Below are 56,411 nucleotides of genomic sequence, written 5' to 3' on the forward strand. Positions count from 1 at the left end.
ATGAAAATCATGCCTTCGCATCGCAATGAATCTTTTCGAAACGGGTTGAGCATCGCCGGATCACTCGTCGCATTGATCACCACGTTCGCCATCGCCGTCGGCGTTCAGGATGCGAATGCGCAGGCGACAGGCAACGCTTCCGTCATGAACATCAAGCCGCCTCCGCTGCCGAACGGCTCGGCCCAGGTCAACGTGAAAGCAGGGATGGCCGACGAGGATTGGGAGAAGGCATACAAGGAAACGGGGCGCCCGAAGTTCAGCAAGAATTCCGTCAAGAAACTCAACGGCAATGTGCAACGTGACTAGGGAGAAACGGCCATGAAAAAGATCTTGCTCGTCATCGCCCTGCTAGCGGGGCTCGCGCAAATGACATTGCCGGGCACCGCGCACGCGCAGGCCACCACTGCCCATACGCTCGTGCTGTACGACAACCCGGCCAACGACCCATATTCGAAGCTCGGCCTGATGTACAGCATCATGCTGAGGAACCTGCTTGGCCATTTCAATGCGACGATCGATCTGGTTCCGATCCAGAACTACACGTCCGGCATGGTCGGGAGCCACGACGTCACGTTCTATATCGGCGACTACTACAACAACCCGATTCCGACGGCGTTCATGAGCGACGTGATGACCACCAAGAAGACGGTGGTCTGGTTCAAGTACAACTTGTGGCAACTGGCCTGGAACACGGCCTTCACGTTCAATCAGACCTTCGGGTTCAGCTTCGTGGGCCTCGCGGGGATGAACGCGACGCCGTCGGCGAGCAATCCGAATCCGGGCTTCTACGATACGGTCACGTACAAGAACCTGTCGATGGTCAAGTACTACGCCTATAACGCGTCGACGGGCGTCATCAGCGCGGATCCGGACATCGGATTGACCCAGGTTGTCGATTCCACCAAGGCGCAGGCGCTCGTCACCATCAAGAACAGCCAGAGCGGAGCAACCGCGCCGTACATCATGCGCTCGGGCAACTTCTGGTACTTCGCGGACATGCCGTTTTCCTACATCGGCCCGACGGATCGCTACCTGGTGATCTGCGACATCCTGCACGACATCCTGCAGACCAATGCACCGGTGAATCACCGTGCGCTCGTCCGTCTGGAAGACCTCGACGCGTATACGACGACGAGTTCGATGCAGCAGCTGACGAATTACATGTACTCGAAGCGGATTCCGTTCACGATGGCAACCATCCCGTTGTATACGGACCCGAACGGCTATTACAACGGCGGCGTGCCGGAGACGATCCATCTGGCGCAGGCAACGGGCCTCAAGAGTGCGCTGAACTACGCGCTCGCGCGCGGCGGCTCGATCGTGATGCACGGGTATACGCACCAGTACGATTCGACGCCGAACCTGTTGAATGCAGTCAGCGGCAGCGACTACGAGTTCTGGTACGCGGTGCAGAACCGGCCGGTTGATGAGGACTCCATCCCGTGGGCGGAAGGCAGAATGGCCGACGGCCTGCTCGAGTTTACGCTCAACGGCTACAAGATCGTCGGCTGGGCCGCGCCGCAGTACCAGATGTCGCCGGCCGCGTCGTCGGCAACAGCCCTCACGTTCCCGACCACGTTCCAGCGGGCCGTGTACTACACGTCGACCAAGCCGCAACTCGGAACGGGTGCCGCCAACCAGGACTTTTCGGCCGGGCAGTTTTTCCCGTACATCATCAACTCCGATTACTACGGGCAGCGGATCGTTCCGGAGAACCTGGGCAGCGTGCAGTACAACATCTGCAATATCGACCCGTTCTCGTGCATCACGTACACGTGGCAGCAAATCGTGACCAATGCCCAGTACGGCCTGGCGGTGCGGGACGGCTTCGCGTCGTTCTTCTTCCATCCGTACTGGCTTGAACCGGATCTCGGATTGCCGGCGTTCAAGGACTTCCAGAGCATGATTACCGGCATTACGAATCTCGGCTACAAGTGGGTGGACGGCACGACGGCCAAGTGACGCAGGCGTAGCGACAGCCCGGTGCGACCCGCCCTGGCAAGGCGGGTCGCACGTTTGCGTTCGATCGGCTACGATGACGCGCAGGCATGCTTCCGGAGAGCCAGCGATGACCACCTACGCGCTGCCGGCCTGGCGCAGGATTCAACGGCGTATGGGCCGGCTTAGGCTCGCAGTGCGACCGGGCCCGCACCCTGTCGCGCCGCGTTCGCCCCGGGCGGCGACGCTCGCGGCGATCGGCGCATCGCTCGTCGTGGCCGCCTGCAGCTGGACCGCGCACGACGTGCACGCGGACGGCATCGTCTGGCAGGTGGACAACTCGACGACGAATCCGGTCGGCAACTGGCAGATGCTCGGCATTCACGATCTGCTGATTCAATGGACCGTCGTCGACGACACCGCGTTCATCGCCAGCACCTCGATCCAGCCTGCCGCGCACCTTCCCGACTGGGAGCGCATCGGTCGTGAGCCGTGGGCCAGGAACGTCATCCTGGGGCTGGCCGGCTACCAGGACGAAAAACGGGCGCGCACCCATCTGTCGACGCTCGCCGACCAGTCGCTGGAAGTGGCGCGCGCACCGGTTCCGCTGCATGTCACCGGCTACTACTTTCCGGTCGAGATCGATCCGACCTGGCAGGACGCGCCAAAGCTCGCCGCCGTCCTGCAACGGCTGCCGCGGCCGCTCTGGGTGAGCGTGTACGACCAGACCAACATCGGCGGAAAGGCGCTCGCGGACTGGCTCGCGGCGTGGCTGCCCGCGGACGTCGGCGTGTTCTTCCAGGACGGCTGCGGTGTCTATGCCCGCGAGCCGTATGTCGCGCGCGCCTACCTCGACGAACTGGTTGCAAAGTTGGGCAAACGGCGCGTGCGGGTCATCGCCGAGGCGTTCAGGCCTGCCGAGCGGGGCGGATTCCGTTCAGCCAGCGCCGACGAGCTGGGCAAGCAACTGCTGGCGTATCGCGGTTATCCCGTCTACCTGTTCGATGGTCCGCACTATGTGTCGGACGACCTCACGCGCACGCTCTCGACGTGGAAGCCGAAGCCACCGCCGGCCGTGCCGGTGGGCACGGCGCACTGATTCGGCCCGGTTCCGGCGAGCGGGGGCAAGGGAGCGTGCGGCGAAACAATCGGGCGGATCGGCTTTCCGGCGGCAACGCGTGCCCGGCACCCGGCGCCGGCACGCCGGCGTCCGCGGCCGACCGTCAATTTGCTGCTCCCGCCCCACGCCCCATTTGATGACCAAACCGCAAGACCTAGTGCATAGATATCGTTTGCCGCGGCCTTAATGACTATCGACAATCGTGGCTCGATTTCGCCGCCGTGGCGCCAGAAGCGCCGCGGTGGCCGGTACCTGGCGGCTATCCCGGCCGTCCGCGCCATCCAGCTCACGACGACATGTACGCGTTCACTCCCTCATTCCAGAATCCCGCCGGCTCGCCGATCCGCGAACTGTTCAAGTACCTGTCCGAACCGGGCATGATTTCCTTCGCGGGCGGCTATCCGGCCAGCGACCTGTTCGACGTCGACGGCCTGAACGCGGCCGCCGGGCGCGCGTATGCGCAGCCGGTGCGCTGTCTGCAATACGGCCCGACCGATGGCCTCGCCGAACTGAAGCAACAGCTGATCGCGTTGATGGCGCGTCGCGGTGTGGCGTGCACGGCGGCAGAGCTGCTCGTCACGACCGGTTCGCAGCAGGGGCTCGACCTGTTGCTGCGCGTGATGGTGTCGCCCGGCGACGTCGTGCTGACCGAGCAGCCGGCCTATCCGGCGACGCTGCAGGCGATGCGTCTGCAGCAGGCGCGCATCGTGACGATTCCGGTCGACGGCGCGGGGCTCGACGTCGATCGTCTCGGCGAACAGCTTTCCTCCGGCGCGATCGCGCAGCCGAAGCTGCTCTACACGGTCCCGACCTTCGCGAACCCGACCGGCGCGACGCTCACGCGCGAACGACGGCTGAAGCTGCTGCGTCTCGCGGTGCAATACCGCTTCCTGATCGTCGAGGACGATCCGTACGGCGACCTGCGTTTCGCGGGCGAAGCCGTGCCGTCGATGCTTGCGCTGGCCGACGAAGTGGACGGCGCACGCGACTGGATCGTGCATTTCGCGAGCCTGTCGAAGATCGTCGCGCCGGGGCTGCGCGTGGGCTGGACGATCGCGCCGGCCGAGATCGCGCGCCGCTGCGTGATCGCGAAGCAGACGGTCGACCTGTGCAGCACGCCGTGGACGCAGGCGACCGCCGCCGAATATCTGGCCGACGGCGCGCTCGAACGCCATCTGCCGCGCATCACGGCCGCTTACCAGCGCAAATGCGATGCGATGTGCGACGCATTGCGCGACGGCCTCGGCGATGCGATCGAATTTCATCGTCCCGAAGGCGGGATGTTCGTGTGGGCGCGGATCGGCGCGGTGTCGTCGGACGTGCTGCTGCAACAGGCGATCGCGAACAAGGTCGTGTTCGTGCCGGGCAAGGCATTCTTCGCGGACAACGTCGACGCGGCATCGCTGCGCCTGTCGTTCGCCGCGCCGGACGTGGATGCGATCCGGGAAGGCGTCGCGCGCCTCGTGCGCGCGTATGGAGCGGCGCTCGCCGCGTGAGGAGACAGCAACGTGAACATCACCGTCAACGACACCGTATCGATGGGCGCAGCACCGGGCGCGGGCGATAACCGGCCCGTGGCGCACCGCTCGTCGCAGATCAGCGCAGGGCCGCAGTATGTGGCCGACGTGCTCGGCCGCTTCGGCGCACAGCCGGCGGACGACATCGGCGACGCGGCGCCGGTCGTGCTCGGCTACAACTGAACCGCACGGCGGCGGCCGGCGCGCTGCACGCGTGCCGGCGCCGCCGCAAGCGGTTAAGCTTGCGCGATCGCAACACGCACGATCGCCGCTTCGCCATGTCCGACTCAACTTCCGAATCGCTCGCGCAAACATACGAGCGCCTCTGGTCCTGCCTCGAATCCGGCGTGAGCGCGCAGCGTTCGCCGTTCACGATGCTGCAGGCCGCGACGCTCGGTATCGACGGCGCGCCGAAGGTACGCACGATCGTGTTGCGTCAGGCGAGCCGTGCCGATCGTGTGCTGTCGTTCCATACCGATGCGCGTTCGGAGAAGGTCGCGGAGCTGCGCCGCGATCCGCGCATCGCGCTCGTCGCCAGCGATCTCGATGCGCTCGTGCAGATTCGCGTGGAGGGCGTTGTATCGATCTGCGACGACGAAGCGCAACGCCGCGCGATCTGGCAATCGAGCCGCCCGCATACGCTGCTGCTGTATCGCGCACCGTTGCCGCCGGGTACGCCGGTCGAGTCGCCTGAAGCCGCGCATGTGTCGGCGAGCCCGCGCGCCAATCCCGACGACGACGGTTACGAGAACTTCTGCCTGCTTCACGTGAGCGTGACGCGCATCGACTGGCTCGAACTCGCACGCGCCGGCCATCGCCGCGCGGTGTTCGACCTGCTCGAAGGCGGCTACGAAGGCCGGTGGATCGCGCCCTGAGCCGGACTGCTCACGCGCCGCTTTCGACGTTACGGGCCAATGCCGCGGCGAGGTACTGCTCCCCGTCGTCGATCGACCCGACGATCGCGGGCGCGCTGACTTCTCCCCAGAACGGCAGACGCCACTGCGGATCGGGATGATGCCCCAGGACGACGGCCCGATACAGGCCATCGGGCCGTTGCGCAATCAGCGTGACCAGATGCCGATCGGCGAGGTGCGTTTCGGCAACGGGGTGCTCGCCGGGCATCAGCACGCCCGTCCAGATGCCGCCGTATTTTTCTTCCCATCCCATCGGATCATCTCCTCGCCGCATATCGCCCGTTGCGGGGTTCGCCGCCGGCTTTCCGGGATCGCACACGGCGCCTAAGCATTGCTTCCCGCGCCGCGGCTGCCCGCCGAGTCGGGTGAATCGGGCGGCCGCCCGTCCGATGCCGCCTGCGTGGTCATCCACTCGCGCATCACGACGATGGCGTCGTCATCGCGCCGCTCGGCCGGATACACGAGATAGAACCCCATCGACAGCGGAAACGCGAAATCGAACGGCTTGCACAGCCGGCCGGCGGCGATGTCGCGCTCCACGAGCGGATCGGTGGCGAGCGCGATGCCCTGGCCGGCGACGGCCGCATCGATCGCGAGCGACGTCTGGTTGAAGCGCAGCCCCTTGTGCGGATCGAGGTCGACGGGCTCCGGCATCGCGGCGAGGAACTCGGGCCACAGGTCGTGCGCGTCGTGCAGCAGCACGTGGCTTGCAAGCGCGCGCGGCGACGCTGGCGCGGCCAGCAGCGCGGGGCTGCACACGGCACACACGTCGAGCGGGAACAGCGCATGCGTGGCGAGATGCTTGCCGAACGGCGGCTTGCCGTAACGGATCGCGAGATCGACGCCGTCATGGCGGAACGTCGCGATCTGCGGGTCGGCGATCACGCGCACGTCGTAGTCGGGATGCGCGTCGGTGAAGTGCGCGAGCCGCGGGATCAGCCACTTCGACGCGAACGACGGCGTCGTGCTGATGGTCAGCGCGGCGCGCCGCTTCACGAGCTTGTCGGTCGCGTCGGCGATCGCGTGCAGCGCGCGCTGCACGTCGGAGAAATACGCGGCGCCGTCGTGCGTCAGCGCGAGGCCGCGCGGCAGGCGTTCGAACAGCTTCAGGCCGAGCACGTCCTCGAGGTGGCGCACCTGCTGCGCGACGGCGCCCTGCGTGACGCCGATCTCGTCGGCGGCGGCGCGGAAATTGAGGTGTCGCGCGGACACTTCGAACGCGCGGAGCGCATTCAGCGGCGGCAGGCGGGAGGGGCGAGGCGGCATCGTCAGGCTGTAGAAAAACTATCGGCTGGAGGCAGAAATACTGGTTCGACAGTCGGTATCGATGCGCCTACATTACCACCATGGCGCACCGAAAGGCGGTTGCGCGGCGGCAGGATTCGAATGAGGAGCAGATCGTGACTGTAGAAAAAGTGGCGTTGATCACCGCGGCGGGCAAGGGCATGGGCGCAGCGATCGCGCGCGAACTGGCGGCGACGGGCTATCGCGTTGCGCTGATGTCGCCGTCGGGCAGCGCGGTGGCGCTCGGCGAGGAACTGGGCGGGTTCGGCATCCAGGGCTCGGTGACGGAAGAAGCCGACATCGACCGGCTCGTGCAGGAAACGCTCACGCGCTACGGCCGCATCGATGCGGTCGTGAACAACACCGGCCATCCGCCGAAGGGCGAGCTGCTGGCGATCACCGACGACAACTGGCATGCCGGGCTCGACCTGATCCTGCTGAACGTGGTGCGCGTGATGCGCCGTGTGACGCCGGTCTTCCAGAAGCAGGGCGGCGGCGCGGTGGTGAACATCTCGAGCTTCGCGGCGGACGCGCCCGAGCAGCCGATGCCCGTTTCGTCGGCACTGCGCGCGGCGCTGAGCGCATGGACGCGTCTTTACGCGGAACGTTACGCGGCCGAGCACATCCGGATGAACGCGGTGCTGCCGGGCTTCATCGACAGCTGGCCGGAAACGCCGGAGATCGTCGCACGCATCCCGGCCGGCCGCTTCGGCAAGACCGGCGAGATCGCGAAGACGGTCGCGTTCCTGCTGTCCGACGGCGCGGGTTACATCACCGGGCAGAACATTCGCGTCGACGGCGCGATCGTCAAGGCGCTGTGAACGTCGCGCGAGCGAGCGGCCGCAGCGGCCGGGCCGCTCGCCGTGCAGTCGCTACAAACGCGTACAAACCAGACAAATCCGGGATACATCAGACCTTTCAAATGGGCGACGCCGCGTGAGCCGGGCGCGCCGGATTGAAAGCGAAGGCGCGGCCCCGCGCGCGGCATGTTCACTTTCCACTTCACGAAAGGAGATGCCGAACGATGTCTTCCACACCGTTTTCCCCGATGCGTCGCCACCTGCTTGCCACGTCCGTGGCCGCAGGGGTCTCGGCGATGCTGCCCACGGCGCTGCATGCCGCGACCGGCGCGAGCGGCATACGCCCGTTCACCGCGCACATTCCCGACGACGCCGTCGCCGACCTGCGCCGCCGCATCGCGGCAACACGCTGGCCGGGCCGCGAGACCGTCGCCGACGAATCGCAGGGTGTGCGGCTGGCGCGCATGCAGGCGCTGCTGCGCTACTGGGGCACCGATTACGACTGGCGCAAGGGCGAGGCGCGCCTGAACGGATTCCCGATGTTCATCACGGAAATCGACGGGCTCGACATTCATTTCATCCACGTGCGCTCGCGGCACGAGCACGCGATGCCGATGATCATGACGCACGGCTGGCCGGGTTCGATCTTCGAGCTGCTGAAGGCGATCGGCCCGCTGACCGACCCGACCGCGCACGGCGCGAGCGCCGACGATGCGTTCCATGTCGTCGTGCCGTCGTTGCCGGGTTTCGGCTTCTCGGGCCGGCCGACGCAGACCGGCTGGGGTTCCGACCACATCGCGCGCGCGTGGGGCGAGCTGATGGCGCGGCTCGGTTATACGCGCTTCGTGTCGCAGGGCGGCGACTGCGGCTCGGTGATCTCGCACCGGATGGCGATGCAGCGCGTGCAGGGCCTGGCCGGGATTCACGTGAACATGCCGGCGACGGTGCCGCCGGATATCGCGACGCTGCTCGCGACCGATGCACCCGCGCCGGCATCGCTGTCGCCGAAGGAGAAGGCCGCGTACGAGAAGCTCGCGACGTTCTATCGCGACAACTGCGGGTACTCGGCGATGATGGTCACGCGCCCGCAGACGGTCGGCTATGCACTCGCCGATTCGCCGTCCGGGCAGGCAGCGTGGATGGTCGACAAGATTTCGCAGTGGACTTATAGCGGCGGCGTGCCCGAGCGTTCGATTCCGCGCGACGAGATTCTCGACGACATCTCGCTGTACTGGCTGACGAACACCGCGACGTCCGCCGCGCAGATCTACTGGGAGGATCACTCGAACAACTTCAACGCAGTGGATATCGCGTTGCCGGCCGCGATCACGGTGTTTCCGGGCGAGATCTACCAGGCGCCGCGCAGCTGGGCCGAGCGCAGCTATCACAACCTGATCTACTTCAACGAAGTCGACAAGGGCGGGCATTTCGCGGCATGGGAGGAGCCGGAGTTGTTCGCGCGTGAAGTGCGTGCCGGGTTCCGGCCGTTGCGGCGCGTGTAAGCGAGGGAGGGCGGGCGAACGCGGGCCGGCGCGGATGCGGCCGGCGTTTGCTTCCGTCGTGCACGTTCCCGAATTCACCGTAGCGTCGTTATTGCTGCCGGCGTCACCTGCTTAAGCGGCCGTTTTACGGCAGAAACAGCACGGCGCTTCCGTTCACGATTGAATGACATATCGATGAACAAAACCCGTTCTGGAAGAAACATTCCATCGTAATTATTTGATTAAAAAGCGATTTTGATAAAAATCAAAATATGTCGCGTGAATTGACTGATGTATTGAAACCCTCAATACAATGATCCGCGACTGCACCTGAGTGCGGACAAATCATTCTGTTTATTGGCACGCGGCAAAAAGCCGAATCGGCTTTTTCACGGTTTCACCCGGTGAAAAAATACGACCCGAGGTTTCGCGATGACGAATAACGACGTGCGCGAGTCACGCATGGCTTGCGATGGCATGCGCCCGCTTGAAGGTCGAAGAGGCATCGTCGTCGGCCTGGCGAACGAACAGAGCATCGCGTGGGGATGTGCGCGCGCATTTCATGCAGCGGGTGCCGAGCTGGCGGTGACCTGGCAATCCGACCGGGCGTTGCCGTACATCGAGCCGCTGCTGGACCAGCTGAAGCCGGCGATTGCGATGCCGCTCGACGTGAGCCGGGCCGACCAGATGCGCGAGGTGTTCGACACGATCGGCGAACAGTGGGGCGGCCTCGATTTTCTGTTGCATGCCGTTGCCTATGCACCCAGGGCCGATCTGCACGGGCGCGTCGTCGACAGTTCGCCGGAAGGGTTCGCACTCGCGATGGATACCTCCTGCCACTCGTTCATCAGGATGGCGAAACTGGCCGAGCCGTTGATGACATCCGGTGGAAGCCTGATGGCGATGACCTATATCGGTGCCGACCAGGTCATCGCGGAGTACGGCGTGATGGGCCCGGTCAAGGCGGCGCTGGAGGCCACCGTCCGATACCTCGCTGTCGAGCTGGGGCCGGCCGGCATTCGCGTGCATGCGGTGTCGCCCGGCGCACTGGCCACGCGGGCGGCATCCGGGTTGCCGAACTTCGATCACCTGCTTGACGACACCGCCCGGCGTGCGCCATTGCGCCGTCCGTTCGACATCGACGACGTCGGTGCGCTGTGCACCTTTCTCGCCAGCGATGCCGCACGCGCGATGACCGGCGGTATTCACTACATCGACGCGGGGATGCACGTGCTCGGCTGACGCGAGGCAGCCGCTCCCGGAATGCGTCGAGATTCACCTTGCCCCTCTGGAGAACAGTGTTATGGATGCTGCCACGCAACTGGCGCGCAGTCATGAGATCGCCACGGAGATTGTCCACGTCCTGCAAAAACGCACGCAGCACGCGCTGGAACAGTACGGGAAACGGTTGGGCGAAGCGCTCGACGGCAGCGACGGCCCCGGCCGGGCGCCGGGCGCCGACCCGTTTGCCATGCCATTCTCGCCGCTGGGCGCGTGGCATTACGCGGTCGACGCCGCACAGCGCGCGCTGCTGTTCTGGGACACGCTGCGCGAGCGCGGCACGCAATATGTCGAGCGCATGGCCGAGGGTCTCAAGCCGGTGCTGCATTTCGACTACGACGTCGTGCTCGACGGCCGGCAGTTCGCGCGGCCCGTCAATTACGCGCTCGTTCACATCCAGCCGCCGGATGGCGTGATCGTCGACGCCGGCAAGCGGCCCTACCTGATCATCGATCCGCGCGCGGGGCATGGCCCCGGTATCGGCGGCTTCAAGGACGATTCGCAAGTCGGCGTGGCGTTGCGCGCGGGGCATCCCGTGTATTTCGTCGTGTTCTTCCAGGAGCCCGAGCCCGGCCAGACGTTGCTCGACGTGTGTGCCGCGGAACAGGCGTTCGTGCGGAAAGTGCGGGAACTGCATCCGGACAGCCTCAAGCCGGCCATCGTCGGCAATTGCCAGGGCGGCTGGGCTGCGATGATGCTCGCGAGTTCGTCGGCGGACGATACGGGCCCGATCGTCATCAACGGCGCCCCGATGTCGTACTGGAGCGGCGCATGGAGCGAGGGGCCCGGCGACAATCCGATGCGCTATGCCGGCGGCATACTCGGCGGCACGTGGCTCGCGTCGTTTGCGTCGGACCTGGGCAACGGCAAGTTCGACGGCGCCTATCTCGTGCAGAACTTCGAGAACCTGAACCCGGCGAACACGTTGTGGGACAAGTATTACCACGTGTACGACCACATCGACACCGAGCCGCCGCGCTTCCTCGAGTTCGAGCGCTGGTGGGGCGGCTACTACCTGATGAACCGCGACGAGATCGAATGGATCACGCGCAACCTGTTCATCGGCAACAAGCTCTGGTCCGGCGAAGTGAAAGACGGATCGGGCAAGGCGTTCGACCTGCGCGAGATCCGCTCGCCGATCATCCTGTTCGCGTCGATGGGCGACAACATCACGCCGCCGCAGCAGGCGTTCAACTGGGTCGCGGACATCTACGGCAGCACGGAGGAGATCAAGGCGCGCGGGCAGGTCATCATCGGGTTGGTGGAAGAGGACGTGGGGCATCTCGGCATCTTCGTGTCCGGCAAGGTCGCGAAGAAGGAGCACGCGCAGATCGTCAGCGTGCTGGATGCCGTCGAAACGCTGCCGCCCGGCCTTTATGCGATGTCGATCGAGGAAGTGAAGGGCGCCGACGGGAAGGTCACGTACGACGTCACCTTCGCCGAGCACCGTCTGGAAGAGATCGCGCAATACTTCAACCGCTTCGGGCGCAAGGACGAACAAGCGTTCGAGGCCGTCGCCGCGCTGTCCGAATTCACGCAGCGCGCGTATGAACTGTTCATGCAGCCATACGTGCAGCAGGCATCGAACGAGACCACCGCGCACCTGTTGCGCGACTTTCATCCGCTGCGCTTCCAGCGCTGGGCGTTTTCGGACCTGAATCCCTGGCTTCGCTGGCTGAAGCCCGCCGCCGACACGGTCAGGGCCCACCGCCAGCCGGCCGACGACATCGAGCCATGGCGCAAGCTCGAACGGCGTGGCTCGGATATCGTCAGCGCGTCGCTCGATTGTTTCCGCGCGATGCGCGATGCAAGCATCGAGTCGCTGTTCTTCACGCTGTACACCCAGCCGGCCTTGCTTCATTTCGGGGAGCAGTATCGCGACCGTCACGCGGCTGCGCCGGCGGCGGCGGACCCCCGCGACCTGCCGTTCGTGAAGGCGGCGCTCGCGTCGATCGACCGTGGCGGCTACACCGAAGCGGTTGCGCGGGCGGCGTTCCTGCTCGAGCGCAACGGCGAACCGTTTCCGCTGGCGCAGCTTGCGGCCGAGCGCGAGCTTGCCGAAACCTACGCCGAATACCTGCCGAACCTGCCGCCCGACCAGTGGCGGCGCATCTATGGCGAGCAGGAGATCGTCGCGACTTACGCGCCCCAACAGGCCGTCGCCACGCTGCCGGTGCTGCTTGCCCGGCCGGAGGACCGCCAGCGGCTGCTGACGCTGCTGGACAAGCTGCTGGGCGATGCGCGCGTGCAAAGCGCGTCGGTGAGCGAGCAACAGTGGGCGGCGCTGCAACGCATTCGCGCGGTACTGGGCGCGCCGCCTGCCACGCTGCCGGCCAGGGGGCCGCTGGCGACACTCGAACGCGTGCAGTGACGGACAGCAAGGAACCGCAATGGAAACCCGACACGAGAAATATCGCCGCCTCATCGAACACTGCCAGGCGCTTGCGCCGATGCCGACGGCCGTCGCGCATCCGTGCGATCGAAGCTCGCTCGAGGGCGCGCTGGAGGCGGCGCGCAAGGGGCTGATCGCGCCGATCCTGGTCGGCCCGCGTGCGCGTATCGAAGCGACCGCCGCGGAGTTGCAGCTATCGATCGGCGATCACGAGATCGTCGATGCGCCGTACAGCGAGGCGTCGGCAGCGGCGGCGGTGCGGCTCGTACGCGACGGCCGTGCGTCCGCGCTGATGAAGGGCAGCCTTCACACCGACGAACTCATGGCCGAAGTGGTGCGGCACGATTCCGGGTTGCGCACGGGCCGGCGCATCAGCCATTGCTTCGTGATGGACGTGCCCGCGCACGCCGACCCGCTGATCGTGACCGACGCGGCGATCAATATCGCGCCGACGCTCGAGGAAAAGGTCGACATCCTGCAGAACGCGATCGATCTCGCGCATGCGCTGGATTTTCCGCAGGTTCGTGTGGCGATCCTCTCGGCCATGGAGACGGTCAACCCGAAAGTGCCGTCGACGCTCGAAGCCGCCGCGCTGTGCAAGATGGTGGATCGGCGGCAGATTACCGGCGCGCTCGTCGACGGCCCGCTGGCGCTCGACAACGCGATCGATCCCGAAGCCGCGCGCATCAAGCAGATCGATTCGCCGGTGGCCGGGCACGCGAACGTGCTGATGGTGCCGAATCTCGAAGCGGGCAACATGCTTGCCAAGAGCCTGTCGTTCCTGGCCGGCGCGGATGCGGCGGGCATCGTGCTCGGCGCGCGCGTGCCGGTCATCCTGACGAGTCGTGCCGATTCGTTGATCACCCGGCTGGCTTCCTGCGCGGTCGCGATGCTCGTCGCGAACGTGCAGCGCGAAGCGGCCCGGCGCGCGGGGTGACACCATGGCAGACGTGATTCTGGTGTTGAATGCCGGCTCGTCGAGCATCAAGTTTTCCGCATTCGACGTGCACGGCGACACGCTCGGCCTGATCGTGCATGGCCAGGTCGAGGGCCTGTACACGGCCACGGCGCACTTCAGCGCCGTCGACCGCCACGCGGAGCGTCACGAACGGCAATGGGCCGGCGGCGATACGTTCGGCCATCAGGAAGGGCTCGAGCAGATCGCCGCGTTCCTGGGCGCGCATCAGGAAGGGCACCGTCTCGCGGCGGTGGGCCATCGCGTCGTGCACGGCGGACAACGCTTCAGCGGCCCGGTGCGCGTCACGCCCGAGATCGTGGCCGAGCTGGAGAAACTCACCCCGCTCGCGCCGTTGCATCAGCCGCACAACCTGACGCCGATTCGTATCCTCGAAACGATGCGGCCCGGCGTCGAGCAGGTGGCCTGCTTCGACACGGCGTTCCACTGCACGCAGCCCGCGGTGACCCAGGCGTTCGCGCTGCCCGCGTCGATCACCAGCCGGGGCGTGCGCCGTTACGGTTTCCACGGGCTCTCGTACGAGTACATCGCGAGCGTGCTGCCCGACGTCGCGCCGGCGGCGGCGCGCGGGCGCACGGTCGTCGCCCATCTCGGCAACGGCGCGAGCATGTGCGCGCTCGTGGCAGGCAAGAGCGTCGCGAGCACGATGGGGTTCACGGCGCTCGACGGGCTGCCGATGGGCACGCGTTGCGGCAACCTCGATCCCGGCGTCGTGATCTTCCTGATGGAAGCACTCCGGATGGACGTGCGCGCCGTCGAGGATCTGCTCTATCGGCGTTCCGGGTTGCTCGGCGTGTCCGGCCTGTCGAGCGACATGCGCACCCTGCTCGCGAGCGACGACCCGCACGCACGCTTCGCCATCGAGCTGTACGTCTACCGCATCGCGCGCGAACTCGGTTCGCTTGCGGCCGCGATGGAGGGAGTCGACGCCGTCGTGTTCACGGCGGGGATCGGCGAGCACGCGGCGGCGATTCGCGAGGGGGTGTTGCGCCGTGCGGCGTGGCTCGGCGTCGAGATCGACGTCGACGCGAACGGCACGGGCGGGCCGCTGATCACGACGGCATCGAGCCGCGTGTCGGCGTGGGTGATCCCGACCGACGAAGAACTGATGATCGCGCGCCATACGCACCGGCTGATCCGGTGACGGGCGAACGAGCAAGGAATCCTCATGGCTGAACTACTGCTGGTCAATGTCGAAGAACACGCGCGCGACGACGAGGTCGGCGCGTTCCTGGCGCGGCATGGATTCCCGCAGTTCGATGCGATCGAGCGCGTGCCGGCCGGGATCGGCACCCCCATCGCGCTGCTCCGGTTCAACACGCTGTCGTCGGTCGCGCTTTACTCGCTGCGCGCCCGGATCGATCACATCTCGTGGCGGGGCCGCTCGATTCGCGCGCATATCCTGCCGGACCGGAAGGACTGAACGGCTGCGTGCGGCGGCGTGGTTCGGGCGGTGAATGCGCGCCGGCCGGCATGCGGCCCGTGTTCATCGGCGGAGTGGGGCGGTGTCATGCCGCCGCGATGTCTCGGGGCGGCGTCGCCGTCAGATGATCCGGCACGTGCCGTGTACGTCCCTCAGCCACGTGAGAAGCATCATCGCGGCATAGACACAAGGCAGCACGATCAAGAATCGACGCCACGTTACCTTGAAACGCGGAAGCCGCCGGACGACCGCGGCGAGCGCGATGCACGCAACCAGCCCGACCGGCAAGATGTTCCAGTTGTACCTGAAGGCGGCAAAAACGAAAGCCGCCGTGACAAACACGATCCAGACGACGGCATCGCCAAGCGTGTCGCAGTAGGCGGTGGCGTATCCGGAGAACCACGCGAGCAGGAGCGCCGCAAGCCCGAACGCGGTCAGGATGGTCGCGAGCCAGAGCGGCGGCCCGTTCGTGCCCGCCTGTCGCACGGGAGCGTCTTGTTCGTCGGCATCGGTCAAATTGGTCACCTGCAATCGGGCGGGTTGTCACGGCAAGCGGCGTAGTATCGCCGCGTTTCGGCGCCGAAGCGAGAGGCGGTGCGTGGCCATGCCATCGGCGGGGCAGGCCGGCGCGTGGCACATGGCCCCCTGCGAACCCGCATTTCTCGCCCGATTTTTGAATCGTCGTGTGTCGTGTTCGCCGACAGATACGTTGGGATACAAAGCCTCGCCAGGGCTCGGGTATAAAACCGGTGAAGCGATTCACACGGCGGCGCGATGCCATGCGCCGCTGCCGAGAATGCAGATTCCCGAGTGCCCGCACGTGCCGCGGTCACCTTCCTTAGCGATCGACACTGGAGAACGAGTCATGCCCGAAACCGTGAACACCCGCCGCCGCCTGATCCTGGGTACGACGCTGGCGAGCCTCAGCCTTGCCGACCTCGGCTTCAGCGCCCTGGCGCACGCGCAGTCGGCGCCCGATGCAGCGCCTGCGAAGCGCGCGGCCGGTGCCGCGTCGCTGGGCACGATCCACCAGATCGACGCGGGCGTGCTCAACGTCGGGTATGCGGACCTCGGGCCGAAGAACGGCCCGGTCGTGTTCCTGCTGCACGGCTGGCCGTACGACATCTACAGCTATGCGGAAGTCGCGCCGCTGCTCGTCGCGGCCGGCTATCGCGTGATCGTGCCTTACCTGCGCGGCTACGGGTCGACGACGTTCCGCTCGGCCGACACGGTGCGCAACGGGCAGCAGGCCGTGACGGCCGTCGACATCGTTGCGCTGATGGATGCGCTGAAGATCGACCGGGCGGTGTTCGGCGGTTACGACTGGGGCGCGCGCACGGCCGACATCATCGCGGCGCTGTGGCCGCAGCGCGTGAAGGCGCTGGTGTCGGTGAGCGGCTACCTGATCGGCAGCCAGGAGGCGAACCGCAAGCCGCTGCCGCCGCAGGCCGAATTCCAGTGGTGGTATCAGTTCTACTTCACGACCGAGCGTGGCGCGCTGGGCTACGCGGCGAACCGCGATGCGTTCAACAAGCTGATCTGGCAGCTCGCATCGCCGAAATGGCAGTTCTCCGACGAAACCTACGCGCGCACGGCCGCGTCGTTCCAGAACCCCGATCACGTGGCCGTCGTGATCCACAACTATCGCTGGCGTCTCGGGCTCGCGAAGGGCGAGGCGCAATACGACGATCTCGAGCGGCGCCTTGCGGCCGGCCCCGCGATTACGGTGCCGACGATCACGATGGAAGGCGATGCGAACGGCGCGCCGCATCCGGAACCGGCCGCGTACGCGAAGAAGTTCACCGGCAAGTACCAGCACCGCACGATCACCGGCGGCATCGGCCACAACCTGCCGCAGGAAGCGCCGCAGGCGTTCGCGGATGCGATCCTGCAAGTGGAGCACCTGTGATGCGGGCGCGCATGGGTGGCGTGCGCCGCGGGTTCGTCGCGGGCGTGCTGCTGGCCGGCGCGTGGTCGGCGAGCGGCCCGGCCGCGTTCGCGGAGCAGCCGAAGCCGGCTGCTGCCGCCGCGTCGCCGATTTACGGCGTGACGATCCCGCCCGGCTACCGGAAGTGGGAAATGGTCGCCCCGGCCGAAGAAGCCGCGCCGCTCGATGAACTGCGTGTCGTGCTCGGCAATCCCGTCGCGATCCGCGCGCTCGAACAGGCGACACTGCCGTTTCCGGACGGCACGATCCTGGTGAAGCTCGCGTACAAGCGCAAGCAGTCCGACGAGTTCGCGCCCGCGACGGTGCCCGGGCAGGCGACGACCGTGCAGGTGATGGTGAAGGACTCGCGCCGCTATGCGTCGACGGGCGGCTGGGGCTTCGGGCGGTTCATCAACGGCGTGCCGGCCGATATCGGCCAGCACCAGACGTGCTTTGCGTGCCACCAGGCGCGGGTGCAGAATCACGATTACGTGTTCACGCGGCTGGCGCCGTGACGGCGGTGTGAGCAAGGTGAGTCGCCGGGATGCTCGCGGCTCATTAACGTCCCGTCACCGGTGGCGAATGGTGTGCGACTGCCCGCCCCATAACCCGGCTCGTGCCGGCTCTGGATTCGACCCGGCCGCCGTAGGCGCGTCGCCTGGGTGGCCGATTCCCGTATTGCGTCCATTCCCGTGAATGACTCGGCGACGCGATCCTGGTCGCACGGATCGCGCCTCCGAGCCATCTGCGTCACTACGAATAGCCCTGCATTCCGTAATTGGTGTCGTGCCGGCGTCCCCACCACGGCAGGTACGCATTGTTCCCGCCACGCGCGCGGAACCAGTCCTTGTCCGGATCGATCGGCGTGAGCGTCGACGGTGGCCTGACGACGACTGCGACGGGATGCTCCGGGTCGGTCGTGCCGGCGACCAATGCGTTACCGCCGAAGTGATTGATCCGGCCGATCGCCAGCGCAACGTCGGTCAAGGCGCTGCCGGTTCCCATGTCACCGAGCAGGGCGGCCGTGTTGAAGGCCTGTTGCCGGGGATCGTATTCCGGGAGCGTTTCCGTCAAGGTCTGCGCGAGTGCGACGAGACGTGACGAGGCCGCGTCACTGCCTTTCCCTGCGTCGTGCACGATGTACTCGAGATCCGGGACTGCGACGCCGGCATTGCGCGCTGCCTGGTCGATGGTCGCTTTCCACGCCTGCACGGTTCGCGTCGTGCCGACCTTCGGCGAGAACGCTTGCGTGTTGCCGGTGGCGGTCTTGCCGATCCAGGCGAGCGGTTCGCGCTGCGTGTCGAAGTTCGGGCCGGCGAGAAACAGCACGACGAGGTTCTCGTTGATCTGCGCGTCGAGCGGCGGAAAATTCGGCGCATCCCAGTTCACCACCCACACGGTCTTGTCGGGGTTGTCCTGCAGGTAGTCCAACGCCTTGTTCAGCGACGCGAAGCCGGCGTTCGCGCCGCCTTGCGTGATTTGCACATCGGGCAGCGTGTCGCGGCTCCACATCGTCGGGAAATACCGATTGCCGATCGAAAACGTCTTTCGAATCGAGTTTTGCAAATAGCTCTGCGATTCGTCCGCGTCGAGTCGCTCCGGAATCGCGAGCTCGACGCGAATGCCTGCCAATTCGCGCCAATCTTTCTTGTTGTTGGGGTTCACCGTGTAGAAGTATTTTGGATTGGAGGCGTAGCGAGAATGAAGCAGCAGAGGGAACCTTTTCATGTACTTGTGATAGAAACCCTTGAACGTCTCCGCGCCTTCGTTGCCGTATGCGATACCCGCTACCGATTGCAGCGTAGTAAAGGACTTCGGATCGGTGCGGACCATATCGTCGTTCTTGTTTGGCGCGGCGAGCCCCTGCGTCCACAACAATTGCCATTCGGTCGGGTAGTCCCTCCGTTGCAACGGATTCATCCAGATCAGGCCGACAACCTGCGCGACGAACGGCTTCGCCGACGCTGCATCTTCAAGCACCGTACTCCCTACTTGCTCCTGGGCAGGCGCGGCTTGTGCCGGACGCGTCATGGCCGTGATAAACAGAAACACCATGAGCGCAGCCAGGGCGGGCACGACAACGATTCGTTTCATCCATTCTCCTATTTCCAGATGGGCTGGATCGGGTTGTTCGACGTGCGTCACCAGCGACGCCATGAGTACTGCGGCAATGGGCCATACCGAAACGGCGACTGCGACACGTCGCTGCCATGTAGCGATGAGTGCCTTCAAAATGCACCTCCGACCTTCAGAAAAAACGCCCCTTCACGTTCATCGACAATCGCGTCGGACATATTTCCTTCTCCGTTTTCCGTATGCACCCATTCCTGTATCGGTAGATCGTCAAGTTTGCCGCGCATGAAATAGTCGAAGTACTTCTCCCTCGGATTGCCGTCGAATCATTTCTCGATCCGCGACCGTCGTCGGTGCGCACCGACGAACCGGCGGCAACGGCCGCTACGCCGGACGCAGCCGCATCGCGACCGGCACCGCCGCCCATCGTCGTGTGTGAAATGCGGATGCCGTGAAAATGCGCTCAGGGGCGATAGCGACGAACGGAAATTGTCAGAATGTGTTTCCGGGCAGGAATCAGGCGTGTTGCTTCGTCACTGGAAAAGCGCGGCAGAAGCGAGCGGTTTTTCAATCCGTCGAGATGGTCAGGTCCGTCATCCGCCGATGCCGCCGGGTGACGCACTTGTACGCGGCGCCGTGTCCTGATCGGCCGGTGATTGAGTCGATATCGTCCGTACCTGCATGGCGAATTCGACGAGTTTGTATCGCACTGTATCCAGCGCTGCTCCGGAAACATCGGATTGCACTGAAACCCTGCTTCAGAAACATGCCGGATACGTGGGCGGGTTCTACTGTCGACATGCAGGAAACGTTCGATGCCAGACGATCTGGATCGGATGCCGAATGATCGACCGACCTACTTCCTTCAAGGAGAACCCTCATGAAAGCCGCTCGCATCCTCGCCGTTGCCGTCCTCGCCGCCGTCCCCGCCCTGTCGTTTGCCGATACCGGCCACGGCCTCACGCGTGCCGACGTGCGCGCCGAACTCGTCCGCCTGGAACAGGCCGGCTACAACCCGGCGCGTAGCGAACCGCATTACCCGGAAGACGTCGCCGCCGCGCTGCAGGTCGCGCGTTCCGACCAGAACGGCCCGTCGAAATCGCAAGGCGACAACGTGGCCGACGCATCGACGCGTGCCGGCCATCGCGACGCGGCGCGAGCGCATTCCGCGCACGACGCATACGACGACCTGTACGCGCATTCGTGATCCGGTGCCGCGCCTGCCTCGTGCGCAGGCGCAGCCGCCACCGCGGCACGTTCAGACAACACAACAGAGCAAGGAGCAAAACGATGGCCGGTTTGATGAAGCGCGTTCTGGTGTCCGCCGCGGTGATCGGCGGACTGTTCGGTGCGGTCGCGGCGCAGGCTGCGCAGAAGGACGACCTGAAGGGCACGAACGTCGTGCTCGTGCACGGCGCATTCGCCGACGGTTCGAGCTGGAACCGCGTGATTCCGCTGCTCGAGGCGCGCGGGCTGCACGTGGTGTCGGTGCAGAATCCGCTGAGCTCGCTCGCCGACGATGCAGCCGCGACGAAGCGCGCGATCGACGAACAGAAGGGACCGGTCGTGCTGGTCGGCCATTCGTGGGCCGGCGTCGTGATCAGCGACGCGGGCAACGACGACAAGGTGAAGTCGCTCGTGTACGTCGCCGCGTTCGCACCCGACAACGGCCAGTCGATCGCGGACGTCACGCAGGGGCTGCCGGCACCCGCATGGGCCGGCGAACTGCGCAAGGATGCGGGCGGCTTCGCCACGTTGTCGGACAAGGCGATCGCGCAGGATTTCGCGCCGGACCTGCCGCCCGCACAGCAGCGCATCGTCGCGGCGACCCAGGGGCCGTGGTACGGCGGTTGCATTTCGGAGAAGGTCACGCAGGCCGCGTGGCATGTGAAGCCGTCGACGTTCGTCGTCGCGACGCAGGACCGGATGATCGATCCGAATCTGCAGGAAACGATGGCGAAGCGGATCGGCGCGACGGTCGCGCGCGTGAACGGCAGCCACGTGTCGATGCTGAGCCAGCCGCAGGCCGTGGCCGACGCGATCATCGCGGCGGCGGAACGGGCGAAGCAGGAAACGCAGTGAGTGAACGCGGCGCCGCGCTTTCGCAGGAAAGCGCGGTGGCGCGAGTGACGGAGATGTCTTTTCACGAGGAGGAGTCATGACGCAACTGTGGCAACTGCCGGCAACCGAACTCGCGAAACGCGTCCGGCATCGTGACGTGTCCGCGCGCGAAGTCGCGGACGCCGTGCTCGATCGTCTCGACGCGGTGAATCCGGCGATCAACGCGGTGATCGAACACCGGCCCGACGACGTGCGGCGTCAGGCCGACGAAGTCGATCGCGCGATCGCGCGCGGCGACGATCCGGGGCCGCTCTCGGGCGTGCCCGTCACCGTGAAGATCAACGTCGACCAGGCGGGTTTCGCGACGACCAACGGCACGCGCCTGCAGGAGAACCTGATCGCGCATGCCGACAGCCCGGTGGTCGGCAACCTCAGAAAAGCCGGCGCGATTCTGCTCGGCCGCACCAATTCGCCGACGTTCGCGCTGCGCTGGTTCACGTCGAATCTCGTGCACGGCCACACGCGCAATCCGCGTCATCCGTCGCTGACGCCGGGCGGATCGAGCGGCGGCGCGGCGGCGGCCGTGGCCGCGGGAATCGGCCCGCTTGCCGTCGGCACCGACATCGGCGGCTCGGTGCGTTACCCCGCCTACGCATGCGGCGTGCACGGAATCCGGCCGTCGCTCGGGCGCGTGCCGGCGTTCAACGCGTCGTCGCCTGAGCGGGCGATCGGTGCGCAGTTGATGTCGACGGCCGGCCCGATCGCACGCACGATCGACGATCTCGCGCTCGCGCTGCGTGCGTTCGCCGCTCCCGACCCACGCGACCCGTGGCACGTGGCGGTGCCGTTCGACGGGCGCGAGGTGCCGAAGCGCGCGGCACTATGCGTGCGGCCGGGCGGCCTGCAGGTCGTGCCCGAGGTCGAGGCCGCGTTGCGCGATGCCGCGCGACGGCTGGTCGACGCGGGCTGGACCGTCGACGAGATCGACGACACGCCGCCGATGCGTGAGGCCGCACTGTTGCAGGAGCAGCTCTGGCTCGGCGACGGTTTCGATGCACTGGCGAACGCGGTTGCCGGCGATGGCGATCCGGGCGCGGCGGCGGTGGTCGAGGCCGTGCGCGGCAAGGTGCGCGACTTGCCGGCCGACGTGATCGGCCGCGCGCTCGTCCGGCGTACGACGCTGACACGGCAGTGGCGGCTGTTTCTCGATGAATATGCGGTCGTGTTGCTGCCGGTGTCGTCGGAGCTGCCGTTCCCGGACGATCTCGACCGGCAGGGGCAGGACGGATTCGATCGCGTGTGGGAGGCGCAGCTCACGTTGCGCGCGCTGCCGGCGATGGGGCTGCCGGGGCTTGCCGTGACGACGTCGCTCGAGAATGGCGTGCCGGTCGGCGTGCAGGTGGTCGCCGCGCACCATCGCGAGGATCTGTGCCTGCTCGCCGGGCGCGACATCGAAGCGCGCGGCGTGCCGGTTGCGCCGGTCGACCCGGTACAGTAACCGGCAGACGCACAAGCGAATGCGTCGGCGATGCCCGTCAGGCATCGTGCAGACGCATGCCGGCAGCAGGACTTCTTGCATCATCCATGCAGGCGCGCCAGCGCCTGCATCCCGTTTCGGATTTCATCGCAACGCGCCACCCGCCGCGTTGATCGTCTCCCGCGATTCCTTTCGAATGCCTTCGATGCGCGACATCGAACGGCCACCGTTGCGCCTGTCCTGCTCACCCGCGAGCCCGCGCCGATAGCGCGCGTCTGCTATTGCATTCCCCGCAACGCTGATTAGGAAATGAATTTTTATTGGTTCAGCTTCCCCGGCCGCCCTCGCATAGTGGCGCTGACGGCTATAGACAGCACGCAAGCTGCAACGGCCGCATTCCCGGTGTTTTTGTTCATACGAATCCGCGAAAACAAGGAAGTGTCATGACGGTTGAACTGGAAGAACGAACTGCCGCGCAGCAGGCGCTCGAAGACGCGCGCGCGGCCGCTGCGGCGGCCGGCACGCCCTATGCGGGCGGTGTCGCGCCGGAAGTCGCGTGGGCGCTGTTCTCGTCCGGCGATGCGCTGCTGGTGGATGTGCGCACGGCCGAGGAACGGAAATTCGTCGGCCACGTGCCGGAGTCGCTGCACGTGCCGTGGGCGACCGGCACGAGCCTGACGCGCAACCCGCGCTTCGTGCGCGAACTGGAAGCGAAGACGGGCAAGGCGGCCGTCGTGCTGCTGTTGTGCCGGAGCGGCAACCGCTCGGCGCAGGCGGCCGAGGCCGCGACGAAGGGCGGCTTCACGCAGGTATTCAACGTGCTCGAAGGGTTCGAGGGCGACCTCGACGAACGGCAGCATCGCGGCGGCAGCAACGGCTGGCGCTTCCGCGGCCTGCCGTGGGCACAGGACTGATTCACGGCCGAGACAGGGAGAACGCAGCATGGCCGCATTCGACATCGACGACATCGTTCAATCGCTGCAGACCGTACGCCGTGCATGGCGCGAGAAGCAGCGGCGCTCGCTCGAACCGGGCGGGCGCGACCTGCCGGCGCGCGAAGCGCTCGCGCAGATCATCGGCGCGCTGAAGGGCGTGCTGTTCCCGATGCGGCTCGGGCCGCCCGAGCTGCGCCAGGAGAGCGAGAACTTCCACGTGGCCCACGCGCTCGACGCGGCGCTGAACGCGCTGCTCACGCAGGTCAAGCTGGAATTGCGCTACGCGGCGCGGCAGCGCAATGCCGACGGGCCGGTCGATCATGTCGACGAAGTCGCGTCGACGGCCGTGCAGGCGTTCGCCGCGCGCCTGCCCGAGATCCGCCGGCTGCTCGACAGCGACGTGCTGGCCGCGTTCCACGGCGATCCGGCGGCCGGCAGCGTCGACGAGGTGCTGCTGTGTTATCCGGGCATCCTCGCGATGATCCACCATCGGCTCGCGCACGAGCTGTACGGGCTCGGCCTGCCGCTGCTCGCGCGGATCATCGCCGAACAGGCGCATGCGGAGACCGGCATCGACATTCATCCGGGCGCGCGCATCGGCGCGGGCTTCTTCATCGACCACGGCACCGGCGTCGTGATCGGCGAGACGGCGATCATCGGCGAGCGCGTGCGCGTGTACCAGGCCGTCACGCTCGGGGCGAAACGCTTTCCGCGCGACGCGGCCGGCCATCTCGAGAAAGGGCTCGCACGGCATCCGATCGTCGAGGACGACGTGGTGATCTACGCGGGCGCCACGATTCTCGGCCGCGTGACGATCGGGCGCGGCGCGGTGATCGGCGGCAACGTGTGGCTCACGCAGGACGTGCCGGCCGGCGAGAACATCACGCAGGCGGTGCTGCGCAGCGAAGCGAACGCCGCGCCGCGCGCGGCAGCGCGTGTCGCATAGGAGGCGCGATGAGCGACCTCATCCATCACTTCGGCGCCAACGTGCGCAGGCTGCGCGAAGCGCGCACGTGGTCGCAGGAACAGCTGGCCGAGCATGCGGGGCTGAACCGCTCGTATGTCGGCGAGATCGAGCGCGGCGAGGCGATCGCGTCGATCGTCACGGCCGACAAGATCGCGCGCGCGTTCGACGTATCGATCTCGACGCTGCTGCCGGGCACGTTCGTCACCTGAGGCCGCCTCGTCACCTTTCCCTTTCGGTTGCACGCGACGTGACGGCTATAGCATGTTGAGCCGGCAGGTGCGTGCTTCCGATAATCACCCAGCGTCATAAGCAATCCCGTTTTTCATCTTAAGAACCCGGAGCCACACATGTCGACCGTTGCAAGCGGCACGGCTGCGCTGAGCGATCACGCCGCCCGCCAACTAGCGAACGCTACCAAGACCGTCCCCCAGCTTTCCACGATCACGCCGCGCTGGCTGACCCATCTGCTGCAATGGGTGCCGGTCGAGGCCGGCATCTATCGCCTGAACCAGGTGAAGAACCCGGAAGCCGTGCGTGCCGCGTGCACGCAGCTCGAGGACGAAAGCGTGCTGCCGCAGACCTTCGTGCCGTATGAAGAACAGCCGCGCGAGTATTTCCTGAACGCGGTGAGCACGGTGCTCGACGTGCATACGCGGATCTCCGATCTTTACAGCAGTCCTCATGACCAGATCAAGGAACAGCTGCGCCTGACGATCGAGACGATCAAGGAGCTGCAGGAAAGCCAGCTGATCAACAACCCCGACTACGGGCTGCTCGCGAACGTGACCGACGACCAGCGGATCTTCCCGCTGACGGGCGCGCCGACGCCGGACGACCTCGACGAGCTGCTGACCAAGGTGTGGAAGGAGCCCGCGTTCTTCCTCACGCACCCGCTCGCGATCGCCGCGTTCGGCCGTGAATGCACGCGGCGCGGCGTGCCGCCGCCGACGGTCAGCCTGTTCGGCTCGCAGTTCCTCACGTGGCGCGGCATTCCGCTGATCCCGTCGGACAAGGTGCCGGTCGCGGACGGCAAGACGAAGATCCTGCTGCTGCGCGTCGGCGACAAGCGTCAGGGCGTGGTCGGCCTCTATCAGCCGGGTGTCGCCGGCGAGCAGGGCCCGGGCCTGTCGGTGCGCTTCATGGGGATCAACAACCAGGCGATCGCGTCGTACCTGATCTCGCTGTATTGCTCGCTCGCGGTCCATTCGCCGGATGCGCTGGCTGTCCTCGATGACGTCGAAATCGCCAAGTTCCATGACTATCCCGACACCTACCGTTAATCCCGGCCTGGCCGGCGGCGACGCGCACGCGCTGCCGCACGCGCCGTTGCCGGCCGGCTTGCCCGACCCCGCGACGCTCGCGCGGCTCGCGTCCGAGTTCTTCGCGACGCCGCCCGGGCAGGCCACCGCGCCCGGGCTGTCGGCGGGCAGCGGCGCGGTCGGCGGCGTGCCGTCGGCCTTGCCGGCCGCCGCGCCGATCCTTGCGTCGGTGAGCAACCCGGTCCCGGGCGGCTCGCCGCTCGCGGGGCCGGGCGGCGCGGGCACCGGCGTGCCCGGTCTCGCGCCCCCGCAAGGGAAAGTGCCCGGCGCGAACCTCGCGCCGTCCGCACCGACCCACGTGCTGTCGCTCGGCAACCGCGCACCGGCGCTCGCGCCGCATGCGGCCGCGCAGAACGGGCTGCCCGACAACGCCGTGTCGATCGCGCCCGCGCTCGAACCGCGCGTCGGCGGCGCGGCGCTCGGTGTGCCGCAAGTGAATGCGCCGGCGCCGGACGGTGCGGCGAAGGCATCGCCGTACTACTTCACCGACGGTTCGCTGCAGGGCTGGCAGGCGACGCCGCAGGACATCGTCGTGCCGTCGAACGGCCTCGCGTCGCCGGAAGCGTTCGGGCTGCCGGGCGACGACGCGCTGCGCGAACTGCTCGCCGTGCATCGCGACGTGCCGGCGTCGCGCGCGTCGGGCAGCGAGGTGCCGCGTTACTTCATCGACGATACGCACGCCGCCGAGCCGCAAGGTCAGCTGTATCGTGGCGCGCACCCGCCGTTCGACGTGAACGCGATTCGCCGCGATTTCCCGATCCTGCAGGAGCGCGTGAACGGCAAGCAGCTCGTCTGGTTCGACAATGCGGCGACGACGCACAAGCCGCAGGCCGTGATCGACCGCCTCGCATACTTCTACGCACACGAGAACTCGAACATCCACCGCGCGGCGCATGCGTTGGCCGGCCGCGCGACGGATGCTTACGAGCATGCGCGGGAAACCGTGCAGCGCTTCATCGGCGCCTCGTCGCCGGACGAGATCGTGTTCGTGCGCGGCACGACCGAGGCGATCAACCTGATCGCGAAGTCGTGGGGCGTGCAGAACGTCGGCGAAGGCGACGAGATCATCGTGTCGAACCTCGAGCATCACGCGAACATCGTGCCGTGGCAGCAGCTTGCCGCGCTCAAGGGGGCGAAGCTGCGCGTGATTCCGGTCGACGATTCGGGGCAGGTGCTGCTCGACGAATACCGGAAGCTGCTCAACGACCGCACGAAGATCGTGTCCGTCACACAGGTGTCGAACGCGCTGGGGACGGTCGTGCCGGTGAAGGAGATCGTCGATCTTGCGCATCGGGCGGGGGCGAAGGCGCTCGTTGACGGCGCACAGTCGATCTCGCACATGCGCGTGGACGTGCAGGCGCTCGATGCGGATTTCTTCGTGTTCTCCGGGCACAAGATCTACGGGCCGACCGGGATCGGTGTCGTGTACGGCAAACGCGCGATCCTCGACGACATGCCGCCCTGGCAGGGCGGCGGCAACATGATCGCGGACGTGACGTTCGAGCGCACGGTGTTCCAGCCGCCGCCGAACCGGTTCGAGGCCGGCACCGGCAACATCGCGGATGCGGTGGGGCTGGGTGCCGCGCTCGACTACGTGAGCCGCGTCGGCATCGAGAACATCGCGCGCTACGAGCACGACCTGCTCGCGTATGCGACGAGCGTGCTCGCGCCGGTGCCGGGCGTGCGCCTCGTCGGCACCGCGCGCGACAAGGCGAGCGTGCTGTCGTTCGTGCTGAAGGGCTACGAGACCGAGGAAGTCGGTCAGGCGCTGAACGAAGAGGGCATCGCGGTGCGCTCGGGGCATCACTGCGCGCAGCCGATCCTGCGGCGGTTCGGGCTCGAGGCAACGGTGCGGCCGTCGCTCGCGTTCTACAACACGTGCGACGAAGTCGACGCGCTGGTGAGCGTCGTGAGAAGGCTGGCGACGCGACGCTGACGCATGCCGTCTGCGAGGAGCCCGCTTGTGGCGCCCGGCAACGGGCTGTCGCAAGCGGGCTCATTTGCATGGCGATGCGGGCATGGCGCGCCGCTCGACGTTCCGTGAGCATCCATCCGTCGCGCCCCATCCTCCATGGCCCGGCCGCTGGCACCGGATCGGCAACCGGCGCATCGACGGGAGCGCCGTTGCGCCGTGCGTTGCGCCTGGCATCCCGCCGCGGCGGCCAGAGCCGGTCGTCGCGCTGGCGCGCGGCGCGACGCCGCGCGATCGCGGTCGAAGCGGTGATCACGAAGTTCGGGCATGGCCCGGCCAGGCTGCGCAGCGGGACGCTGGCGAGCAGCGGTCCTGCGGGTTGATTGCTCGCCGGGTGGCTGAGGCATTATCGGCGAGCTTCGGGCAGGGCGGCTGAATAGTTTGGCATCCAGATCAATATGCGTGGAAGCCGGCACGCAGCGAGCACGGTCGAAAGCATCCCGACGTGAGCGCAGGGGCGCATTGGCATGCGATCACGCGACACGTGCGCCCGCCTGCGCCCGGGCACCCGGATATTCATCGGACGATTCGGTGTTCGAGCGTTGCACACCTCGCTATCACGGACCTGCGCGGACCACAACTCGCCGCTTCTGGAAACGTCCGTTACGGATTCCGCGTTAATCCCGGCGTCACTTTGGTCGTTATCGGGAAGTCGACCTTGCACGTGCCGTACCCGACTGGTTTCACGCGCATGCGTCGCATGCACCGGCGGCGTGCTCAACGCTCTCCTGACCATGATCAAGAATTTCAGCATTCGCACCCGTCTGGCGCTGGCGATGGGTTTTCTCGGAGTATTGCTGGTCGTCGGCGGCATCATCGGCGTGGTCGGCATGGCAATCGGAAACAACGACGTGAAGACGCTCTATTCCGAACGGCTCGCTTCGTCGGAGGCGCTCGGGCAGGCGAATGTCGCGCTGTCGAGGACGCGCCTGTGGCTGTATCGCATCGCGCTCGATCCGGCCAGCGACGAAGTTCCGCAGGAAACCGGTGTGGCCCGCGACATGCTGGCCGCATCGAGGAAGGCATGGGACGCCTATCGTGCGCTGCCGTTTTCCGGCCCCGAAGAGGCCCGCCGCGCGGCCGACGCCGGCAGCAAGTTCAAGGCGCTGGTCGACAACGGGCTGGAGCCGATGTTCGAGGTCATCGCCACCCATGATGCGGCCAAGATTCCGGAAGTCTGGCGACGCATCCCGCCGTCGCTGTTCATCGACGCGTCCGACGCCATGGATGCGCTCGGGCAGCTCCAGATCACGGCTTCGCGGGCGACATTCGATGCCGCGCAGGCGCGCTTCCACTGGTTCATCGGCATGGCGTTCGCCGGGAGCCTGGTCGCGCTCGGGGCGGCCACGCTGACATGGTGGTCGCTGCAACGGGCGATCGGCACACCGCTGGCGAACGCACTGGGCCATTTCGGCGCCATCGCCGAAGGCGACCTGACGACCCGGGTGGAGGTTCATTCGACCGACGAAATGGGGCAACTGCTGACCGGTTTGCAGACGATGCAGGGCGAACTGCTCCAGACGATCCGGGCGGTGCAGAACGGCTCGCACGCGATCGACGCCGCCGCTCGGGAGATCGCGGAGGGCAACGTGGATCTGTCCCAACGGACCGAGGAGCAGGCCGCGTCGCTGGAGGAGACGGCCGCGTCCATGGAGCAGCTGACGTCGACGGTTCGCCAGAACGCCGAGAACGCGAAGCAGGCCAGCCAGGTGGTGAGCGACGCGGCGCTGCTGACCGAGCAGGGCAATCAGGCCGCGCAAGAGGTCGTCAGGACGATGCGGGGGCTGTCGGAATCGTCAGGCAAGATCGCCGAGATCATCACGGTGATCGAAGGCATCGCTTTCCAGACCAACATCCTGTCGTTGAACGCCGCGGTCGAAGCGGCCCGGGCCGGCGAACAGGGGCGCGGGTTCGCGGTCGTGGCGGGCGAAGTGCGCTCGCTGGCCCAGCGCAGTGCCGCGGCATCGCGTGAAATCAAGGAACTGATCACGGATTCGCTCCGGCGCGTCGACACCGGCGCACGGCAGGTCGATCGCGCGACGGGGACGATGACGGAAATACTGGCGTCGGTGCGACGGGTCGACGTACTGATGAGCGAGATTACCGCCGCGTCCGACGAGCAGTCGCGAGGCATCGAGCAAGTCAATCAGGCCGTCGCGCAGATGGATCAGGTGACGCAGCAGAATGCCGCGCTGGTGCAGCAGGCATCGGCTGCGGCGGCGGCGCTGAAAGCGCAGGCGGGGCAGCTGGAAGCGACGATCGCGGTATTCCGGATCGATGCCGCCCGAGCCTGATTCGACGCCGGGGCATCCGGTCGCGAAGGACGCACCGTGTCGGGATCGTTCCTGCTCTGCACGCCGTGGCCATGCTCCGACAGCCGGGCATCGAACCATCGGTGCCGCGCTTCGACATGGTGCGACTCATCGGGGCGGGACGTGATTTGCCCGCCGTCCGGCAGGCCGCGACAGCGGATCTCGATCGCGCCGGGCCGCCGCATCGTGCACGACAGCGATTGTTGACGACGCTGGAAAGGTCCAATCCAGAAGCGGTAATAGGTGCCGCGAATATGGCCGATTATTCTCCCGTTCGCAGTAATGGCGTCCGTTCACGAATGCTGTCGGACTGCTTACAAAATCAATTGCTCAGGGAGGCCTTTCATGAGACGCACCGTTGTCACCGGTTGTATCGGCGCCGCTTTCACCATGTCAGCAACGTGCGCGTTCGCGCAGAGTTCGGTTACGTTGTATGGCCTCGTCGATACGGCGATCCGTTATCAGACGAATGCCGGCCCTGACGGCAAGGACCTGATCGGAATGACGGTCGGCCCGGAAACGCACAGCCGCTGGGGCTTGCGCGGCAGCGAGGATCTCGGCGGCGGGCTGTCGGCGATTTTCCGTCTCGAGAACGGTTTCGAGCTGGGCGATGGCAAGCTGCACGTCGCGAACACGCTGTTCAGCCGGCAGGCCTACGTGGGCCTGTCGAGCGGCCGATATGGCACGCTGACGTTCGGCAACCAGTACGCGCCGCTGTACGACACGATGGGCGACGTATTCGATCCGATGACCGTCGGCGACTACTGGCAAGACAGCTGGGCGTACAACGGCATTGGCAACTACCTGACGGTGCCGAACTCGGTGAAGTACGCATTCACGTACAACGGGTTCAGCGTCGATGCGATCTACGGCTTCGGCAATCATGCCGGTGCGATGGGCCTCGACAGCACGTACGGCGTCGAGCTCACCTATGCGCGAGGGCCCGCGTCGATCAATGCAGGCTTCCAGCAGACCTCGGTATCGTCCGTGAACGGCAGTGCGACCAACGGCGCGAAGGTGAACTTTCTGCACGTGAGCGGCGCGTATCAGGTGACGCCCTCCGTCCGCCTGCTGGCCGGCTGGCTGCACGGCCAGGACAAGACGGGCACGACCGACTTCAACATGCAGCAGGCCGGCGCACCGGCGTTGAGCGGCGGGAGCCCGAACCGCATCGACGACACGTTCTACGTCGGCGCCAACTGGCAGGCCACCGCGCCGCTGCTGATCACGGTGGCCGGCTATTACGGCCACGCACGCAACGCGGAGCGGCTCGACGGCACGCTCGGCTCGGGGATCAACTACTCGGCGACCGTGCTGGCCGAGTATGCGCTGTCCAAGCATACGGAGGTCTACGGCACGGTCGATTTCTCGCGCGGCAACGGTGCGTTCGCGGCCGACTATCCGGGTGCCACCAACCGGCTCACCGGCAAGGTCGACCAGATCGGCAGGACCAACAACGTCGGGGCTGCCGTCGGCCTGCGCCAGATGTTCTGACGTTACGGCGCCCCGCGCGGCGAGCGTTTCTGCTGCAAAATTCAGAACCGCACGACCTGCTTCTGCTCGACGTTGAAGCCGTCGCGCAGCACGCTCGCCGAATCCGCGAAGTAGCGGCGGGTTTCCGCTAGCAGGTCGGTGTTGCCGCGCCGGCAGAACACGACCCCCGATCCTTCCTCCGTCAGCAGTTCGTCGATCAGCGATTCGGGTTGCCCGATATCGGCGAGATGGACGTTCTGCACGCCGTGCGCGAGCGCATCGAGCGCGTCCCGCACGCAAGGCGCCGCGGTTGCGGCCGGATGCTCGGCCAGCCATTGCTCGAGTTCCGTGATGCCGTAGAGCCCGGCGAGCTCGCCGAGTTCGCGCAGCAGCGTGCTGTCGACCATCATCACCAGCGTGACGGCGCCGGTGCGCTGCGCGAAGAGGCTGCCGAGCTGTTCCGCGCGCAGCAGGTGATCATGGCCTGCGTCGTCCGGGGCGACCGGCATCACGACGGGCACCAGCCCGTTGCCGAGAAACGCAGCCAACGCGGTGCCGTCGAAGTGCGCGACCGCGCTCGTGTTCGTGCGATCGGATGCGGCGGATGCGACCAGCAGCCCGCCGTCGTGACCGTCGATGCCGAGCGCCTTCACGCCGTGGCTGCCGATCAGGCGCACCAGTTCATGGTTGCGCTCGGTCATCGCGGCGCGCGCGGTGTCGACCGATTGCGTGCCGGACGCGGCCGGCAAGCCCTGGACGACGATCGGGCGAACACCGGTGAGTGCGAGCAGCGCGACATCCTGCGCGAAGGCGTGGCGGGCGCGCGCGTCGCTCGCGGTGCCGCCGTCGACGATGACGACGGTCTGCCCGTGCAGGGCCTGCATGAACGGCAGCGAGCGCGCCAGGCCGGCCACGCGATGCGACGTAAGGGTGGAGCTTTCAGGGTCTGGGAACATGGGAATCCGGATGGATGAAGGGAGTGCCTGACGCCGCGCGGTGCGGCGTCAATGCGTGCGTTGCATGAGCCGGTGAATCTCGTCGGGCGTCAGCGCGTCGCGCGACGCTTGCCGGAACGGGCGGTCGCTGAAACACCGTGCCGCGTCGGCGAGCAGTTCGAGGTGCGCGCGATCGTCCGCTTTCGGCAGGGCGAGCACGATGAATTCGCGCACGGGCTTGCGGTCCGGCGCGTTGAACGCGAACGGGTACAGTGCGCGCACGAACAGCGCGACGGCCGAGCCGAGCCCGTCGATGCGCGCATGCGGAATCGCGACGCCCTGGCCGAGGCCGGTCGAGCCCAGCTGTTCGCGCCTGATCAGTTCGGTCCTGATGCGCTCCGCCGGCACACCGCTGCCGCGCTCGATGTGTCGCGCGGCGAGGTCGAACAACTGAATCGCGCTTTCGACCGGCACGTCGAGCAGGATGTTGTCCGGCGGGCACGCGTCGGCCAGCCGGATCGCGGCAGGCGTGGCGACGCGGCGGCGGGGAAGGTCGGGGTGGCCGCCGATGGCGGCCTGCTGCGTTTGCATGCGGATCTCTCCGTGTCGGGATGACAGGGAAATCCTAGACAAAAGCGTGTAAAGACGGTGTCAGAGACGCGGGGGCGCTGCATTAAAATTTCGTATCGATTGCGCTGGCGCCCGCCGCGTGCCCGACAGGGACATCGTCAGGTACCCGACAGCACGAACGGCAACGTCGTCAGCAAGAACACCGAAATGCCGACGACCGGCGCACCGAACGCGATCGCCGCAAATGCCACCGCGGCGCTCGTCAGCACCAGCGTCCTCGAGCGCACGCGGTGCCGGCCGAGTGCCGTTGCGCGATCGTCGCGGGCGGCATCGGGTCGTGTGCCGATCACGTGTTTCCAGAACGTCAGGCCAAGCATGATTGCTCCTTGATGAAAGGCGACCGGGAAGGCGCGCGCTGCGCGCGTCAGCAGCGCTTGAGCTTCAGCACGCGCGAGATCTGCCCGGGCGTGAAGCCGCTGTTGCGCACGTAAGGCGCGCAGTCGAGCGGTGCGGTGAGCGATTCGCTGACGACGTACCGGCCGACGAAGCGGTATGCGTCGGTTGCCATGCGGATGAACACCGGAATCGCATCGCGTTGCGCGGCGAGCGTCCTGCCGGCCGCGCGCGCGGACGCGCTGCCGTCGCAGAGGATCACGTCGGGCGCATGCGGGTTGAGGTCCGTGCGTAGGCAGGCGGCCACGACCTTGCCGTTCTTCGTCGGCAGGAATGCCTGTTTGCTGCCGCCGCACGCGGTATGGATGAATTCGCGGGTGTACTGCTTGTCGATCTCGAACATGATCGGGCTCCGGTATCGGGGACTTCAGTGGGTTAAATAAGGAATGCGAAGCAATAAGGCTGGATCGGCATGCGGGGTGCCAGGCATGCCAATCGATCGTTGCCGGGGTGGCGGATCGGCGGCGCGTCGTGATGCGGGAATTTCCGTGCGAACACGTTCGCATCGCGCGATGCGCGATCAACGCATCGGCGTCGTGTTCAAGCGTGCACGGGAAGGACTACGGCGCGCACCGTCCGCCTGCTGGCAGGACGGTGGCTCGGGAAAAGAGAGACGCAGGCGTCCTGCCTGTCAGGCAGAAAAGCAACTCGGAGGGCGAGGACTTCGGATGCGCATGTACGTACTCGTTGATGGATCGATTGCGAACACATTCTAGTGAACGCACGCGCGGCCGCAAGTAAAAAGGTCGTAAAGGTTGCGTGGCCGGTGCGTGTTACGTGCACTGCCAGAGATGCGCGCTGGTGCGGCACGGCGCGCACCAGAACGTGTAGTTCGCGCCGCCGCTGCCCCACAGCCATTCGCCGCCGTCCGTTTGCGGAAAGTGGGAGTCGAGTTGCATGACGAATGACATCTTGCGGCCGCAATCCGGACAGTCGGGATACCACGCCGACTGTACCCACGACGGTGCGCCGCCGACACGGCTCAGGTTCTGTCGGCTGTTCGACATGCCCCATTCCTGCCGCGTCCAGCGTGCCGGCGCAGTGAAAAGCGCAAGGTCTGCCTCCAGGAATGGGGCCGCCGGATAGTCCGGCTGGATCGCGGTGTCGCGTTGCTGGGACGGGTGCGCACAGGCGTTGCCGGCGTCGTCGTGCCGGTGGAACAGCGGGCCGTCGCTCTCCCAGCCACCGCACGACAGGCAGGTGTCGAACGACACGGGCGTCGCGCTGTCGATGCCTGCTGCAGCGGGTTGGGGCAGTGTCAGCAGTCGATGCAGCGGCTCGTGACACAGGCCGCATCGATGCGACGACACGCCGCCGAAGCGTGCGCCTAATCGATGCGAGCCGCGCGTGTTCCAGGTTGGGTGATGCGCGAGAATCTCGCGGTTCCACTTCGGCTGGGCGCGGAGTATCGGCGCGCCCAGCGTCGATCCGAAGTCGATATGCAGCGGCGTTTCGCTGTGCAATGCGCGCAACGTGTCATATTCCTGAGCGTAGCCGGCGGACATGAGCCAGTTGGCGCGCGCCCCGGGATTGTCCGGAAACAACCAGGCTGCCGCGTCGTGAACGGCTGCAGGCTGTCGCGAATGGAGCAGCGCGACGGCGCGTGCATGCGCTGCCTTGTTACCGGAAGGGGCCTCGGCAAGCCGGCCGCGCCATGCTTCGACCGTCGCCGGATCGAGCATCCGCCACGCGTTTTCCTCGTAGTACACGCGCGGCGACCGCTTCGTGGTGGCGATGTCGAGGAACACGTCCCAGTGATCGGAAAATACCTGCGGCGTCTGCATCACCACGCTCGACAACACGCTCGCGAGCCGCTCGTTCCACGCGCCGTTGCGGACGTCTTGCCACGCTTCGGCCGCAGTCTTCGCGAAAGCGGTGTCGTCCATCAGGTCGAGCGCGGCATCGAGGAACGTCGCATGTGGCAACGCCCGATCGAACGATGCGATCACGAGGTCGGCGAGCGCGGCCGGATTGTCGCGTCGCAGCGCCAGCATTTGCGACATCGGATCGTTGCCTTTCCAGCCGAGGCGTTCGTAGTCGTCGAGAATGGTTTGTACGGTCGGCATGGCGTGAACGGCGGGGCGGCGGACGGGCGTTCATCTTACCCGAGCGTGCCGGCACGCCGCCCGTTTTCGCCAGTCACATGCAAAAAACGCGTGACGACTTTCGTCGCCACGCGTTGCCTGCGTTTTGCTGTGCGTGCCAGTCGCGCATGCCGGCGAACCGGCACACGCGACACGCCGTCAGAAGTCGAACCCCGGCCCGCCCGCACCCGGGCCGCCCGGCGCAGCCGCCGGCGCCGCATCCTTCGGTGCTTCGAACACGGTTGCATCGGTCGTCAGCAGCAGCCCCGCGACCGACGCCGCGTTCTGCAGCGCCGTGCGCGTGACCTTGGTCGGATCGAGCACGCCCGATTCGACGAGGTCGCCGTATTCACCCGTCTGCGCGTTGTACCCGAAGTTGCCCGAGCCTTCGGCCACCTTCGCGACCACGACGCTTGCCTCTTCGCCCGCGTTCGTGACGATCTGGCGCAGCGGTTCCTCGAGCGCGCGCAGCACGATCTTGATGCCCGCGTTCTGGTCGGCGTTCACGCCCTGCAGTTCGCGGATCGCCTGCCGCACGCGGATCAGCGCGACGCCGCCGCCCGGCACGATGCCTTCCTCGACGGCCGCGCGCGTGGCGTGCAGCGCGTCGTCGACGCGGTCCTTCTTCTCCTTCACCTCGATCTCGGTGGCCCCGCCGACCTTGATGACCGCAACGCCGCCCGCGAGCTTCGCGACCCGTTCCTGCAGTTTCTCGCGGTCGTAGTCCGACGTCGCTTCCTCGATCTGCACGCGGATCTGCTTCACGCGTGCCTCGATGTTCTTCGCATCGCCCGCGCCGTCGATCACCGTCGTGTTTTCCTTGCCGACCTCGATGCGTTTCGCCTGGCCGAGTTCCGCCAGCGTCGCCTTCTCGAGCGTCAGGCCCGTTTCCTCGGCGATCACCTGGCCGCCGGTCAGGATCGCGATGTCTTCGAGCAGTGCCTTGCGGCGGTCGCCGAAGCCCGGCGCCTTCACGGCCACCGTCTTCAGGATGCCGCGGATGTTGTTGACGACCAGCGTCGCGAGCGCTTCGCCTTCGACGTCTTCCGCGATGATCAGCAGCGGCTGGCCCGATTTCGCGACCTGTTCGAGCACCGGCAGCAGGTCGCGGATGTTCGAGATCTTCTTGTCGTGCAGCAGGATGTACGGGCTTTCGATCTCGGCGATCTGCTTGTCGGGATTGTTGATGAAATACGGCGACAGGTAGCCGCGATCGAACTGCAGCCCTTCGACGACATCGAGCTCGTCCGCGAGCGACTTGCCGTCCTCGACGGTGATCACGCCTTCCTTGCCGACGCGGTCGATCGCTTCCGCGATGCGCTGGCCGATCGATTCCTCGCCGTTCGCGGAGATCGTCGCGACCTGCGCGATTTCCTTGCTCGTGGTGGTCGGACGGCTGATCTTCTTCAGCTCGTCGACGGCCGCCGCGACGGCCTTGTCGATGCCGCGCTTCAGGTCGAGCGGATTGAGCCCGGCCGCGACGTACTTCTGGCCTTCGCGGACGATCGCCTGCGCCAGCACGGTGGCCGTCGTGGTGCCGTCGCCGGCCGCATCGCTGGTGCGCGACGCGACTTCCTTCACGAGCTGCGCGCCGATGTTCTGCAGCTTGTCCGCGAGTTCGATTTCCTTCGCGACCGACACGCCGTCCTTCGTGACGACCGGCGCGCCGAAGCTGCGTTCGAGCACGACATTGCGGCCCTTCGGCCCGAGCGTGACCTTCACCGCGTTCGCGAGAATGTTCACGCCTTCGGTCAGCCTGGCCCGTGCGACGTCGCTGAAAATGATTTCCTTCGCTGCCATGATTGCGCTCCGTTACTGGTTGACGACTGCGACGATGTCTTCCTCGCGCAGCACGAGAAACTCGGTGCCGTCCAGCTTGACGGCCTGGCCCGCGTACTTGCCGAACAGCACGCGCTCGCCGACCTGCAGGTCGGGCACGATGCGCTGGCCGTCCGCATCCTTGCGGCCGGGGCCAACGGCGATCACTTCACCCTGGTCGGGTTTTTCCGCGGCGCTGTCGGGGATCACGATGCCCGACGCGGTGGTGGTTTCCTGGTCGAGTCGCTTCACGATCACGCGGTCGTGCAAGGGGCGTAGGCTCATAGGTTCGTCCTGTGCTGTTCTGTCGAGATTGGCTGGCACTCTTTGGAAGAGAGTGCTGACGAGTATAAAAATGCGCGGCGGCGCGATCCAATAACGGATTCGGAAATGCATTCGCGCCGGCGTGCAAAGCGCGCGGCGCGCGTTACCGCGACACGGCCTGCTGCGCGGTGGGCGTGCAGACCGGGTGGATCGTCTCGCCGGCAAGCACGCGCTTCACGAACGGAATCGAATCGGCGAGCGACGCGTTCACGGTGCCGTTGTGTTCGCGGCCCGCATACAGGTGCGCCTCGACGGTCGTGCCCGCCGCGCACGCGTCCTTCGCGAGCGCGAGTTCGAGCGGCGCGAGCCCGTCGTCCGCGCCCGCGCCGATGAAGACGGGTGTCGCGATCTTCAGCGTCGGGTACGTCAGGTACGCGTCCCACCACGCTTTCAGCCGTGCATCGCCGCCGGGCTTCACGGTGTTCGCATGCGTGAGGTGCGCGAGCGCCGCATCGTCCTCGAGCGACGCGAGGCAACCGATGCGCGCCTGTTCGAGGATCGGCAACGCCTGGTCGGTCAGCACTTCGTCCGCGCGCAGCGACGGGTCGATCTGCTGGGCGGAGAGCACCGAGTAGAACTGGTACGCGAGTGTCGGATCGACGCGCTCGGGGTCGCGCCGGTAGGCACTGTCGAACTTCGGCAGCGACGCGAGCGTGGCGGGCGATGCGTTGTAGATCGTGCCGGTGGCGACGGTCGCGCGGATCGCGAGTTCGGGCGCATACGCGGGCGCGTAGCCGGCCGCCGCGAACACGGCCGAGCCGCCTTGCGACTGGCCGACGAGCACGACCTCGTTCGCGAGCCCCGGCACGCCGCCGAGCACCGCGCGCACGCTGTCGAGCAGCGTGTAGCTGTTCGAGCGGTTGTTGAGCTGCGGATTCGGGCCCGGCGTGCCGAGCCCCTGATAGTCGGTCGCGACGACGGCGAACCCCTGCTGAAGCCACGCGTTCAGGTAGCGCACGTCGCGATACGAGCGGCCGAACCACGACGGCGCGCAGATGTCGGCCATCCCGAACGTGCCGTGCGCCCACGCGACGATCGGCCAGCCGCCGGCGGGCGGCGTGCCGCGCGGCACGAACAGCGCACCCGACACGGCGATCGGCGTGTGACCGCCGACACCGTCGGTCGACGCATAGAGGATCCGCAACTGGCGCGCTGCGCTCGCGAGCCCGAGCGTCGCGGGCAGCGGCTCGATGCGCAGCAGCGCGCCGGGCGTCGCCGGAATGTCGCGGTCCCACGTGTAGAACGCGGACACGCGGCCGTCGCCCTGCAGCGGGTCGGGCGCGGGAACGCGGCCGGGCGAAGCCGCGTGCGACAGGAAAGACGATACGGCGAGCGCCGAAGCCAGCAGTGCGCGCGCGGCGCAGCCGCGCAGGGGGAGAAGCGTCATGGTCGGATGGAGGTCGATGAGATCGGATCGGAAGCGCCGGACGGTGGATGGCGCGGGCCGACCACGACGCAAGTTTCGAACCAGCGCATCCGTTGCGTGTGCGGCGCGCGGCGCGACGGGCCGTTGCGTCGTACCGCGTGCGCCGCACGCATGCGCCGGCTGCGCGTCGCGCAGCAATCCGGGAGGCCGGCTGTTGCTCCCGCAACAAAGGCAGGTGCATGGATCGTGCCGTGTGCATCGTGCGTGACCGGCCCGCACCGCGGCGCGGGCGTTCGATGCGTGCGCGCCCGGCTGGCACGATTGCTGCTGATCCGGTCGGCGTGAGTCGCGACGTTGCGTTGCGATCCCCTCCGTCCACCCGATCAAGGAAACCATCCTCATGTCCGTCACCCCAATCATCGACAGCGGCGAACTCGTGGCATTCGTCGAGCGTGCCACGCGCGAATTCACGCAGGCTGCACGCGTGCTGAAGGACACGCGCACGCTGTCCGCGACCAACACGTTCCAGGCGTTCCAGCGCGTGCCGGGCACCGAGCTCGTCGTCGCGCTGTCGGCGCCGAGCCCGTGGGCCGCCTCGCAGGAAATCCAGCCGGTCGTCGTGACGTTCGACGGCGACGTGCTGCATGGCGACGCGCGCGCGGGCGGCAACGGGCCGCGTTATGCGGACGTGTTCCGCGAGGCGCCGGACGTCGGTGTCGTGATCCACGTGCACGGCCCGTATCTCGGCGCATGGGCGAGCGCGCATCGCCCGCTGCCGATCCGCTATGCGCCGGCCGCGCGCTACACGCGCGCCCGCGAGATTCCGGTGTACGTCGATCGTCGTCCCGGCGAGCCGCGTTTCATCGTCGACACGATCCGCCGCGACCCCGAGGTACCGGCGATCATCGAGGCGAACGGCGGCGCAACCTTCTGGGGAAAATCGATCCTCGACGTGTCGAAGTACATCCTGATCCTCGAGGAAGCCGCGTATTTCCAGGCGCTCGCGGAGCCGCTCGGCGGCTCGCTCGAGTTCGGGCCGGGCGCGCTCGAGCAGCAATGGAAGATGACCGGTCTCGCGTGACATCGCGCGAGCTCGCGCGGCGGCCGGCGCAATCCGGCCGCCGTCATACCGATAGCTCGATGAATTGGTTCGTCCCCGGCGCGCGCCTTGCTATCGTCGAACCTTCCCCGTTCAACACGCCGGTCGTGCCATGGCCATCTTCAGTTTGCCGGACCCGAATTCGCATGCGATCACGATCCGTGCGAAGGCGCTGACGTTCGACGATCCCAAATCGCGGGTGCTGCTCGAGCGCATCCAGCTCGTCGCGCCGAGCGACGCGACCGTGCTCGTCACCGGCGAGAGCGGCACCGGCAAGGAGCTGATCGCGCGCCTCGTGCACTCGCTGAGCGAGCGCCATGACGGCCCGTTCGTGGCGGTCAACTGCGGCGCATTCTCCGAGACGCTGATCGAAAGCGAGCTGTTCGGCCACGAACGCGGCGCGTTTACCGGCGCGATCAACAGCCAGCCCGGCTGGTTCGAATCCGCGAATCGCGGCACGCTGTTCCTGGACGAGGTGGGCGACCTGCCGCTGTCCGCGCAGGTCAAGCTGCTGCGCGTGCTGCAGGAGCGCGAAGTGACGCCGGTCGGCTCGCGCAAGACCGTGAAGATCGACGTGCGGCTCGTCGCGGCGACCAACGTGAATCTCGAAGCCGCGGTGCGCGCGGGCAATTTCCGCGAGGATCTTTACTACCGGCTCAACGTCGTGAAGCTGAGCCTGCTGCCGCTGCGCGAGCGCCTCGGCGACATCGCGCCGCTGATCGAACACTTCATCGACACCTATGCGAAGCGGCTGCGCGTCGCCGCGCCGACGCTCACGGACGCCGCGCGCGCACGGCTGCATGCGCACGCTTGGCCGGGCAATATCCGCGAACTCGAGAACGTGATCCACCACGCGGTGCTGATCTGCGCGGGTGGCGCGATCGATGTGGGCGACCTGCAGTTCTCCGCGCTGTCGCTCGCGCCCGATGCCGACGACCCGCGCGCCCCGGCGGCGGCACCGCCGCGCCGTGCGCGCGACGTGGCCGAGGCGACCGATGCGCTGCGCCATGCGGTGATCGAGCTGCTGGATCTCGGCACGCCGTCGCTCTGGCAGCACATCGAGGACACCGTCTACCGCAGCGTGTTCGACTACAGCGAGCACAACCAGCTGCGCATGTCGCGCCTGCTCGACCAGTCGCGCAACATCGTGCGTGCGCGGCTCGCGCAGCTCGGCATCCTGAAGCCGCGCGACGCGGGTGACGGGGGCGACGCCGACGCGCGGCTGCGCCGTCAGGCGTGATCGCGCCAGCGCAGCGCGCGCTGCGCGATCCGCTCGCATAGCGCACTCATGCCGACGGCGAGTGCCGTCACCCCCAGCACGCAGACCAGCAGCACGTCGGCGCGCGCGCCGGCCTGCGCGTTCTGCATCAGGCTGCCGACCCCCGCGCCCGCGTTGAACAGCAGCTCGCTGCTGGTCGCGGTGATCCACGCGAACGGCACGGCTTGCAGCACGCCCGCGAACAGGTCGGGCAGCGCGCCGGGAATCAGCACGTCGCGCCACAGGCCGATGCGCGTCAGGCGATACGACTGCGCGAGTTCGACGTAGCGCGGATCGACGCGGCGCAGCCCGTCGAAGCTGGCGGTGGTCATCGGGTAGAACGCGGCGAGCGCGATGATGAGCACCTTCGCGAATTCGCCGGTGCCGGCCCACAGGCTCAGCAGCGGAATCAGCCCGAGCAGCGGCACGTAGCGCAGTGCCTGGAACGCCGGCTCGCCGAGCTTGCGCGCGAGCGTCGAGCGCGCCATCGCCGCGCCGAATACAAGCCCGAACGCGACGCCGAACCCCAACCCGAGCGTCGTGCGGCGCAGGCTCGCGCCGAGATCGGTCGCGAGTTCGCCGCTGCGGGCGAGTTCGACCAGCGCGGCGCCCACCTGCTGCAATGGCACGAACGCGTATTGATGGGCCGCGTCGCCGGACGATGCGAACTGCCATGCGGCCACCAGCAGGGCCGGCACGACGAGGCCGCGCGCGCGGCGGCGCAGCGGGGCGAGCGAGAGAGAGCGTATGGCGAGCGTCATTTCGAAGCGTATCCAGTCAGGTCAGCGCGAGGGCGCTTGCCAGCGCAATGCGTAGCGTTGCACGAGCGCAATCGACCGGTCGATCGCGAAGCCGATCAGCCCGATCACCGCGACGTCGATGAGCACGACGTCGAGCCGCAGCATCTGCCGCGCGAGTTCCATCATCTGGCCGATCCCGCTGTCGGCGCTGAGCAGCTCGACCGCGACGAGCGCGAGCCACGCGCGCGCAAGCGCGATCCGCACGCCGGTCAGCAGCGGCGGCAGCGCGGCCGGCAGCAGCACGTCGCGCAGCAGCGCGAAGCGGCCGAGCCCGTAGTGCCGCGCCATCTCGACGAGGTCGCGCGGCGCGTCGTGCACGCCCGTGTACGCGGCCAGCGCGACCGGGAAGAACACGGCCTTGCCGACGACGACGAGCTTCAGCGGCTCGTCGACGCCGATCAGCAGGATCAGCAACGGAATCAGCGTGAGCGTCGGCACTTGCCGCAGCAGGTCGAACGTCGGCTGCAGGTAGTCGGAGAACAGCCGGCTGCGCGCCAGCAGGATGCCGAACGCGGCTCCGCCCGCCGCGCCGATCGCGAACCCGAGCGCGAGGCGATGCAGCGTGATCAGCAGGTTGTCGCGCAGTTCGCCGGTGTCGAGCAGGGTGCGCAGCGTCGCCGCGAGCCGGCCGGGCGGCACGACGAGCTGCGGCGGGAACCAGCGCAACGCGCTCGCGAGCCACCACAGCGTGGCGAACGCGACCGGCGTGGCCCACCACAGCGCGAGCCCGCCGAGCCGCGCGACGCCGGGCAGGCGGATCGCGCGTGCGCCGTTCGACGCGAGGGCGTGCATCGGCATCAGCGGCTCGCGACGCGCGCCGTGTCTGCGCGCCAGTAGCTGTCGAGCCCGAGCTGCTTGAGCGCGGTCGCGACGAACGTCGGCGCGAGCAGCGCGTTCACGTCGACCGGCGCGGACGTCAGGCCGGCCTGGCGGCTGTACGCGACGACGTCGCGATAGTGACCGGTCAGCGCGGGCGTGAAGAGCGGCGTCCATTGCTCCTTCCACGGCGTCGATTCGTCCGCGTATTCGCGGCGCACGACGCTTTCCGGCTGGCCGGACGCGCTCAGGATCTTCACGTACGCATCGCGGTTCTGCGGCTGCGAGATCCAGTGCGCGGCACGCACGTAGGCGGTCGCGACGAGCTGCGTGATGTCGGGGTAGCGCCGCACGAAATCGTCGGATGCCCACAGTTCCGCGCGCATCTTCCAGTCGTCGGGCGCGGTCTTGGTCGACCAGATGATCTTGCCGACGTTCTTGTCGACGAGCGAATACGCGTCGGACAGCGTGAAGAAGCCGTCGACGCGGCCGGCCGCGACCGCTGCCGCACCGGCCTGCGGGTCGAGGTTGTAGATCCTGAAGTCGGACAGCTTCAGCCCGTTCTCGGCGAGCAGCTTGCTGAACGTGACTTCCCACGGCCGGCCGCGATTGAGCGCGATGCGCTTGCCCTTCAGGTCGACGATCGACTTCGCGCTCGAGCCGGCCGGCACGACGAGATACGTATTGCTGCCGACCCCGCCCGGCACGATCAGGCGCGTATGCGTGCCCGACGCGTTGACGACGACCGACGGCAGGTCGCCGTAGCCCGCGAAGTCGATGCTGCCGTTCGTGAACGCCTCGTTGACGAGCGTGCCGACCGCCGCGGTCGACACCGGTACCCATTGCAGCTTCACGTGCCGCGCGGCGAGCGCCTTCTCGAGCGACTTGTCGGCGTCGATCAGCGCGGAGGCGCCCGCGTATTGCGTCTTGCCGCCGCCCGAATAGGCGACGACGGCGATTCGCACCACCTTGGGCGCATCGTCCGCGTGCGCGGCCGGTGCGGCGAGCGATGCCGCGGCAAGCGGCAGCGCGGCGAACAGCGCACGCAGCGGGCGGCGCAGCGAAGCGAGGGAGAGCATGTGTTTCATGATGGTCGGGATCAGTGGGCGGAAAAGAGGCTCACGCGCGTTTCTGCCGCGACGGCCGCAGCACGTCGGCGAGCGGGCGCGGGTCGATCCAGTCGGCGACGTCGAAGTCGGCTTCCAGAAAACCCCGGTCGTGCAGGAACGTCTTGAAGTCGTCGAGCGCGGCGACGGATTCGTCGTCGAGGTTGACGCCGAGGTGCCGGTGCAGCTGGTTGCCGTACGCGGCGCGGACCCAGTCGATCGACGACGCGGTTTCGCCGGCCACGTAGTGCGCGGTTTCGTCGGGATGCGTGCCGGCCCATTCGCCGGCCGCGACCACGAGCTTCAGGAAGCCGGCGACGATGTCCGGATGGTTCGCGAGCACGTCCGCGTTGACGGTCAGCGGGCGCGGCGTGCCGTTGTTGTTGCGGATCGAGCGCTCCGGATGAAAGCCGATGTCGATCACGACGTGCGCGCCGATCAGCTGCGCGATCTCGAGGCCGGTCGAGCCCTTCACGTAGATCGCGTCGACCTCGCCGCGCAGCAGCGCGCCGGCTTCGGCCGCGTAGAGCGCACGGCTCGAGAAGCCGTGCGGCGACGCGAACAGGTCCGCCGCGCGCGCCGGCCCGACGGCCTGGAGCGTGCGCGCACGCACGTCGACGAGTTCGACGTCGGCGGTGGTCAGCCCGTCGAGGCTCAGCGCGTTGACGAAGCCGCGCAGCGCCGACGCGCGAAAGATGTCGATGCGGTCGTCGGGGCGGCTCGGGATCGCGACGCGGCGCCCGCGCAACGCCTTCACGGAGCGGATGCCCGACTCGGGCCGCGCGAGGATCAACTGCGATTCGTCGACCCACGACAGCCCGATCACGCGTGTGTTCGCGCCGTTCGAGCGCGCCCACATCGCGGGGATGCTGCCGCCCTGGCGAAACGACTGCGCCAGCGTGTGGTCGCTGATCGACGACACGTCGTGCCGCGTGGCACCGCGCGGCGAGCGGATCGCGACGCCGTCGGCCGACGTCTCGCCGTTGAGCCAGCCGAGATGCACGGCGATGCCGAGCGGCGTCGGCACGGGCGATCGGGCGTACCAGAACGTCTGCTGCTTGTCCGATGACGAATCGGGCCTGTCTGTCATGTGTGAGATTCCCTCTCTGCGTAAGCATGGTCGAAGCGCGGTCGCGCGCGGTGCCGCTCGGTGTCGGTGCGCACGCGCGGGCCGGTCAGCGTTGCAAGTTCCGGGCCAGTGAACGGAAACGGCGAGGCCGCACGCGGTGCGGGCGTCGCGCGGAAAGGCCGATGCGTGTGTCGATGGGTGGCCTGTTGCGCCAGCAACAGTCGCGTGGGCCGCTGTTGCGCGCGCAGCAGCGGTGCGGCCGATGCAGCAGCACGGCACGCGCCTGTCGCGACCGTGCCGGCCACGGCCGGGCGGGTGCGATCCGGTTGCCGTCGACGCCCGGCGTGCAAGGCGCCGCACAGGTTTGCAGGCGGCCGCGCAGGTGCCGCGTCGGGCAAGTTGGCACACCGCGTGCTTTACAGCGCAGCACACGGGCGGCACGGCGATGCCGCACGCAATCCGAATGGCCCGACCAGGAGAACCCCGATGGCTGTTGAATTTCTGTGGCGCCTGCCGATGCATGGCGACGGCAGGCGCGCACACGACCTGCATACACGCGGCGAATGGAACCGCCAGCGCGCGTCGCGCGTCGCGCCGAAAGTCGACGACGACGAATTCGGCTACATCGACTATCTGTCGCAGGTCGCGCGCGCGGCCGATATCGCCGGCTTCCACGGCGCGCTGATCCCGATCTTCCGCTTCACGGAGGAGCCGTGGGTCGTGGCGGCCGCGCTGGCGCGCGAGACGCGCCGGCTGCGGCTCCTGATCGCGCTGCAGCCGCATTTCGTGCATCCCGTCTACGCGGCGCAGATGGCCGCGAGCCTGCAGCGGATCAGCCGTGGCCGCGTGGAGTGGAACGTCGTCACGGGCGGCGGCGGCCCCGACCAGCGCGCGTACGGCGACTTCATCGACCACGACAGCCGTTATGCGCGCACGGACGAGTTCCTCGACGTCGTGAAGGGTGTCGCGGCCGGCGAGCCGTTCACGTTCGACGGACGCTTCTACCGCGTCGAAGGCGGCGGCCTGCTGCCGCCGCTGAGCGGCCAGAAACCGCCGCGCATCTACCTGGCCGGCGCGAGCGATGCCGCGCTCGCGGTCGCCGCGAAGCATGGCGACGTGCACCTGAGCTGGGGCGAGCCGCTCGCGAAACAGAAGGAGGTGATCGATGCGGCCCGCCGCGCGCTCGATCGCCAGAACGCCGAGCGCGACCTGCGTTTCGGCATGCGCATCGACATCCTGGCGCGCGAGACCGAGGCACAGGCGTGGGCCGAGTTGCGGCAGATGTTCGCGACGGTGGGCGACGCGACGCGCAACGGCTTCGGCGGGCGCGGCGAGTCGTCGGAATCGGTCGGTGCGAAACGCCAGTTCGCGCTGCACCAGGGCAACACGCAGCACTTCGACGACCTGATCGTCGGCCCGAACCTGTGGGCCGGGATGTCGCAGATTCGCGGCGGCCCCGGCTGCGTGATCGTCGGCAGCCACGAGCAGGTGGCCGAGCGGCTCGCGGAATACGTCGACATCGGCGTGTCGACGTTCATCCTCGCGAGCAACCCGCATCTCGAGGAGGCGTACCGCGTGGGCGAGGAAGTGCTGCCGCTCGTCGACGGCGCGCTGAACGCGCGCGGCACGCAGGCGGCGCTGCGCGTGGCCGGCGCGTGAACGCAACGGCATCCCCCCGCATTCCAACGACAAGGACATTCACCATGACGACACTCGCTGCGCAGGCCACGGCCCGCGACGCACTCTGGTACACGCGCTGCCCGGTGCCGACCGCGCTCGGCATCGCCGTGCACCGCGGCTGGTTCGACGAGGAGTTCGGGCCGGACGGCATCGCGCTGCATTCGCTGCAGGAGACGGCCGACGCCGGCAAGCGCGAATCGCACTTCGATCACAGCCTCCCGTCCTCGTTCCGGCAGGGCGGCAACATTCCGGCGCTGTGGGCGCGGGCACGCGGCGCCGATACGCGCGTGATCGGCCTGTCGTGGACCAACGAGTTCCAGGCGATCGTCACGCTGCCCGAGCGCGGTATCCGCACCGTGCGCGATCTGCGCGGCCGGCGGCTCGGGTTGCCGCGCCATCCGATCAGCATCGACTTCTGGCGCGCGGCCGCGCTGAAAGGCTTCCTGAGCGCGCTCGAACTGGAAGGGCTCGGGCACGGCGACGCGGAGTGGGTCGACCTGCCCGACGAACGCGAACGCCACACCGGGCCGGCATCGTTCACACGCGGTCCGCACGAGTACGGGATCGAGATTGCGGCGCTCGTGCGCGGCGAGGTCGACGCGGTGTTCGTGAAAGGCGTCGAAGGGCTCGAAACCGTGCACCTGATCGACGCGCAGGTGGTCATCGATCTCGGCGCGCACCCCGATCCGCTGGTGCGGATCGGCAACGGCACGCCGCGCACGCTGACGGTCGATCGCGCACTGATCGACGCGCGCCCCGATCTCGTGAGCCGCTTCCTGTCGGTCGTGGTGGGCGCGGGCGACTGGGCCGCGCGTCATCCGGCGGAGACGGTGGCCTATATCGGCCGCGAAACGCGCGCGTCCGACGAATGGGTGCGCTATGCGTACGGCGCGGACGTGCACCGCCATCTGGAGACGGGGCTCGCGCAGACGTCGATCGACGGGCTGGTCGCGTTCAAGGATTTCCTCGTCGAGTGGGGCTTTCTCGAACAGGATTTCGATGCGCGCGCATGGATCGACCCGGCGCCGTTCACGCGCATCGACCGGCAACGCCATGCGTGGGTCGCGTAGCGCGCCGCGGCGCGTCATTGCAAGGAGTCGAGCATGACAGGTCTGACGATCGAATACGGCGTGCCGCCGGCGCGCCGGCATGCGGCGCGCGCGGCGCCGCGCACGGGCGCGGGTGTGGCCCCCGCGGTGGCTGCCGCATGGCCGCCGTCGGCTTCGCCTGCCGCACGGCCGGAGGCGCGCGCGGCGAAGCCGGGCCGGTGGCGCGTCACGGGTGCGATTGCACTCGCCGTAGCGGCGCTGCATGCGGGCGTCGCGCTGCTGGCCGCGCGCGCGCCCGCCGCGCCGCCTGTACAGCCCGTGCAGCCGCCGCGGCCGCTGCCGATGACGGTCGAGCTGACGCGCCCGCCTGAACCGTTGCCGCAGGCCGCGCATCCGCCGCCACCGGTGCCGCCGAAGCCGCAGCAGCCGCTGAAGCAGGCGCCGACCCCGCCGAAGCCGCGTGCGGCCGTCGCGCATCCGGCGCCTGCGCCGGCTGCCGCGCAGCCTGTCACGCGCGAGGCGGCGCCGACGGCACCGGCCGCTGCCGCACAGGCCGCACCGTCTCCCGCACCCGCCGCGCCGGCAGCGCCCGTGCGTGAAACCGCGCCGATCGGCGACGCGGCCTACCTGCGCAACCCGGCGCCCGACTACCCGGCCTTTGCGCAGGACCAGGGCTGGGAAGGGCGCGTCGTGCTGCGTGTGCACGTGCTCGCGAACGGCACGCCCGATTCCGTCGACGTCCGCACGAGCAGCGGCCGCCGCGTGCTCGACAACGCGGCGGTGGCCGCCGTGAAGCGCTGGACGTTCGTGCCCGCGAAGCGCGGCGACGAAGCGGTCGACGGCTGGGTCAACGTGCCGATCGATTTCAAGCTGGGCTGACCGACCGGGCGGCCCGCCACATTTTTCAAGGAACTCACATCATGAACGGTATCCCGACCACCTTCATCGTCCAGGGCGCGCTCTGGCTGCTCGTCGTCTTCTCCGTCGTCACGTGGACGCTGATCGTCGTGAAGACGATCCAGAGCCTGCGTGCGAGCGCACGCAACCGGCATTACACGCGCGCGTTCTGGGCCGCGAACAGTTTCCACGAGGCGGCCGCGCTCGACGGCGCCGACAGCCCCGTGGGCGAACTCGCCGCGACGGGCTTCGACGCGCTGCGCCGCGCCGACGAAAGCAGCGCGCACGATCTCGAACACAGCTGGAGCCGCCACGACCTGCTCGAACGCCATCTGCGCCAGCAGATCCACAACGCGCGCCGGCGCGCGGAAGCGGGGCTCGCCGTGCTCGCGTCGATCGGCAGCACCGCGCCGTTCGTCGGCCTGTTCGGCACCGTGTTCGGCATCATCCACGCGCTGACCGCGATCACGCACAGTGCGTCGGCGAGCATCGATGTGGTCGCCGGGCCGATCGGCGAGGCGCTGGTCGCGACCGGGATCGGCATCGCGGTCGCGGTGCCGGCCGTGCTCGCGTACAACTTCTTCGTGCGCCGCGTGAAGGCCGCGTCGGCCGATCTCGATGCGTTCGCAACCGATTTCGTCACGCTCGCGCAGAAGGCCGGTTTCCGCGTGCCGGCCGCCGCCACCGCGCCCGCGCCGGCACGCCGTGCCGACGGCGCCCGTCAGGAGGCGTTCGCATAATGGCCTTCTCGTCCTCCTCCGACAACGACGACGTGCTCAGTGAAATCAACATCACGCCGCTCGTCGACGTGATGCTCGTGCTGCTCGTCGCGTTCATCGTCACGGCGCCGCTGCTCAACAACGCGGTGCACGTGAACCTGCCGAACACCGTCGCCACGGCGCCGGCCGACCGCAAGCCGAACGTCACCGTGAGCGTCGACGACAAGGGCGTCGTGTATCTCGACAAGCGCGCGGTCGCGCTCGCCGCGGTGCCGGCCGAGCTCGCCGCGCTGAAGGCCGGCCGGCCCGACGTCGCGCTCGACCTGCAGGCCGACGAGCACGTGCCGTACGGCACCGTCGCGAAGCTGATGGCCGCGATCGAGCATGCGGGCATCACGCGGCTGTCGGTGCTCACCGCGCCGCGCGGCTGATGCGCGGTTCACGACTCCTTTTCCGAACGCATCCATGAGCATCACGGCTTCCCATCACGTCCAGTCGATCTGGTACACGCGCTGTCCGGTGCCGACGCCGCTCGGCATCGCCGCGCATCTCGGCTGGCTCGACAGCGAGTTCGCCGGCGACGGCATCACCGTCCGCGCGCTGCAGGAGAACCAGCACGCGGCGCTGCATCGCGCGCACGTCGATCATTCGCTCGACAACACGTTCCGGCAGGGCGGCAGCATTCCCGCGCTGTGGGCACGCGCCTCCGGCGCCGATACCCGGGTGGTCGCGCTGACCTGGGTCGACGAGGCGCAGGCGATCGTCGCGTTGCCGGAAACCGGCCTGAAGCGGCCAAGGGACCTGCGCGGGCGCCGCATCGGGCTTCCGCGCCGCGACGGCGAACGTATCGACATCTTCCGCGCGGCGGCGCTGCGCGGCTTCGTCAGCGCGCTGTCGCTCGACGGGCTCGGCCCCGCCGACGTCGAATGGGTCGACGTGCCCGCGTCGAACCTGCGCGCGCCCGTGTCGACGCCGCTGACGCGCGACGCGGCATTCAGCCATCCGTCGAGCCTGTCCAGCCGGCGCCTTTATGCGGCCGAAGCGGCCGCGCTCGTGCGCGGCGAGGTCGATGCGATCTACGTGAAGGGTTCGCTCGGGCTCGAGACCGCACACCTGATCGGCGCGCAGCCGGTCGTCGACATCGGCTTTCATCCCGATCCGCAGATCCGCATCAACAACGGCTCGCCTCGGCCGCTGACCGTCAATGCGTCGACGCTCGAACGCCATCCCGACATCGTTCGCCGCTTCCTCGCGCGCGTGACCGACGTCGAAGGCTGGGCGCGCGAGCACGAGCAGGAAGTGCTCGGCTATCTCGGCCGCGAGACGGGATCGGGCCATGACTGGCTGCGGCTCGCATACGGCGCCGACGTGCACCGGCGGCTGCGCACGGATCTCGACGAAGCGTCGATTGCCGCGCTCGACGATTTCAAGCGCTTCCTCGTCGAATGGCGGTTCCTGCCTGCGGATTTCGACGTGCGCGCGTGGATCGACCGGCGCGCGCTCGACGGCATCGCACCGCTGTCTCGCGACGCCGCGCGGTGAGCGCGCCGGCACGCGTCGCCGACGCATGGCGGCGCGAGCGCTTCACCGGCGGCTTCATGCTGCTGGCGCTCGCGAGCGGCACGACGATCAGCATGGCGCAGCTCGCGACGACGCTGTATGCGCTCGCGCTCGGCGTCGACAGCGCGCGGCTCGGCATCATCGCCGCGATGGAGCCGCTCGGCATCGCGCTGATGACGCTGCCGGCCGGGCTGCTCGTCGCGCGCTACGGCGCGCGGCGCGTGTACTTCGCCGCGAGCATGGGGCCGATGCTGCTCAACCTCGTCGTGCCGTATACCGGCGCATGGCCGCTGATCGCGCTCACGCAAGTGCTGATCGGGCTGTGCATCCCGTTCCGGATCGTGTCCATCACCGGCGTGTTTCTCGCGCGTCTCGCGCAGATCGGCCTCGCGCGCGCCGGCTGGTACCGCGCGGCGATGTCGGTCGGAACCGGCATGGTCGGGCCGTGGCTCGCGAGCTGGCTGATCGGCGCGCATGGCGCGGTCGCGACGTTCTGCGCGGCGTCGGCGAGCTTCGCGGGCATGGCGCTGTTCAGCCGGACGCTGCTCGGCGACGCCGAAGCTGCGCCGCGCGGCGCCCGACCGGAAACCGGCGGCCTGCGCGCATTGCTGGCGCTCGCATGGAATCACGACGTGCGCGAGCAACTCGTGCTCGAGGCCGTGAACAGTGCGACGCGTTCGCTTGCCGGCGCGTATACGGTCGTGCTCGCGATCCAGTCGCTCGGGCTGTCCCAGGCGCACGCCGTCGCGCTGCTGACGTTGCAGGGCGTGGTCGCGGTGATCGCGCTGTTCGGGCTCGGCCATGCCGCGCAGCGGCTGAGCGCGCGCCGTTGCCACGGGCTCAGCCTGGCCGGCGCCGTGGCCGGCCTGCTCGCGCTCGGGCTCGCCCGTGACGCGTGGATCGTCGGCGCGGGGCTTGCCGTGCTGTGCGCCGGTTCGTCGCTGCTGCATCTCGTCAACATGCAGCGCCTCGGCCGTCACCCGGCGGACAAGAGCCAGGTGTCGAGCCTCTACAACCTCGCGTCGATGACGGGCGCGTTCTGCGGCCCGCTGGCCGGCAGTGCGCTCGTGCCGGCCGTCGGGTTGCAGGCCGTGTTTCTGTGCTGGCTGCCCGTCGTCGTGCTGGTGGCGTGCGCGTTGCGCGTCGCACATGGGCGGCGCGATGCGTCGCAGCCCGTGACTGCAAAGCTCTCCTGACGACCATTCGAGCGGGTGTCGCGCGATCCGGCAGTGTTGCGTGACAAGCAGTTTGCTTCCGTTCACAGATGCGCATGCAGCAACGCGCACGCCGCATACCTGCCGGAAGCCCGATACGACGGGCCTCTCGAGGCTGGCATCCGAATTGCAACAGGGAACCCGTGCGTCGCGCACGCACGTGCGTTCAACCGATCAAACAGGATGACTCATCGATGTTCAGGAAAAAACTAATCGTCACCGCGCTGGGGGGACTGCTGACGGGCGGAGCCGTATCGTTGCCCGCGTGGGCGGAAGAGGGTGCGGTGACGGCGGCACCGGACGCGAAGCCGGCACGACCGGGCACGGACGATGCAGCCGCGGCTGCACCGACGGCGGCCCGTGCGACCCGCGGCACGGCCATCCGCGAAACGAACCTCGGCACGGTCACCGTGACCGCGCGCCGGCGCAAGGAGAGCATCCAGGACGTGCCGGTCGCGGTGAGCGCGCTGAGCAGCGACGCGATCAGGAACAACGAGCTGCGCGTGGTCAACGACGTGACGAAGTACGTGCCGAACTTTACCGGGCAATCGACCGAGGGCCGCGAGCGGCCGCGCTGGTTCCTGCGCGGCGTCGGCAGCAACGATCCGTCGGACCTGTCGCTGAGCCCGATCGGCGTGTACTTCGACGACGTGTACATCAACAGCGTGTTCGGGCAGGGTTTCCCGCTGTTCGACCTCGATCGCATCGAAGTGCTGCGCGGCCCGCAGGGCACGCTGTGGGGCAAGAACACGGTCGGCGGCGCGCTCAGCATCACGTCGCAGAAGCCGACCTTCGACGTGAGCGGCTACGGCAAGATCGGGCTCGGCCAGTACAACAGCCGGCTCGCGGAGGCCGCGATCGGCGGGCCGATCGGCAAGAACGACGTGCTGGCCGCGCGCGTGTCGGTGTATCACGAGAACGCCGACAGCTTCTACACGAATACGGTGCAGCAAGGGCGCTTCGGCGGCTTCCACGACAACGCGGTGCGCTTCCAGGTGCTCGCCGTGCCCACGTCGGACACCAACTTCCTGTTCAACATCCACGGCCGCAACTACACGGGCGGCGGCAATGCGTGGCACGCGCAAGGCGCGGGGCCGGGCGGCGCGAACCAGTTCGGCTTCGTCGGCTCGAGCGATCCGTACACGGTGTCGCTCAACGCGCCGTCGAGCGATCACATCTCGACCTGGGGCACGTCGCTCACCGCGCACTGGCGCATCAACCCGGCGGTCACGCTCACGTCGATCACCGCGTTCGAAGGGCTGCACCGCTGGTACCAGGACGACGAGGATTATTCGGCGTTCGACGCCGCACGCTCGCACGACCGCCTGTCGAGCCGCCAGTTCTCGCAGGAATTCCGGCTCGAATCGCCGCAGACCGACCGGCTGAGCTGGCTCGTCGGCACGCACCTGTTCACCGAGCAACTGGCCGAGCAGGGCGCCGGCGGCGGCTTGCCGGGTTCGCCGTCACCCGCGTTCTACCACCTGACCGACCTCACGCAGCACACGCAGAGCGCGGCGATCTTCGGCAGCGTGAAGTACCGGTTTACCGACCGCTTCAACGTGACGGGCGGGCTGCGTTACACGATCGAGCGCAAGAACATCAACCTGACCGGGCTGCAGGGCACCGGCAACGTGACGTTCGGCAATCCGGGCAGCTGGTGGGAGCCGTCTTCGGTGTCGTCGCCGCTGGCGGTCAGCGCGCGGCAGAACCAGACGAACACGTGGCGCGCGCCGACCTGGGACCTCACGCCCGAATACGCGCTCAGCAGCAACGTGCGTGCGTACTTCCGCTATGCGCGCGGCTTCCGTTCGGGCGGCTACAACGGCAACGCGTATACGCAGAGCACGGTGTCGACCGTGTCGCCGGAGTACCTGACCGACTATGAAGTCGGCATCAAGAGCGAGTGGTTCGACAAGCGGCTGATCGTCAACGCGAGCGTGTTCCACTACGACTATCGCGACATCCAGGTGTTCGCGCTCGCGCCGAACCCGTTCGGCGGCCCGCCGGTGTCGACGCTGTCGAATGCGGGGCAGGGGCGCGCGGACGGCTTCGAACTGGAGTTGAAGGCACAGCCGGTCAACAGCCTCTACCTGTTCGCGAACCTCGGGATGCTGAACACGCGCTACACGGAGTTCCGCTACGTGCCGACCGCCGTCGGCAACTCGTTCGCGCGCTCGCCGCATACGACGATCAATGCGGGCTTCGACTATCGCGTACCGGTGTCGTTCGGCACGCTGACGGCCGGCGGTGACGTGAACTACCGCAGCCGCGAATACTTCAGCGCGACCCGGCAGACGATGCCGCAGCTCTGGCAGGGCGGCTACACGGTGCTGAACGCGCACGTTTCCTACACGACGCCGAACCAGAAGTACATCGTGACGGGTTACGTGACGAACCTGACCAACAAGGTCTACAAGAAGCTCGAGCTGCTGCCGTCGTATGGCGCATATCCGGTGCTGTACGGCGATCCGCGCACGGTCGGGATCACGCTGACGGCGAAAATCTGACGGGCGGCACGGGCGCGGGCACGGCCACGGCCACGCCGCGCATGCGGCGACGCGGCGGCCCGCCCGTGTTCGCCGCGCGTCAGATCAGCAGCGACAGCGTCCTGAACAGCGCGAGATCCGCCTTGCGTGCCGACCGCGCGTGCCGGCGGATCACGTGCAGCAGGCACTCGATGAAGCAGCGCGCCGCGTCGCTCAGCGTGCTGCTGCGCCGCGTGACGATCCCGAGGTCGCGCGGCTCGAAAGTCTCCTTCAGCTGCAACGCGCGCATCCGTTCGCCGAACGGCGGCACCGCAGCGAGAATCGTCGGGCACCACGTGCACATGTCGGCCTGTTCGAGCATCGTCTGCAGCATCGCGGCCGACTGCGCGCGGACGATGCGCCGTTCGTCGATGTCGGCACCGTGGCGCGTGAACAGGTAGTCGACGAGCGCGGCCTGCCCGTCGGCCGCGAAATTCAGCACCCAGTCGTTCTCGAGCAGGTCATGGATCGATCGCGCGTGTTCGCGCGGATGGCCGGCGCGCACCATCACCGATGTCTCGTAGCGCAGCATCGGCTCGAACGCGAATTCCTGCGTGCCGCCCGGTTGCACGTGCCCGAGCGCGAAATCCATGCTGCCGTCGCGCAACAGCGGCTGCGCGACGGCCATCAGCGCCTCGTAGAGTTCGAGGCGCACGTCGGGCATCCGCTCGCGAAAGCGCAGCACCGTTTCCGCCAGGAACGTCTTCGTGAGCCACGGCGTCACGCCGATGCTCAGCCGGCCCTCGATGCGGCCGCGCATGCGTTCGAGATCGCTCTGCGCATGTTCGAGCTGCTTCAGCACGAGCTTCGCGTGCGTGAGCAGCGTCTTGCCGTATTCCGTGAAGCCGATCCCTTCCGGCGCGCGCACGAGCAGCGGCAGGCGCTCGCCGGCCTCCAGCTCGCGCAGCGCGCGCGTGACGGCCGCCTGCGACAGCCCGAGCGTGCGCGCCGCGCCGCGGATGCTCCCGGCCTCCGCGCTCGCGACGAGCGCCTGAAGCTGATGCAGCCTGATCGTACCCATGGCGTGATACCCGACAACGAAAGGTTGTCATCATAACGAAACCGCGGCTGTTCGCCGGGATTTTCGCTGCCTACGATGCGGCCACGATCGGTCATTCGGGCGATCGTCAACCGGTGTACATCGAGGAGAATCGGGGTTGAACCACAGACCAGTCCAGCCGGAATTGGCGGCCATCGAGACGGAGATGATTGCGCTGCGCCGACGGCTGCACGCGCATCCGGAGCTCGGCTTCGAGGAACATGCGACGAGCGACCTCGTGGCCGGCTTCCTGACAACGTGGGGTTATCGGGTGACGCGCGGGCTCGGCGGCACGGGCGTGGTCGGCACGTTGACGCGAGGCACCGGGAAGCGGCTCGGGCTGCGCGCCGACATGGACGCACTGCCGATCCGCGAGGCGACCGGGCTG

Annotated in this window: 54 protein-coding genes (1 of these 54 only partly in view); 36 read left to right on the top strand and 18 right to left on the bottom strand. The window is 67.7% G+C overall.

Annotated elements, in window-relative coordinates; genetic code table 11:
* Positions 1–9: 9 nt before the first annotated feature.
* The 6 genes from DPV79_RS25380 to DPV79_RS25405 all read left to right on the top strand — a co-directional run bounded on the left by DPV79_RS25380 (position 10) and on the right by DPV79_RS25405 (position 5,450).
* Entirely contained in the window at positions 10–306 is a 297-nt protein-coding gene (locus DPV79_RS25380; protein WP_165843563.1) for a hypothetical protein, read from the top strand.
* 12 nt (positions 307–318) lie between these two features.
* Positions 319–1,962 carry a DUF2334 domain-containing protein gene (locus tag DPV79_RS25385; protein ID WP_113046746.1) on the top strand — a complete coding sequence of 548 codons (1,644 nt, stop codon included), beginning with the start codon at positions 319–321 and terminating at the stop codon, positions 1,960–1,962.
* A 106-nt stretch (positions 1,963–2,068) separates the two neighbouring features.
* Positions 2,069–3,037, top strand: a complete 969-nt coding sequence (locus DPV79_RS25390; protein WP_113046747.1) for an alpha-amylase family protein — start codon at positions 2,069–2,071, stop codon at positions 3,035–3,037.
* 317 nt (positions 3,038–3,354) lie between these two features.
* Positions 3,355–4,554, top strand: coding sequence for an aminotransferase-like domain-containing protein (locus DPV79_RS25395; RefSeq protein ID WP_113046748.1), 1,200 nt, complete (start codon positions 3,355–3,357; stop codon positions 4,552–4,554).
* 12 nt (positions 4,555–4,566) lie between these two features.
* On the top strand, positions 4,567–4,758 hold the full coding sequence (locus DPV79_RS25400; RefSeq protein WP_060085652.1) for a hypothetical protein: 192 nt from the start codon (positions 4,567–4,569) through the stop codon (positions 4,756–4,758).
* A 95-nt stretch (positions 4,759–4,853) separates the two neighbouring features.
* Positions 4,854–5,450 carry a pyridoxamine 5'-phosphate oxidase family protein gene (locus DPV79_RS25405; protein WP_113046785.1) on the top strand — a complete coding sequence of 199 codons (597 nt, stop codon included), beginning with the start codon at positions 4,854–4,856 and terminating at the stop codon, positions 5,448–5,450.
* 10 nt (positions 5,451–5,460) lie between these two features.
* Here the strand turns inward: DPV79_RS25405 and DPV79_RS25410 are convergent, their stop codons facing one another.
* Complete coding sequence (locus tag DPV79_RS25410; protein WP_113046749.1) at positions 5,461–5,742, bottom strand: hypothetical protein; 282 nt, start codon at positions 5,740–5,742, stop codon at positions 5,461–5,463.
* A gap of 71 nt (positions 5,743–5,813) precedes the next feature.
* Positions 5,814–6,755, bottom strand: coding sequence for a transcriptional regulator GcvA (gene gcvA / locus DPV79_RS25415; RefSeq protein ID WP_113046750.1), 942 nt, complete (start codon positions 6,753–6,755; stop codon positions 5,814–5,816).
* Positions 6,756–6,889: 134 nt separating this feature from the next.
* Here gcvA and DPV79_RS25420 point away from each other — a divergent pair, with 134 nt between their 5' ends.
* From DPV79_RS25420 to DPV79_RS25450, 7 genes are all read left to right on the top strand, one after another.
* Positions 6,890–7,594 carry an SDR family oxidoreductase gene (locus tag DPV79_RS25420; protein ID WP_059624244.1) on the top strand — a complete coding sequence of 235 codons (705 nt, stop codon included), beginning with the start codon at positions 6,890–6,892 and terminating at the stop codon, positions 7,592–7,594.
* A gap of 203 nt (positions 7,595–7,797) precedes the next feature.
* Entirely contained in the window at positions 7,798–9,075 is a 1,278-nt protein-coding gene (locus DPV79_RS25425; RefSeq protein ID WP_113046751.1) for an epoxide hydrolase family protein, read from the top strand.
* 411 nt (positions 9,076–9,486) lie between these two features.
* Positions 9,487–10,296 (top strand): enoyl-ACP reductase FabI, encoded by an 810-nt coding sequence (gene fabI, locus DPV79_RS25430; RefSeq protein ID WP_404842542.1) that lies wholly within the window; start codon positions 9,487–9,489, stop codon positions 10,294–10,296.
* Between the two features lie 61 nt (positions 10,297–10,357).
* Positions 10,358–12,706, top strand: a complete 2,349-nt coding sequence (locus DPV79_RS25435; RefSeq protein WP_113046752.1) for a DUF3141 domain-containing protein — start codon at positions 10,358–10,360, stop codon at positions 12,704–12,706.
* 19 nt (positions 12,707–12,725) lie between these two features.
* Positions 12,726–13,664 (top strand): phosphate acetyltransferase, encoded by a 939-nt coding sequence (locus DPV79_RS25440; protein WP_060342628.1) that lies wholly within the window; start codon positions 12,726–12,728, stop codon positions 13,662–13,664.
* Positions 13,665–13,668: 4 nt separating this feature from the next.
* A complete protein-coding gene (locus DPV79_RS25445) occupies positions 13,669–14,847 on the top strand; it encodes an acetate/propionate family kinase (protein WP_021156723.1) in 1,179 nt (392 codons plus the stop codon).
* Between the two features lie 24 nt (positions 14,848–14,871).
* A complete protein-coding gene (locus DPV79_RS25450) occupies positions 14,872–15,126 on the top strand; it encodes a hypothetical protein (protein WP_021156724.1) in 255 nt (84 codons plus the stop codon).
* 120 nt (positions 15,127–15,246) lie between these two features.
* Here DPV79_RS25450 and DPV79_RS25455 read toward each other — a convergent pair whose 3' ends face one another.
* Entirely contained in the window at positions 15,247–15,651 is a 405-nt protein-coding gene (locus DPV79_RS25455) for a hypothetical protein (RefSeq protein WP_133295720.1), read from the bottom strand.
* Positions 15,652–15,991: 340 nt separating this feature from the next.
* Here DPV79_RS25455 and DPV79_RS25460 point away from each other — a divergent pair, with 340 nt between their 5' ends.
* The gene (locus DPV79_RS25460; RefSeq protein WP_059488935.1) at positions 15,992–17,035 is read left to right on the top strand and encodes an alpha/beta fold hydrolase; all 1,044 of its coding nucleotides are present in this window, start codon (positions 15,992–15,994) and stop codon (positions 17,033–17,035) included.
* Positions 17,035–17,568, top strand: coding sequence for a cytochrome P460 family protein (locus DPV79_RS25465; protein ID WP_113046754.1), 534 nt, complete (start codon positions 17,035–17,037; stop codon positions 17,566–17,568). Before DPV79_RS25460 ends, DPV79_RS25465 begins: the two co-directional genes overlap by 1 nt.
* Positions 17,569–17,806: 238 nt before the next feature.
* Here DPV79_RS25465 and DPV79_RS25470 read toward each other — a convergent pair whose 3' ends face one another.
* Together DPV79_RS25470 and DPV79_RS43675 are read right to left on the bottom strand one after the other, a co-directional pair.
* Positions 17,807–19,147, bottom strand: a complete 1,341-nt coding sequence (locus DPV79_RS25470; RefSeq protein WP_113046755.1) for a virulence factor — start codon at positions 19,145–19,147, stop codon at positions 17,807–17,809.
* Positions 19,148–19,281: 134 nt separating this feature from the next.
* Positions 19,282–19,413 (bottom strand): hypothetical protein, encoded by a 132-nt coding sequence (locus DPV79_RS43675; RefSeq protein WP_279636589.1) that lies wholly within the window; start codon positions 19,411–19,413, stop codon positions 19,282–19,284.
* A 593-nt stretch (positions 19,414–20,006) separates the two neighbouring features.
* Here DPV79_RS43675 and DPV79_RS25475 point away from each other — a divergent pair.
* From DPV79_RS25475 to DPV79_RS25520, 10 genes are all read left to right on the top strand, one after another.
* Complete coding sequence (locus DPV79_RS25475; protein ID WP_113046756.1) at positions 20,007–20,333, top strand: DUF4148 domain-containing protein; 327 nt, start codon at positions 20,007–20,009, stop codon at positions 20,331–20,333.
* Between the two features lie 83 nt (positions 20,334–20,416).
* Positions 20,417–21,208 (top strand): alpha/beta fold hydrolase, encoded by a 792-nt coding sequence (locus tag DPV79_RS25480; protein WP_059653979.1) that lies wholly within the window; start codon positions 20,417–20,419, stop codon positions 21,206–21,208.
* A 76-nt stretch (positions 21,209–21,284) separates the two neighbouring features.
* A complete protein-coding gene (locus tag DPV79_RS25485) occupies positions 21,285–22,685 on the top strand; it encodes an amidase family protein (RefSeq protein WP_059494489.1) in 1,401 nt (466 codons plus the stop codon).
* 422 nt (positions 22,686–23,107) lie between these two features.
* Positions 23,108–23,578, top strand: a complete 471-nt coding sequence (locus DPV79_RS25490; protein ID WP_021156736.1) for a rhodanese-like domain-containing protein — start codon at positions 23,108–23,110, stop codon at positions 23,576–23,578.
* A 28-nt stretch (positions 23,579–23,606) separates the two neighbouring features.
* Entirely contained in the window at positions 23,607–24,545 is a 939-nt protein-coding gene (gene epsC, locus DPV79_RS25495; RefSeq protein ID WP_113046757.1) for a serine O-acetyltransferase EpsC, read from the top strand.
* Positions 24,546–24,553: 8 nt separating this feature from the next.
* Entirely contained in the window at positions 24,554–24,775 is a 222-nt protein-coding gene (locus DPV79_RS25500) for a helix-turn-helix domain-containing protein (protein ID WP_021156738.1), read from the top strand.
* 138 nt (positions 24,776–24,913) lie between these two features.
* On the top strand, positions 24,914–25,846 hold the full coding sequence (locus tag DPV79_RS25505) for a family 2A encapsulin nanocompartment shell protein (protein WP_021156739.1): 933 nt from the start codon (positions 24,914–24,916) through the stop codon (positions 25,844–25,846).
* A complete protein-coding gene (locus DPV79_RS25510) occupies positions 25,821–27,821 on the top strand; it encodes a family 2A encapsulin nanocompartment cargo protein cysteine desulfurase (protein ID WP_113046758.1) in 2,001 nt (666 codons plus the stop codon). Before DPV79_RS25505 ends, DPV79_RS25510 begins: the two co-directional genes overlap by 26 nt.
* A 503-nt stretch (positions 27,822–28,324) precedes the next feature.
* Positions 28,325–30,151 carry a methyl-accepting chemotaxis protein gene (locus tag DPV79_RS25515; RefSeq protein WP_279636590.1) on the top strand — a complete coding sequence of 609 codons (1,827 nt, stop codon included), beginning with the start codon at positions 28,325–28,327 and terminating at the stop codon, positions 30,149–30,151.
* Between the two features lie 363 nt (positions 30,152–30,514).
* The gene (locus DPV79_RS25520; RefSeq protein WP_113046759.1) at positions 30,515–31,663 is read left to right on the top strand and encodes a porin; all 1,149 of its coding nucleotides are present in this window, start codon (positions 30,515–30,517) and stop codon (positions 31,661–31,663) included.
* A gap of 41 nt (positions 31,664–31,704) precedes the next feature.
* Here the strand turns inward: DPV79_RS25520 and DPV79_RS25525 are convergent, their stop codons facing one another.
* From DPV79_RS25525 to DPV79_RS25560, 8 genes are all read right to left on the bottom strand, one after another.
* Complete coding sequence (locus DPV79_RS25525) at positions 31,705–32,598, bottom strand: amino acid kinase family protein (protein WP_113046760.1); 894 nt, start codon at positions 32,596–32,598, stop codon at positions 31,705–31,707.
* Positions 32,599–32,646: 48 nt separating this feature from the next.
* Positions 32,647–33,168 carry a PTS sugar transporter subunit IIA gene (locus tag DPV79_RS25530; protein WP_113046761.1) on the bottom strand — a complete coding sequence of 174 codons (522 nt, stop codon included), beginning with the start codon at positions 33,166–33,168 and terminating at the stop codon, positions 32,647–32,649.
* Positions 33,169–33,305: 137 nt separating this feature from the next.
* Entirely contained in the window at positions 33,306–33,524 is a 219-nt protein-coding gene (locus tag DPV79_RS25535; RefSeq protein ID WP_021156746.1) for a hypothetical protein, read from the bottom strand.
* Between the two features lie 47 nt (positions 33,525–33,571).
* Positions 33,572–33,943: a DUF6697 family protein gene (locus DPV79_RS25540; protein ID WP_021156747.1), complete on the bottom strand. Its 372-nt coding sequence runs from the start codon at positions 33,941–33,943 to the stop codon at positions 33,572–33,574.
* Between the two features lie 430 nt (positions 33,944–34,373).
* Positions 34,374–35,666 (bottom strand): hypothetical protein, encoded by a 1,293-nt coding sequence (locus DPV79_RS25545; RefSeq protein WP_113046762.1) that lies wholly within the window; start codon positions 35,664–35,666, stop codon positions 34,374–34,376.
* Between the two features lie 177 nt (positions 35,667–35,843).
* The gene (gene groL, locus DPV79_RS25550) at positions 35,844–37,484 is read right to left on the bottom strand and encodes a chaperonin GroEL (protein WP_113046763.1); all 1,641 of its coding nucleotides are present in this window, start codon (positions 37,482–37,484) and stop codon (positions 35,844–35,846) included.
* 12 nt (positions 37,485–37,496) lie between these two features.
* Positions 37,497–37,787 (bottom strand): co-chaperone GroES, encoded by a 291-nt coding sequence (gene groES / locus DPV79_RS25555; RefSeq protein ID WP_027790739.1) that lies wholly within the window; start codon positions 37,785–37,787, stop codon positions 37,497–37,499.
* Between the two features lie 142 nt (positions 37,788–37,929).
* Positions 37,930–39,213 (bottom strand): lipase family protein, encoded by a 1,284-nt coding sequence (locus tag DPV79_RS25560; RefSeq protein ID WP_113046787.1) that lies wholly within the window; start codon positions 39,211–39,213, stop codon positions 37,930–37,932.
* Positions 39,214–39,592: 379 nt separating this feature from the next.
* Between DPV79_RS25560 and DPV79_RS25565 the strand changes: the two genes are divergently transcribed.
* Complete coding sequence (locus tag DPV79_RS25565; RefSeq protein WP_113046764.1) at positions 39,593–40,273, top strand: class II aldolase/adducin family protein; 681 nt, start codon at positions 39,593–39,595, stop codon at positions 40,271–40,273.
* Positions 40,274–40,403: 130 nt separating this feature from the next.
* On the top strand, positions 40,404–41,531 hold the full coding sequence (locus tag DPV79_RS25570) for a sigma-54 interaction domain-containing protein (protein WP_059687577.1): 1,128 nt from the start codon (positions 40,404–40,406) through the stop codon (positions 41,529–41,531).
* Here the strand turns inward: DPV79_RS25570 and DPV79_RS25575 are convergent.
* The 4 genes from DPV79_RS25575 to DPV79_RS25590 are packed head-to-tail and all read right to left on the bottom strand — an operon-like array spanning position 41,522 to position 45,361.
* The gene (locus DPV79_RS25575; RefSeq protein ID WP_059653948.1) at positions 41,522–42,310 is read right to left on the bottom strand and encodes an ABC transporter permease; all 789 of its coding nucleotides are present in this window, start codon (positions 42,308–42,310) and stop codon (positions 41,522–41,524) included. The two genes, DPV79_RS25570 and DPV79_RS25575, sit on opposite strands and share 10 nt — an antisense overlap.
* 21 nt (positions 42,311–42,331) lie before the next feature.
* Positions 42,332–43,147, bottom strand: a complete 816-nt coding sequence (locus tag DPV79_RS25580) for an ABC transporter permease (protein WP_113046765.1) — start codon at positions 43,145–43,147, stop codon at positions 42,332–42,334.
* A complete protein-coding gene (locus tag DPV79_RS25585; RefSeq protein WP_244321809.1) occupies positions 43,147–44,244 on the bottom strand; it encodes a PhnD/SsuA/transferrin family substrate-binding protein in 1,098 nt (365 codons plus the stop codon). The genes DPV79_RS25580 and DPV79_RS25585 overlap by 1 nt, the downstream gene beginning before the upstream one ends.
* Positions 44,245–44,284: 40 nt before the next feature.
* On the bottom strand, positions 44,285–45,361 hold the full coding sequence (locus DPV79_RS25590; RefSeq protein WP_059676736.1) for an ABC transporter substrate-binding protein: 1,077 nt from the start codon (positions 45,359–45,361) through the stop codon (positions 44,285–44,287).
* A gap of 465 nt (positions 45,362–45,826) precedes the next feature.
* On the opposite strand from DPV79_RS25590, the gene DPV79_RS25595 reads away from it, so the two are divergent.
* From DPV79_RS25595 to DPV79_RS25630, 8 genes are all read left to right on the top strand, one after another.
* Complete coding sequence (locus tag DPV79_RS25595; protein WP_021156762.1) at positions 45,827–46,999, top strand: LLM class flavin-dependent oxidoreductase; 1,173 nt, start codon at positions 45,827–45,829, stop codon at positions 46,997–46,999.
* 44 nt (positions 47,000–47,043) lie between these two features.
* Positions 47,044–48,090 (top strand): ABC transporter substrate-binding protein, encoded by a 1,047-nt coding sequence (locus tag DPV79_RS25600; RefSeq protein WP_059494513.1) that lies wholly within the window; start codon positions 47,044–47,046, stop codon positions 48,088–48,090.
* A gap of 33 nt (positions 48,091–48,123) precedes the next feature.
* Positions 48,124–48,948 (top strand): energy transducer TonB, encoded by an 825-nt coding sequence (locus tag DPV79_RS25605; RefSeq protein WP_113046767.1) that lies wholly within the window; start codon positions 48,124–48,126, stop codon positions 48,946–48,948.
* 41 nt (positions 48,949–48,989) lie between these two features.
* Entirely contained in the window at positions 48,990–49,706 is a 717-nt protein-coding gene (locus tag DPV79_RS25610) for a MotA/TolQ/ExbB proton channel family protein (RefSeq protein ID WP_091920302.1), read from the top strand.
* Positions 49,706–50,116 carry an ExbD/TolR family protein gene (locus DPV79_RS25615; RefSeq protein WP_009694203.1) on the top strand — a complete coding sequence of 137 codons (411 nt, stop codon included), beginning with the start codon at positions 49,706–49,708 and terminating at the stop codon, positions 50,114–50,116. The genes DPV79_RS25610 and DPV79_RS25615 overlap by 1 nt, the downstream gene beginning before the upstream one ends.
* A gap of 34 nt (positions 50,117–50,150) precedes the next feature.
* A complete protein-coding gene (locus DPV79_RS25620; RefSeq protein WP_113046768.1) occupies positions 50,151–51,227 on the top strand; it encodes an ABC transporter substrate-binding protein in 1,077 nt (358 codons plus the stop codon).
* Positions 51,224–52,441 carry an MFS transporter gene (locus DPV79_RS25625; protein WP_113046769.1) on the top strand — a complete coding sequence of 406 codons (1,218 nt, stop codon included), beginning with the start codon at positions 51,224–51,226 and terminating at the stop codon, positions 52,439–52,441. The genes DPV79_RS25620 and DPV79_RS25625 overlap by 4 nt, the downstream gene beginning before the upstream one ends.
* A gap of 212 nt (positions 52,442–52,653) precedes the next feature.
* Positions 52,654–54,966, top strand: a complete 2,313-nt coding sequence (locus tag DPV79_RS25630; RefSeq protein ID WP_113046770.1) for a TonB-dependent receptor — start codon at positions 52,654–52,656, stop codon at positions 54,964–54,966.
* A gap of 79 nt (positions 54,967–55,045) precedes the next feature.
* Here the strand turns inward: DPV79_RS25630 and DPV79_RS25635 are convergent, their stop codons facing one another.
* Positions 55,046–56,005, bottom strand: a complete 960-nt coding sequence (locus DPV79_RS25635) for a LysR substrate-binding domain-containing protein (RefSeq protein WP_113046771.1) — start codon at positions 56,003–56,005, stop codon at positions 55,046–55,048.
* 184 nt (positions 56,006–56,189) lie between these two features.
* On the opposite strand from DPV79_RS25635, the gene DPV79_RS25640 reads away from it, so the two are divergent.
* On the top strand, positions 56,190–56,411 hold the 5' portion of the coding sequence (locus DPV79_RS25640) for a M20 aminoacylase family protein (RefSeq protein ID WP_113046788.1). The gene runs 912 nt beyond the window's last position; only the first 222 of its 1,134 coding nucleotides appear in the window; it begins with the start codon at positions 56,190–56,192; the stop codon falls past the right edge of the window.

This window comes from Burkholderia reimsis (assembly GCF_003294055.1).
GTDB lineage: Bacteria > Pseudomonadota > Gammaproteobacteria > Burkholderiales > Burkholderiaceae > Burkholderia > Burkholderia cepacia.

Excerpts from the sequence above, each read along its gene's own strand:
- DPV79_RS25380 (WP_165843563.1), top strand. The coding sequence starts at position 10 with ATGCCTTCGCATCGCAATGAATCTTTTCGAAACGGGTTGAGCATCGCC.
- DPV79_RS25385 (WP_113046746.1), top strand. The coding sequence starts at position 319 with ATGAAAAAGATCTTGCTCGTCATCGCCCTGCTAGCGGGGCTCGCGCAA.
- DPV79_RS25390 (WP_113046747.1), top strand. The coding sequence starts at position 2,069 with ATGACCACCTACGCGCTGCCGGCCTGGCGCAGGATTCAACGGCGTATG.
- DPV79_RS25395 (WP_113046748.1), top strand. The coding sequence starts at position 3,355 with ATGTACGCGTTCACTCCCTCATTCCAGAATCCCGCCGGCTCGCCGATC.
- DPV79_RS25405 (WP_113046785.1), top strand. The coding sequence starts at position 4,854 with ATGTCCGACTCAACTTCCGAATCGCTCGCGCAAACATACGAGCGCCTC.
- DPV79_RS25410 (WP_113046749.1), bottom strand. The coding sequence starts at position 5,742 with ATGGGATGGGAAGAAAAATACGGCGGCATCTGGACGGGCGTGCTGATG.
- gcvA (WP_113046750.1), bottom strand. The coding sequence starts at position 6,755 with ATGCCGCCTCGCCCCTCCCGCCTGCCGCCGCTGAATGCGCTCCGCGCG.
- DPV79_RS25425 (WP_113046751.1), top strand. The coding sequence starts at position 7,798 with ATGTCTTCCACACCGTTTTCCCCGATGCGTCGCCACCTGCTTGCCACG.
- fabI (WP_404842542.1), top strand. The coding sequence starts at position 9,487 with ATGACGAATAACGACGTGCGCGAGTCACGCATGGCTTGCGATGGCATG.
- DPV79_RS25435 (WP_113046752.1), top strand. The coding sequence starts at position 10,358 with ATGGATGCTGCCACGCAACTGGCGCGCAGTCATGAGATCGCCACGGAG.
- DPV79_RS25440 (WP_060342628.1), top strand. The coding sequence starts at position 12,726 with ATGGAAACCCGACACGAGAAATATCGCCGCCTCATCGAACACTGCCAG.
- DPV79_RS25445 (WP_021156723.1), top strand. The coding sequence starts at position 13,669 with ATGGCAGACGTGATTCTGGTGTTGAATGCCGGCTCGTCGAGCATCAAG.
- DPV79_RS25450 (WP_021156724.1), top strand. The coding sequence starts at position 14,872 with ATGGCTGAACTACTGCTGGTCAATGTCGAAGAACACGCGCGCGACGAC.
- DPV79_RS25460 (WP_059488935.1), top strand. The coding sequence starts at position 15,992 with ATGCCCGAAACCGTGAACACCCGCCGCCGCCTGATCCTGGGTACGACG.
- DPV79_RS25465 (WP_113046754.1), top strand. The coding sequence starts at position 17,035 with ATGCGGGCGCGCATGGGTGGCGTGCGCCGCGGGTTCGTCGCGGGCGTG.
- DPV79_RS25470 (WP_113046755.1), bottom strand. The coding sequence starts at position 19,147 with ATGAAACGAATCGTTGTCGTGCCCGCCCTGGCTGCGCTCATGGTGTTT.
- DPV79_RS43675 (WP_279636589.1), bottom strand. The coding sequence starts at position 19,413 with ATGCGCGGCAAACTTGACGATCTACCGATACAGGAATGGGTGCATACG.
- DPV79_RS25475 (WP_113046756.1), top strand. The coding sequence starts at position 20,007 with ATGAAAGCCGCTCGCATCCTCGCCGTTGCCGTCCTCGCCGCCGTCCCC.
- DPV79_RS25480 (WP_059653979.1), top strand. The coding sequence starts at position 20,417 with ATGGCCGGTTTGATGAAGCGCGTTCTGGTGTCCGCCGCGGTGATCGGC.
- DPV79_RS25485 (WP_059494489.1), top strand. The coding sequence starts at position 21,285 with ATGACGCAACTGTGGCAACTGCCGGCAACCGAACTCGCGAAACGCGTC.
- DPV79_RS25490 (WP_021156736.1), top strand. The coding sequence starts at position 23,108 with ATGACGGTTGAACTGGAAGAACGAACTGCCGCGCAGCAGGCGCTCGAA.
- epsC (WP_113046757.1), top strand. The coding sequence starts at position 23,607 with ATGGCCGCATTCGACATCGACGACATCGTTCAATCGCTGCAGACCGTA.
- DPV79_RS25500 (WP_021156738.1), top strand. The coding sequence starts at position 24,554 with ATGAGCGACCTCATCCATCACTTCGGCGCCAACGTGCGCAGGCTGCGC.
- DPV79_RS25505 (WP_021156739.1), top strand. The coding sequence starts at position 24,914 with ATGTCGACCGTTGCAAGCGGCACGGCTGCGCTGAGCGATCACGCCGCC.
- DPV79_RS25510 (WP_113046758.1), top strand. The coding sequence starts at position 25,821 with ATGACTATCCCGACACCTACCGTTAATCCCGGCCTGGCCGGCGGCGAC.
- DPV79_RS25515 (WP_279636590.1), top strand. The coding sequence starts at position 28,325 with ATGCGATCACGCGACACGTGCGCCCGCCTGCGCCCGGGCACCCGGATA.
- DPV79_RS25520 (WP_113046759.1), top strand. The coding sequence starts at position 30,515 with ATGAGACGCACCGTTGTCACCGGTTGTATCGGCGCCGCTTTCACCATG.
- DPV79_RS25525 (WP_113046760.1), bottom strand. The coding sequence starts at position 32,598 with ATGTTCCCAGACCCTGAAAGCTCCACCCTTACGTCGCATCGCGTGGCC.
- DPV79_RS25530 (WP_113046761.1), bottom strand. The coding sequence starts at position 33,168 with ATGCAAACGCAGCAGGCCGCCATCGGCGGCCACCCCGACCTTCCCCGC.
- DPV79_RS25535 (WP_021156746.1), bottom strand. The coding sequence starts at position 33,524 with ATGCTTGGCCTGACGTTCTGGAAACACGTGATCGGCACACGACCCGAT.
- DPV79_RS25540 (WP_021156747.1), bottom strand. The coding sequence starts at position 33,943 with ATGTTCGAGATCGACAAGCAGTACACCCGCGAATTCATCCATACCGCG.
- DPV79_RS25545 (WP_113046762.1), bottom strand. The coding sequence starts at position 35,666 with ATGCCGACCGTACAAACCATTCTCGACGACTACGAACGCCTCGGCTGG.
- groL (WP_113046763.1), bottom strand. The coding sequence starts at position 37,484 with ATGGCAGCGAAGGAAATCATTTTCAGCGACGTCGCACGGGCCAGGCTG.
- groES (WP_027790739.1), bottom strand. The coding sequence starts at position 37,787 with ATGAGCCTACGCCCCTTGCACGACCGCGTGATCGTGAAGCGACTCGAC.
- DPV79_RS25560 (WP_113046787.1), bottom strand. The coding sequence starts at position 39,213 with ATGACGCTTCTCCCCCTGCGCGGCTGCGCCGCGCGCGCACTGCTGGCT.
- DPV79_RS25565 (WP_113046764.1), top strand. The coding sequence starts at position 39,593 with ATGTCCGTCACCCCAATCATCGACAGCGGCGAACTCGTGGCATTCGTC.
- DPV79_RS25570 (WP_059687577.1), top strand. The coding sequence starts at position 40,404 with ATGGCCATCTTCAGTTTGCCGGACCCGAATTCGCATGCGATCACGATC.
- DPV79_RS25575 (WP_059653948.1), bottom strand. The coding sequence starts at position 42,310 with ATGACGCTCGCCATACGCTCTCTCTCGCTCGCCCCGCTGCGCCGCCGC.
- DPV79_RS25580 (WP_113046765.1), bottom strand. The coding sequence starts at position 43,147 with ATGCCGATGCACGCCCTCGCGTCGAACGGCGCACGCGCGATCCGCCTG.
- DPV79_RS25585 (WP_244321809.1), bottom strand. The coding sequence starts at position 44,244 with ATGCTCTCCCTCGCTTCGCTGCGCCGCCCGCTGCGTGCGCTGTTCGCC.
- DPV79_RS25590 (WP_059676736.1), bottom strand. The coding sequence starts at position 45,361 with ATGACAGACAGGCCCGATTCGTCATCGGACAAGCAGCAGACGTTCTGG.
- DPV79_RS25595 (WP_021156762.1), top strand. The coding sequence starts at position 45,827 with ATGGCTGTTGAATTTCTGTGGCGCCTGCCGATGCATGGCGACGGCAGG.
- DPV79_RS25600 (WP_059494513.1), top strand. The coding sequence starts at position 47,044 with ATGACGACACTCGCTGCGCAGGCCACGGCCCGCGACGCACTCTGGTAC.
- DPV79_RS25605 (WP_113046767.1), top strand. The coding sequence starts at position 48,124 with ATGACAGGTCTGACGATCGAATACGGCGTGCCGCCGGCGCGCCGGCAT.
- DPV79_RS25610 (WP_091920302.1), top strand. The coding sequence starts at position 48,990 with ATGAACGGTATCCCGACCACCTTCATCGTCCAGGGCGCGCTCTGGCTG.
- DPV79_RS25615 (WP_009694203.1), top strand. The coding sequence starts at position 49,706 with ATGGCCTTCTCGTCCTCCTCCGACAACGACGACGTGCTCAGTGAAATC.
- DPV79_RS25620 (WP_113046768.1), top strand. The coding sequence starts at position 50,151 with ATGAGCATCACGGCTTCCCATCACGTCCAGTCGATCTGGTACACGCGC.
- DPV79_RS25630 (WP_113046770.1), top strand. The coding sequence starts at position 52,654 with ATGTTCAGGAAAAAACTAATCGTCACCGCGCTGGGGGGACTGCTGACG.
- DPV79_RS25635 (WP_113046771.1), bottom strand. The coding sequence starts at position 56,005 with ATGGGTACGATCAGGCTGCATCAGCTTCAGGCGCTCGTCGCGAGCGCG.